The following is a 54,717-nucleotide window of genomic DNA, read 5'->3' as shown; positions in this document are numbered from 1 at the left end:
CCGGAGAACGAGAAGTCCATCCCCTTGACGACGTACGGCAGGTCGACGTAGCTGCCGTCGGCGGCGTGCGCCTCGATTTTCGGCCCGCCCGGGTGGCTCCAGCCGACGTGCCGCGTGAACTTGTCGAGGGCGTTGCCGACGCCGGTGTCCATCGTTTCGCCGAGCACCCGGTATCGGCCGTTGTGGTAGCCGAGCAGGTGCGCGTTGGCGCCGGAGGCGTTCAGACACACCGGCGAGTCGAACCCGGAGCGGTGCCGGCCGATTTCGAGGTGCGCCACCATGTGGTTCACGCCGACCAGCGGCACGTCGAGCGTCCGCGCCAGCGACCGCGCCGCGGTGCCGACGATGCGGAGACACGGCCCGAGGCCGGGGCCGCGCGAGAACGCGACGGCGTCGATGGCGTCGGCGCCGAACGCCGCTTCGGCGTGGTCCAGCGCCGCCGCGACGACCCGGGGGACCGCGTCGCCCATGTGTTCTGCGGCCTCTCGCGGATGGATGCCGCCGCTCTCCGGCTCGTACGCGTCGGACTCGATGAAAACAGCGTCGTCCTCGGTGTCGTAGACAGCGGCGCTCGCACACCACGCCGTTCCTTCGATGCCGAGGACCCGCATTCGGTTCAGGTCGGGGACGGTGCGGGAGTTACGCCTCTTCGGCTTCGACGTCTTCCTCGGCGCCGATGGCGTTCCGTTCGAGCATGTACTCCTGTTCGACGTCCGCCGCGTGGTCGGCCGACTCGTACACTTTGGCGTAGCCGACGGTCTTCCGCATCCCGAACTTCGTGTCGAGTTCGTGGACGACGACCTCGTCGGCGCCCTTGTCGAGTTTCGCGGCCAGCGAGTCGCGGACCTGCAGGCGCGCAGGGGTGGCTTCGTCGTGCGTCACTTCGAACCGGACGTCAGTCCGGTGCAGCATGGGGTTCTCCTCTTCGGAGATGATGTCGATGTCCATGGTTCAGTTGCCGGAGAATCCGGTTGATAGCGGGAAAAGGATTTCGAAGGGCGGCTCAGAGCCGTGCGAGCGCCGCCTCGGCGTCGCCATCCATGCGGCGGAGCAGGCTCCGGGCCTCCGCGCGCGCCTCGGCGTCGACGTCGACCAGCACCATTCCTTCGTCCGGCTGACCGTACACGACGCTCGCGCCGTCGGGCGCGGCGACGATGGCGGGGAGCGTCGCGAGGTCCTCCTCGCCGTCGACGTAGACGACGACTGGCTCGTCGCGGTCGAGAGCGTCCCGGAGCGCGTCGAGCATCGCCTCTGAGATGGTCGCCGGCGGGTTCTCCACTTCGATGCGAGGGTCGTCGCCGTCGAGCACCGCCGCGATTTCGGTGCTGACCGCTTCGCGTTTCGTCTTCCCGTCGATGACGGCGACGTCCGGGTCGCGGCCGGCGACGCGGAGGTGGTAGGTGACGACGTCGCCGACGGCGACGACGGGGTCGCCGGCGTCCCGGAGCAACGGCTCGGCGTCGGTGTAGACGGCGCCGAGCGGCTCTTTGAACGCCGACCGAAGCGCCTCGGGAAGCGTCAGCATTCCGTTACCGGACTTTCAGCGCGTAGCTGCCCGGCTCGGAGACGTTCATCTCCGGCGCGATCTCGGACTGCTCGGGGTGTGTGATGATGACGTACCCGGCCCAGTCCTCCGTCAGCGACGAGGAGCCGCAGTTCTCGCAGGTCTGCGCGTTCGGGTCGTTCACGTAGTGGCACTCGCGGCAGGCGAGCCGGTCTTCGGCCATTCAGTTCCCCTCCGCGGTCGCTTCGTCGCGCTTTGCGGCCTCGTCTTCGAGCCAGCCGTGCTTGCCGAGCCCGGGCTGTTTCGCGGTGAGCCCGATCTTGGAGTCGCGGGGGTTGCGCTCGTCGATGCTCTTCGTGACGACGCGCACCCGGACCGGGTCTTCGACGCCGAGCGTCTGGTTCGACTCGGTCGACGCGAGCTGCTGGTTCTCGCCGTCGTACGCGAGGTATTCGTCCGAAATCTGCGAGACGTGCAGCAGCCCGTCGACCGGGCCGATGCCGACGAACGCGCCGAACTCGACGACCTCCACCACGTTCCCGTCGACGACTTCCTGCATCTTCGGGTCGAACGTGATGGCGTCGAACTCCGCCTCGTAGTAGACGCCGGGCCGGGAGGGCAGCACGGCGCCCTCGCCGATGTCGGTTACTTCGATGACGCTGACTACGCTGCCGACGTCCTCGTCCATTCGCCCTTCGAGTTTGTCCTGTAGGAGCTTGCGGACCCGGTCGCGGCTGACGTCCGCCAGGTGCTCCGGCGGCACCTCGACCGTGTCCTTGAGTCGTACCCGTTTGTACATCGTTATGGTTCTGTTACCGCCAGTGTGTTCGCGCCCCTTAAACCGATTACGCGTACGTTCCGCGCGAGCAGCCGGTCCCGAAGGGGCTTGTCGTTCGTGACGACGTAGCCGTCGAAGTCGCCGGACGCGAGTTCGACGACGGCGTCGTCAGCGTACTCCGCCTCCGCCTCGACGACGCGGCACCGGTCCGCGAGGTCGCGGCCGACCGAGGCCGCCGTCGCCTCCTCGCCGCCGGATTCCGCCGCCAGTTTCTCCAGTTCGTCGACGACGGCCTGCGCCGTCACCGGCTCGTACACCGTGAGCAGCCGGTCGAGTTCGTCGAACACGCGGACGCCGCCTTCGACCGGCAGCATCAGCGCGTTCGCGTCGAGCAGCGCCGTCGTCGTCATCGCCTCACTCCAGCGTCCCGACGCCGATGAGTCGCCAGCGGGCGCCCATCCGTCGGTTGATCGCGATCTTCGCGCCCTCCTCGGCGCAGACGGGGCGCTTCAGCGACACTTCGCATTCGCCGTCGCGCGCGCTCGTCACGGCGCCGACGGTGGTCGCGGTGCCGACGGTGAGCATCAGCGGCTCGCCTGTCGAAATCTCGTCGACGGCGCCTTCGCCGACGACGCGGTCGAGCAGCTCGACGCTCATCTCGAACTGGTCGCGCGTCGGCGGCAGCGTCCCCGGTTCGCCGGCGACCTGGCCGGCGAGCGCGTCGCCTTTCGTCAGGCTCGGGTCGAGGCCGGTGCCGACGCCGAGCAGGCCGCCGGGCGTCGCCTCCTCGACCGGCTCGCCGCCGGCCTGCAGCGACCGCACCGACGTCTCGATGTCGCGGTACTCGGACTGGCCGCCCTCTTCGACTTCGCGGCCCGGCCGAAGCACCAGTTCGTCGTCTTCCTCCAGCGTCCCCTGGACGAGCGACCCGCCGAGCACGCCGCCGAGCAGGTCGTCGGCCGTCGTGCCGGGACGGTTGATGTCGAACGACCGCGCGACGTACATCTGCGAGGGCAGCGTCTCGTCGCGTTCGGGCGTCGGGATGCGGTCTTCGAGCGCCGAGATGAGCAGGTCCGTGTTGATCTCCTGCTGGGCGCTGATCGGGACGATGGGCGCGTCCTCGGCGACCGTGCCCTCGACGAACTCCTCGATTTCCTGGTAGTTCTCGCGGGCGCGCTCGGCGTCGACGAGGTCGATCTTGTTCTGCGCGATGACGATGTTGTCGATGCCGATGATGTCGAGCGCCATCAGGTGCTCTTCCGTCTGCGCCTGCGGCACCTCCTCGGCGGCCGAAATCACGAGGACGGCGCCGTCCATGATGGACGCCCCCGACAGCATCGTCGCCATCAGCGTCTCGTGGCCCGGCGCGTCGACGAACGAGACGGTCCGCAGGACCTCCGTCTCGACGTCGTGCTCGGGGCACGTCTCTGCGACCGTGAAACACTCGGGCTCGTCACAGTCGGGGCAGCGACGCAGCGTCGCGTCCGCGTAGCCCAGCCTGATGGAGATGCCGCGTTTCATCTCCTCGCTGTGCTGGTCGGTCCACGACCCGGACAACGCCTGTACCAGCGTCGTCTTCCCGTGGTCGACGTGACCGACGAGTCCGATGTTCACCTCCGGTTGTGTATGTTCCGTCACCATTGACCTCCTGAAGGGATAATCTCGTACTAGATTCTCCCCGAACGACTGATAAACCTGCTGTTCTCCGACAACCCGGCTCCCTGCCGCAGTTTTCAGCCACCAGTCGCTGCTCGCGCGCGGGCGTCGCCGACCGTGCCGGCGGCGGCGGTACACGGACCGCACCGGCGACTGCATCGGTCACGGCACGCCGACCGCGCCGGCGACGTAGCCGCGCTGCGTGCCCCCGAGACGAGGCGAAACCCGGGATAGACGAACGGACGCGCTTATACGCCGCGCGCGACAAGAGACGGCCAACTGACCACATCATGCGTTTCGAAAATCTCCCCACGACGCCGCGCTCCGAGGAGCTCCTCGACAAGGCGTTCTCGCGGGCCGCCCGCGCCGGCCGAGCCAAAGGCGGCCGGGAGGCCCAGGAGTCGATGCTGCGGACCGCCGCCAACATCCTCTCGGACAACCTCGAGAACGTCTCCAACGACTGGCCGGACTTCGACTACGACGTCGAGCCGTTCTACTACGAACTCGCGGACGCCATCGTCGACGTCGACGAGCTCCGGCAGGCGCTCTCGGAGGTGAACTGGGCGTCACGGCAGATCGCGGAGCTGCGCTCCGAGTACGCCTCGAAGATTCGGACGGCGGACCCGGACACCGCCCGGAAGCACCGCAAGCAGGCGTTCGCCCGGATGGCGGACATCATGGACGAAATCGAAGACGACCTGCTCCGCGTCGGCGAGGCGCGCGACGCGCTGAAGGGGCTGCCTGACATCCGGCCCGACGAGCCGGCAATCGTCGTCGCCGGCTACCCGAACGTCGGGAAGTCGTCGTTCGTCAACGCCGTCACGCGCGCCTCCAACGACATCGCCTCGTACCCGTTCACGACGAAGGCGGTCCAGATCGGCCACTTCGAGCGCGACCACGTCCGCTACCAGATCATCGACACGCCGGGGCTGCTCGACCGGCCGGCGGACGAGCGCAACGACATCGAACAGCAGGCCGTCTCGGCGCTCACGCACCTCGCGGACGCCGTCGTGTTCGTCGTCGACGCCTCCGGCGACTGCGGCTACCCGCTCGACGCCCAGCTCGGCCTGCTCTCGGAGGTCGAACGCGTCTTCGACGCCCCGGTGCTCGTGGTGTGCAACAAGAGCGACCGCTCACGCGACGTCGAGGCCGACGCGTACATGTCGGTGACGAACGACGAGAACGTCGACGAGGTGCTCGACATGGCCGTCGAAGCCGTCGGCTTCGAACCGGACCTGCCGAGCCGCGAGAACTGAGAGGGTCGACGGTCGCTTAGTAGCAGAAGGGGTCGAATGAACGGCGGGTGAGCACCGGAATCAGCTATTCGAGTTACGACTCCAGTGAGTCCTAGTCGACCTAAATCGTGCAAACACGGGAGACGGTTCTGCTGGTCACTCTCTCATACTGGATTCTCTCGGACACGTGACCGAGAGGGGCCAGTAGACACGGCAATACCTTCGCTACTCAGCCACGGATTTACGGTAGTAATAGATGGTCAGGACACCGAACGCTGGGACGAATAACACCACGAAAGTGAACACAATCGTTGCGAAATCTCCGACCGCTCCTTCCCCGAAGTCCGGCACGAGAGGATCAAGTATCGGTATCAACGCCACTGCTCCGAGGAACATTACTACAGCGAGACCACCCACCCGGGCGATCTGGTTAACGAAAGTCTCAGTATCGCCCCCTTTATTTCTCATAAATGTTCTTAGTTTTTACAATACATACTTCTTCCGGCTGGGAGAGTGGCAGTGTTCAGATACGGATGAAGAGTACAGACACTAGCAATCAGACGCGTAAGAGAGGCTCCGTAGTCTTGTCGGATGTTGTCTATACCTTCTGAACCTCGATAGCGGGTTGGTCAAACAGTGGTTCTTTCGACCGAGGCTCGGCATACCGATCAAAGTCGCGAGTCGTACGGAAGTCAGCAAACCCCCCACCGCCGGCAGTAGTCGCCATTACTGTGGACTTGAACCCGACATCGTAGTTCTTGCTACTGTCGAGATCGGGGAACCTCACATCTTGTGTGTACACTCCTTGCACGGTGCCTGCATTGACAGTCTCGACCGATGATGACTCAGTGACACCATCTGGTTTGGCAAGCGTCACCTCAAACTCGGCAGTGCCGGCAGTCACCTTGCCCTGACGGTAGTACCGGATAGTAAACTCGTACTCACCGTTACTGTCGGGGCTCCAGTTTCTGTTAGCGAACTCAATTGACGCCGTTGCGTTTCCATAGAGGCCAACAGCAGCTTCCAAATTCATCTCGTCAGGCTGTGGATCAACAATGGAAGGCGCCTCAGCACAACTCGTGTAACCGAAGCACTTCTTGACCACATTAACGCTCGTCTGTCCAGTACCACCGGTGGATTCACTGGTCGTTGAGTACCCCAAGGGGATTTCGTCGGTAGTAACTGTAGCCGGCCCCACAGCAGTCTGCGTCCCTGTTTCCGCTGTTGTAACCTCATTGACCTCGGGAAGTTCTGATGAGTCGACTTCTTTGAGCGCTGTGTTTTCAGCACCGATCTTCAAGTCGGTTGCCAGAACCTCCAAGGCAATCTGTTCTGTCGCCTCCCTATCCAAATACTGACGGGTTACCTCACTGTGGAACTCGTTCTGTGAGAGTTTGCCGCTCTCCTTCTTCGGGTATATCTGCTTCATAATGTCGACGGCAACACTAGCTCCCTCCGGCCCATACTTCGTCTCTAGCGTCTTGCGGAACTGGTCCTCATGTGGAATGGAGGTGGAAGCCTCCGCAGAAACAAGCCGATATATTGAACCAACGGTGCCGACTCCAGTTCCAAGTGCGCTCAGTACGGTCCTTCTTCGTATAAATCTTCTATAATTCATCCTAATTTATCTAAGACAGAGATTATATAAATATCTAATTAATAATTCCTGTTACTTCTTCAATAAGACTGTCGGGGCAGTTAACCAAGAACCGCAGGGAAACCAAATAACCCTGAATAAGTAGCTAGTTTATAAACAATAGATCAGTTGCTGACTTGCGATTCGAGCAACAAAACGAATAACAGATTGTGTTAGAACTACCAAAGTGCAGAATATTTCGGCTTGCAGGCTGACTTGATCACACATCGTTACCTCCCGTTCGATTGCTGCGTTGGTATGGGAACTCGGGTAATTTCAGATTGGCCGTCGAGGGCCGATGTTAACTCCAATGTCGCCTCATCGACATCCGATCTACTCCAGTTCGTACGTCACGGTCACCGACGCGCTGACGGTGACCGGGCCGGGTTCGAAGGAGGTGCCGCCGCTGGCCGCGTCGGCGGTGAGCCGGACCTCGTAGGCCGAGTAGTCGGCGGAGCCGACCTGCATCGACAGCTCGGTGCCGACCGAGCGGTTCGCGGCGCCGGCGACCGTCTCGGCCTCGTCGCGGGCGTCGCCGACGGCGGCGGCGAGCGCCTCGCTGCGGAGTTCGGCGCGCTTCTCGTCGCTCAGCGTGAACCGGACGCTCTGGACGGCGCTGGCGCCGTTGTCGACGGCGACGTCGACCGCGTGGCCGGCGTCGTCGGGCGTCGTCTCGAACTGGAAGACGTGGTACGCGCGGAAGCCGGTGCGTTCGCGGGTGTCGCCGGAGTGGTCGTACTGCGGCGACAGCTGGTAGTCGACGGTGTGGACCTCGTAGCCGGCGTCGGCGAGCGCCTCGCGGAGCGCGTTCGCGTCCGCGGCGACCTGCGACCGGGCGGCCGAGGCGTTTTCGGCTGTCGCCTCGACGGCGACCGTGATGACCGCCGTGTCGGGCGACGCGGTCACCGTCGCGGTTCCGGACGCAGTGACGCTGTTCGTCGCGCTGTCCGCGCCGTTCGCGCCGGCCCCGGCGGCCGGCGTGGTCGTCGTGGCGCCCGAGCAGCCCGCGAGCAGGACCACGGCCGCCACGAGGAGGGCAGTGAATGGTTTCGATGCCATACCCGGAGCCACGTCACGGCCGGGGTTGAAGCTGCCTTAGACGCTAGGAGCCGTTTGAGTCACGGCGGCCGCGGCGGCGGTATCGGCAGCGGCGTCAGCGTCGACGGCGACGCTGGCAGCACCGTCGGTGTCGGGGCTGGCGCCGGCGGTGCCGGCGGATTCGATGGTGACGTACCTGACGGTGACGCCGACGGTCGCGTCGCCGCCGATTCCGAACGGCGCCTTCGCGTCGTCCTGGAGCCGCGCGGCGAGTTCGTCCGCGATGCGCGGCGGGTCGACGCCGGGCGGGTGGCCGACCGTCACGGTGACGTGCGTCGGCTGCCTGAACGGGAAGCCGCGGTACTCCACGTCGACGTCGACGACGGTGAGTTCGTCGGCGGTCAGCGCGACGGCCTCGTCGCGGGCGGCGTCCTCGAACTGCGCGCTCTGGTAGGAGGCGACGGTGACGCCGGCGAGGACGGTCGTCGCGAGCAGGATGGCGACGCCGAGGACGGCGATTCGTTTCAGCGTCGCGGTCCGCGCCTGCCCGAGTTTGAAGAAGCTGTCCGGGCGGTAGCCGCGGTACCACAGCACGGCGAGCGCCGCGAAGTTGATTGAGAGGAAGTTCACGACGACGAGCAGCGCGGCGCCGGCGACGGTCAGCGGCGCGCCCCACGCCAGCCCGATGCCGACGACGGCGGTCGGCGGGACGAGCGCCGCGGCGATCATGACGCCGACCAGCGCCGACGAGACCCCCGACGACAGCGACAGCGCGCCCGCGACGCCGGCGCCGAGCGCGATGGGGAGCGACAGCACGTCCGGCGCGAGCCGCTCGCGCACCTCCTGTATCGCGAACACCTCCTGTGCGCTGAACGGGACGATGCGGCCGTACCGCAACACCAGCGCGAACAGCGCCGCCGAGCCGACGGCGAGCAGGCCGCCGACGACCTGGAGTTTCACGCCGCGCCGGAACAGCTCCGGGTCGTCGACGACGGTGCCGACGCTCGTCGCCATCGCCGGGCCGATGAGCGGCGCGATGACCATCGACCCGACGACGACCGCCGGCGAGTCGAGCAGCAACCCCGCGGTCGCGACGACGGCGCTGATGGCTGTCATCACGACGAACGTCACCCACGTCGGCGCCATCTCCTCGGCGCGCGTCACCAGCTCCTCGCGGGCGATGCGGTCGTGGCTCTCCTCGTCGGCCGCGTACCGCTCTTCGAGCTGCTCGAACCGCTTTGAAACGACGGTTTCGGCGTCGAGAACCACCGTGTAGGCGTCCCGCTCCAGCCCGGCCTCGCGGAGCCGTTCGAGCACCGGCTCCACCGCCTCTGTCGGCAGCGGAAACGACACGACGGCGATGTAGTCCCGGCCGCTCGTCTCGTCGGAGAGCACGTAGTCGATGCCCTCCTCGTCGAGCGCGGACAGCACGGACTCGCGCTTGCCGGCCGGCACCATCACTTGGACGAGTCGCACGGCCTCACCTGTTCGCCTGCACCCAAAACACTCCCGGCTCTCGCCGTCCCGGCCCGGCCCGGCCCCCCACCGGTCCCGACCTGGCTCCCACCGGCCTCCGCCCTGATTCACCGGGTTCGTCCGGCGGCGCTCAGCCGTCGCCCGGGTGGAGCCGCTGCAACACCGGAATCTCGGCCAGTTTCTCGTCCGGGAGCGCGTCCCAGTCGACGCCGCCGGGGCGCGGCGGTTTCGCCGCCGAGTCCGGCCGAATCGTCCGCTCCGGCGTACAGATCAGGTCGAGCGGGACGTCGTGGCTGTCCAGTTCGACGTCGCCGGCGGCGTCGACGTCGGCATCGGCGTCGACGACCTGCCGCTCGTGCACCGTCGACGCGACGGTTGTCCAGTCGCCGACGGCGCCGAGTTCCGACAGCACCGCGAACTCCAGGTCCGCGAACCCCTCGCCCTTCCCGACGCGGCCGCCGTCGGGCGTCACGGCGACGCTGCCGGAGACGACGAGGTCGACGTCCGGCACCTCGTCGGGGCCGACCGGGACGCCGTGTTTCGACGCGCCGGACACCGTCGTCGCGTCGTCGACGTCGGGGACCTCGTCGGGCGCGAGCCGCAGAAACGGGTGCTCCTCGCGGAGCCGCGGCACCGCGACGTAGACGGTCTTCCCGGCGCGGAGCGCGGCCCGCCGAACCGGCAACTGCGGCGCGTCGGGGTTGCACTTCAGCACCGCGGCGTCCGCCCACTCGTCGGTCGCCGCGAGCCGGTCGCACGCCGCGTCGGCGCCGGCGAAGTTCGGGATTCTGCCGTGCGGCGGGAACGGGAACCGGGCCTCCCCGGACGCCTCCAGGTCGTCCCAGATGCGCTCGCGGAGCGACTGCTTGTCCATGCCCGACCGTTCGTCCGCGGCGCCGTATATCCTCGCCGACCCGGCCCGACCTGACCTGACCCGACCTGACCCGGCCGGTGCCGACCTCAAGGAGACCGGCGGTGGCGCGCGGCGGCCGCGCTCCGTCGCGGCCGGGAGCGCGCGAGGGACGGCGGCGCACCCGAGCGGCAGCGAGGGCGCGCCGGCGTCGGCTGGGGAGGGCGAGGCCGCGGCCGAGCTGTCCGCCCGGGACCGTCCCAATCGTCGCGCTTAACCTCGGGCGCTCTCGTACGAGGACACAGATGGACCCGCTGTACGCCCGGTATCCGTTCTTCGCGAACGCCCGCGAGGCGGTCCGCCAGTCCGGCGTGGACCTCGCCTCGCTGGTCGCGGACGGCGCGCCCGCGGTGGCGCGCGGCCGGGAGCGGGTCGAACGCGCGCTCGTCGAAGGCACCACCGAACCCGAAGACAGCCACGAGTGGGACACGCGCGAAGAACTGCTGTCGTACCCGATTGCGCGCATCCTGGTGTCGCTTCTGGACTCGCCGGCCGCCATCGAGAAGTACGCCGAAGCGGAGGCGCGCACCGCACACGCCCGGTTCACCGACGACCTCAGCCGCGACCGCGACCGCGGCCGGCGCGAACAGGGCCGCGTCGACTTCGACGCGCTGCTCGCCGAGTTCGACCTGCTCGGCGCCGTCCGCGCCGAAGAGCCGAAACCGGGGCAGGCCGAAGGGACGTGGCTCCGGCTCGCCGTCGGCGACTACCTCGCGTACGTCGACCCGGAGTGGGGCGACGACTGGCGGCTCGTGAACCGCGAACTCGCCGGCGGCGAGGTCCGCGTCGAGCGCAGCGAACTGTACCGGCTGCTCCGCGAAGCCGTCCAGGACCGCGTCGCCGACGGCCTCCCGTTCGACGGCGTCGCCGACGAAATCGCCGACGAGCTCGAAGCCGAACTCTCCGACCTCCGCGACCTGCTCGCCGACCGCACCGCCGCCGCCGACTTCGACGTCGTCGCCCCCGACCTGTTCCCGCCGTGCGTCTCGCGGCTCCTCGACCGCGCCCGCGCCGGCGACGACCTCGACCCGCAGGCCCGCTTCTCGCTGTTCGCGTTCCTCGCCGGCCTCAACCTCGACGCCGACGAAGCCGTCGCGCTCTGCGAGGGCGGCGTCGACCCGGACGACGTCGACACCAGTTTCGCGTACCTCCGCGACGAGTCCGGCGCGCAGTACCCGCCGCCCTCCTGCCGGACGCTCGAAGCCTACGGGCTCTGCGAGAACGAGGACAACCACCGCAGCGTCGCCCCGCACCCGCTGCGCTACTACGCCCGCCGCCTCGCCGAAGCCGACGACGTCACCGACTGGCGAAACCGCGACAGCGACGACGACGGCGGCGACGACAGAAACAGCGACGGTGCAGGCGGCGGCGATAGCAGCGACGCCGAAACCGAGGCGGATGGAGACGCGAGTCCAGACGGGGACCGGAATGTGAACGCGGACGTGGACGCAGAGTCAGCGGCGGGCGGCGACGCTGCCGGCGACTGAGCGTCGGAGAACGCGGCGGAGGACAGTCGCGGCGGTCGGTTCGAGACTCGTGTCGGCGCTCTGCTCAGCGCCAGTCGAGGTACATGCCGGCAGCGCCCATCAGGACCACGAACAGCGCGAGGATGCCGACGATGTAGTACGCGCCGACGAGTTCGAGGTTGTGGTTCGTGGTGTACGTCGACCCGACGGCGACGAGGAGGGCGATGAAGACGGCGACGGCGCCGGTGGAAACCGCGATTTTCCGGCGCATCTCCGCGTCGATATCCATGGGGTTCGCTACCCGTGGACCCGCCAAAAGGGCTTCGAAGCCGCGCGACGCTCCCGCTTCCGGTGCAGCGCCGCCCCCGCCGAACCGAGACCCGGCGTTTCACACCCCGCTCTCGCCGCTCTCTGCGGTTCCGGTTTCGATGGATTTCCACCCGAAACGAGGGTTTAGGCCCGTGCAGCGCGTACGGACAGTGAACGGGAATGACGCACTCCGAATCCACAGCCGCGTCGACCGCCCGTCAGACGCTCCCCGGCGGCGACCACACCGGCCGCGCCGGCCGAGCGCGGACCGAACCGATGACGGTCCGGGCGCTCCGCGGCGACGCGTACCTCGTCGACACCGACAGCGGCCGCTACGACGTCGACTTCGACGCCGGCCGCTGCAGCTGCCCCGACCACGTCGTCCGCGGCGCGCGCTGTAAACACCTGCGCCGCGTCGCCCTCGAAATCGAAGCCGGCGCCGTCGCGCCGCCCGGGCAGCGCCGCGGCGCCTGCGCCGTCTGCGGCGACGACGTGTTCGTCCCGGTCGCCGCCGACAGCGACGCTGACAGCCACCTCTGTGACCGGCACCGCCCCCGCCGCGGCGACGTCGTCCGCGACCGCGAAACCGGGAGTCTGCTCGTCGTCACCGACGTGACGACCGACCGCGCCGACGCCCGCGAAACCGCCGAGGGCCGCCTCGTCGCCGACTACGACACGAACCGCGACTACGGCCGCCACGAGCCGGTCGTCGACGCCGTCTACCTCGAATCGGTCGACGGCACCGACGACACCGACGACGCCGGCGGCGACGCCCCCGACTACGTCTCGGTCGCCGGCCGCCGCCGCTACGGCTTCCCGGCGTCCCGGCTCCGACGCCTCCGCGACGGCGACGCGCCGTCCGTCGCGGTCATCGGCATCTGATTGACCGACGCCCGCCGGTTCAGCGGCTCACTCCAGCATCTCCGCGGCCTCGTCGCTCGTGAGGACGCCCTGTTCGACGGCGTTCAGGACTTCCGCGACGCTCCGGTCGGAGGCGGCGTCGTCGCCGGCGGCGAGCAGGTCGTCGATGGTGTCGCCCGCGTCGACCGCGGTCTCCTTTTTCACGCGGTAGTTCCCGCCGTCGGTGACGTGGAGGTCCGCGGGGTGGAAGAAGTACCAGTCCTCGCGGTCGAACCGGACGCCGATTTTCGGGGCGGCGCCGAAGTTCTGCGAGAAGTAGATGAGCGCTTCGACCTCCTCGCCGCGGAGGTAAATCGGGTCGCCCGAGGACGACTTGGCCTCGACGGCGTAGAACACGGTGCCGTCGCCGGCGAGCACGTCCGGGAGCTCCCGGTCCGTCGACGAGCCGCTGGCCGGCGCGCGCATCACCGCGAACCCGGCGTCGTGGAGCCTGTTGACGAGTTCGCGCTCCCGGCGGTCGCCCTTCGGATTGCCCGGCATCTCTGCCGGGAGTGGGTGACGGGCACCGATAAAGGAGACGGAAGCGCGGTGAAAGTGGCCGACGAGTCGGCGACGGACCGGCGACGGACCGGTGACGGACCAGCGATGGACGGCCGACGCGGCCTACTCGGCGCCGACGAGTTCGTCGACCAGCGCCTCCGGGTCGAACAGCTCGATGTCGTCGTACCCCTGGCCGGTGCCGAGGAACAGAATCGGCTTCCCGGTGACGTACGCGATGGAGATGGCGGCGCCGCCGGAGGAGTCGGCGTCCGCCTTCGTCAGCACCGCGCCGTCGATTTCGGCGGCGTCGTCGAACTGCGTCGCGCGCTGCACCGCGTCCTGCCCGGCGACCGCCTCGTCGACGAACAGCGTCATGTCCGGGTCGACGACGCGGTCGATCTTCTCCAGTTGCGCCATCAGGTCGTTGCTGGTGTGCAGCCGGCCCGCGGTGTCGCCGAGCACGACGTCGATGTCGTTCGCCTCGGCGTACTCGACGCCGTCGTAGATGACGGCCGCCGGGTCGCCGCCCTGCTCGTGCGCGATGAGTTTCCGGTCGAGCCGGTCGGCGTGCTCCCGTATCTGCTCGTTCGCGCCGGCGCGGTACGTGTCGCCGTTCGCCAGCACCGACGAGTAGCCGCGCTCGTCGAGCCACTCCGAGAGCTTCGCGATGGTCGTCGTCTTCCCGACGCCGTTCACGCCGGTGAACACGATCGTGACCGGCTTGTCGGCCTCGGCGATCCGCTCTTCGAAGTCGAACTGGCCGACGCTGATGACGTCGAGCAGCGCGTCGTGCAGCGCCTCCGTCACCAGTTCGTCGGTGGTCTGCACCTGCGCGCGCGTCTCGCCGAGCATCTTCGTCCGCACCGAGTCGAGAATCTCCTCGGCGACGCTCATCTCCACGTCGGACTCGAGCAGCGCCATCTCGAGGTTCCACAGCGGGTCTTCGAGGTCCTCCTCCTCGATGATGACCTTCCCGGTCGCGAACGCCTTCGCGCGCTTCAGCCGCCCCGGGCCGGACCCGGATTCGGACTCCGGTTCGGCTTCCTCGGCAGACTCGGCAGACTCAGCGGCCTCGGCGGTCTCGGCCGTCTCCGTCTCTGCCGCCGCGTCCGTCGCCGCCTCCGGCTCGGCCTCCGCGTCAGCCGCGGCCTCCTCGGCCTTCTCGTCGACCTCCTCGGCGGCGTCCTCGCGGAACGAGGAGAGCTTGTCCTTCAGGCCGTCGAACATCGCCGCTACTCGTCCCCGCCTTCCTCGCTCATCTGCTGCATCTGCTGCATCTGCTGCTGCTGCATCTGCTGTTGCATCTGCTGGGCCTGCTGCTCCAGCTCGGACGCCTCGGCCTCCAGGTCGCGCTTTTCGGACTGCCGTTCCTCGATGCGCTCGTCGAGCGCGTCCTGCTTGCGTTCGAGCGCCTCGACGGCGTCGTCCTCGTCCTGCTCGGCCGCGTAGTCGGCGCCGAGCGACACGATGATTTCGTCGATGTCCTGCACTTCGGCTCGGACGTACGCGCCGCCGCCGAGCGGCACCTGCATCGTCGAGCCGGTTTCGAGTTCGCCGAGCGCCTCGATGGCGTCGTCGATGGCGCGCTGCTCGTCGCGGAGGTCCGCGATGTCCGCTTCGAGCTCCTCGATTTCGCCCTCGACCGCCTGCAGTTCCTGCGAGAGCTGCTGCAGCTGCTGCTGGCCCTGACCGCCGCCACCGAGGCTCATTCTGCGGACACCTCCTCGATGGTGATTTCGGTGCGCTTCAGGTTGTGTTCCGCGCCGAACCGCGAGAACGTGTGCTCCCGCGCGACGTCCTCGTTCTCCGCCTCCACGGTGCGCGTGAAGGGTCGCTGGCCGTCGCGGGTCTGGAACTCGCCGCTCACGGTGAACTGACTCATGTGCCCGAACTGGACGTGGAAGCGGGAAGTACCTTCCGACTCGGCTATCAGAGCGGGCGCGGCGGAAAAGCGGGCGCCGATCAGTCGAGGAAGCCGAGGGTGTCCTCGATGCGGCCGAGTTCCGGCCCGGTGGTGTCCTTGCCGACGACGTAGCCGTCGTCGTTCGCGAGCAGCCCGGAGCCGACGAGCGGCGCGCCGTAGTTCACGGTGCCGAGGTCGGCGTACACGTCGAGGTGGTCTTCGAGCGCCTCGAGTTCGGCCTCGCGGCTCTGCGGGTGACACAGCACGCCCGTGTTGTTCGCGACGGCGGCGGTGCCGACCGTGTTGACGTCGCCGAGCGACCCGCGCTCAACCGGGACGTCGAGGGTGTCGGCGACGACGTCGACGGCGCCGTCCGCCATGTCCGGGTGGACCCAGGCGCCGTAGTCGTTCGCGAGCACGACGTTGCCGGCGGCGTTCAGTTTCCCGGGGAGCCGCGCGACGTCGCAGCCGGTCGCCTCGCGGATGGCGTCCAGTTCGCGGTCGGTCGCCTGCCGGGAGACGACGACGCCGTTCTCGTTGCCGACGGTGAGCGCCCCGACGGTTCCCGAGCCGGCGACCGTGGTCTCGACGGGGTCGACGCCGAGCTCCTCGCCGAGCGACTCGACGAGGTCGTCCTCGGCGTCGGGGCGGACGACGAGGCAGTCACTGGAGACGTGTGCGTAGACGCCGACGTACGACGACCCGCCGAAAGAAGCCCGGAGCACAGTTTAGACGTTACGCCGGCTCTGCTTCGACGACGACCTCGCCGTCCTCGTCGAAGCGCGCGGCGCGCAGTCGGACCTTGCTCGGCGGGTTCGACCGCCCGCGTTCCCAGACGGTCTCGTTGACCGCCGGGTCCAGCCGCACCTCGTCCTCGTCGACGGAGAAGTGCGTGGCGAGGTGCTCGCGGATGAGCGCCATCGCGCGGTCGCCGCGCTCCTGCTTCGGCGCCTGCTTCGCGTCGCGGAGCGGGACGGTGACGACCCGCTCTTCGAAGTCGTTTGCGCTCATTTACTCGTCCGTGTTGCTCCGGCGCCAGTGGCGGCGCTTCGGGTTCTGCGTGACTTCCATGTCGGTCTTCATCATCACCCAGGCCGGGACGCGGCTGTTCTGCCGCTCCAGCTTCGCCAGGCGCTTCTTCTTCGCCTTGGATTTCTTAGTCATGGTATCGCTCAGGTTCGCCACCGCGACATAAATTCTTGTCCATCCGCCGGCGACGCGGCCGATGTGCCGCAGCCGGCGCAGCGACGCTCCAGACGGCGCCGCAGCGGCGACCCCGGGGCTCGGCTCGGACCCGCCGGCGACGGCCTCGGTTCAGAGTCCGCCGACGACGGCGCCGACCGCGACGGCGACGGCGCCGCCGAGCGCGACCCGGACGGCGGCTTCGAGCGCGTCCGCGTCGGCGTACCGCACCCGGAGCCACGTCACGGCGCCGAGGACGGCCGCGACCAGCAGCAGCGCCCCGACGAACGCGACGGTCGTGTCCGGGTGGACGAACGGGGCCACCGGGAGCGCGCCGGCGACGAACGCACCGCCGCCGCCGAGCGCGGCGTCGCGGATCGGGTCGTCGCCCGAGCGGAGCGCGCCGTCGTCGACGTACGCGGCCCTGAAGGCGGCGTGCAGCGCGACCCCGGCCGCGGCGGCGACGCCGACGCGGACCGCGACGGCCGGCCCCGCCGCGAGCGCGGCGGCGAACAGCGCGGCTGGCGGCGCCACGGCGCCGACCGTGAGCCCCGACAGCGCCGGCCGCACCACCCGGTGCAGCCGCGTCGTCTCGGTGCGGCCCGAACGCATACCTCCGCGATTCGACCCGACCGCGATAAAGGCGACGCCGACTCCTGACCGTTACGCGTACACGTCCCGATACTCGTTGAGGCCGATGACGACCACCAGCGACAGCAGCATCGCCGGAATCGTGTAGACGCTCCGCGCACCGAACCAGCCAGCGTAGAGTATCGTTCCGACCCGGAGCGGCAGGTAGCCGCCGTACAGGAAGTACGTGAGCCGCCATCCCCACATTTTCTGGTAGAGGTGGCCGTAGATCAGGACGATAGACGCGAGACCGGTGACGAACACCGGGATTCCGAGCGCGTGAAACAGATCGAGCTGGTACCGCGCCGCACTGTTCATGAATTTCACGCCGTCCATGTAGAACAGCCCAGCTCCGACGAGCATCGCGAGCGACATCCCGTACGCGACCGGTGAGCGGCCGTTCTGGTTTGGAGCGTTTCCCTGCTCAACCTGGACAGAATCCGGCGCTGAGGCTGGAGCACCGAGGTCGACGCCGCATCCCGGACAGAACGTTTCACCGCCGCGGAGTTGTTCACCGCACGAGGAGCAGTAGTTGGCGGTCATGCTCTCCGGGTGTGACACACCGCTAATAAGTTCACGAGTCGATTCTCTCACAGATGATAACCGTTGCCGCTCCGCGCCGCGTCCGCGACGCGAAACCGCCTTAATCCGACGGGCCAACCACTACTCGTGGACGTCGCTGCTATCGCCGTCGACCTGGTGCCGGTCGTCGCGGACGCGCTGGAGCGCGTCGCCCGCATCGCGGTGTTCATCGCCGTCGGCGTGTTCCTCGCGAACCTCGCGGTGTCGTTCGGCGTCGTCGAGCGCGTCGCGGTGCTGTCGCGCTACCTCACGGGCCCGGCGAACCTGCCGGACGAGGTCGGCACCGCGATTCTGACGACCGCGGCGTCGACGACGGCCGGCTACGGGATGCTCGCGGAGTTCCGCGAGGACGGCCGGCTGTCGGACGCGGCGACGCTCGTCGCCGTCACTATCAACACGTTCTTCGGGTTCGTCCAGCACGTCTTCACCTACTACGTCCCGGTGCTCATCCCGATTCTCGGCGCGCGCGTCGGCGTCATGTACGTCGGCGCCCGCGCCGCCATCGCGCTCGCCATCACGCTCACCGGCGTCGTCGCCGGCGCGGTGCTGCTCTCACCGGAGCACGCCGCCGACGGCGACGCAGCGGGTGCCGACGCGGCAGCAGCCGACGACTCGGCGGCCGGTTCGGGAGCCGACGACGCGGCAGACGGCGACGTCGAAGCGGACGCGGACGGCCCGGAGACGACGCGGGAGCGCGTCCGCGACGCCGCGGCGTCGACGTGGGGGAAGCTGACGCGCATCGTTCCGCGGCTCGCGGTCGTCTACACGCTGGTGACGCTGCTCGTCGCGAACGTGGACCTGCGGGCGCTGTCGGCCGCCGCGGGGCCGCTCGCCGAAGTCGCGGGGCTGCCCGCCGCCGCGCTCCCGGTCATCGTCGTGTTCGCGTTCGACACCACCGCCGGCGCCGCGACGGTCGCGCCGCTCGTCGGCGACGCGCTCACACCGAAGCAGGCCGTCGCGACGATGCTCATCGGCGGCATCGTCTCGTTCGCGGTGTCGACGTTCAAGCGCTCCATCCCGTTCCAGTACGGCATCTGGGGCCCCGAGTTCGGCTCGAAGGTCGTCGCCGTCAACACGGCGCTCAAGGTCGTGTTCATCGCCGTCGCCGTCTCCGCGTTCCTGGTCTGAACCGCCGACGGGTCGGCGTCGCCGCCGCCGACCGCTCCGACACACGTGGGTGCAGACGGGGCGAGCGGGCGGACGGAGCGAACGGGTGGACAGGGCGAGCCGGCGGACGGGGCGAACGGATGGCGGGGGACAGGCGGACGCGACGAACAAAGCCTTTACCGCGGCGAGCGCGTACGGTCGGCAAATGGTACTCGACGACCTCGGGAGTTCGCTGCGGGGCACGATGGACACGCTCCGCGGGAAGTCCCGAATCGACGAGGAGGACGTCGAGGAGGTCGTCAAGGAGATTCAGCGCTCCTTGCTCTCCGCCGACGTCGACGTCTCACTCGTCATGGAGCTGTCGGACAGCATCGAGACGCGGGCGCTCGAAGAGGAGCCGGCCGCCGGGACGACTGCGCGCGACCAGATCCTGAAAATCGTCTACGAGGAGATGGTCGACCTCATCGGCGACTCCACGGAGCTGCCGCTGGAGGAGCAGACCATCATGCTCGCCGGGCTGCAGGGCTCCGGGAAGACGACGTCCGCCGCGAAGATGGCGTGGTGGTTCTCGAAGAAGGGGCTGCGCGCAGCCGTCATCCAGACGGACACGTTCCGGCCGGGCGCGTACGACCAGGCGAAGCAGATGTGCGAGCGCGCCGAGGTCGACTTCTACGGCGACCCGGACTGCGACGACCCGGTCCAGATCGCCCGCGACGGCCTCGAAGCGACGGAGGACGCCGACGTCCGCATCGTCGACACGGCGGGGCGGCACGCGCTCGAAGACGACCTCATCGCCGAAATCGAGGACATCGACGACGTCGTGGAGCCGGACCGGTCGCTGCTCGTGCTCGACGCCGCCATCGGGCAAGGCGCGAAAGACCAGGCGCAGGAGTTCGAGACCGCCATCGGCATCGACGGCGTCGTCATCACGAAGCTCGACGGCACCGCGAAGGGCGGCGGGGCGCTGACGGCGGTGAACGAGACGGATTCGTCCATCGCGTTCCTCGGCACCGGCGAGACGGTGCAGGACATCGAGCGGTTCGAGCCGGACGGCTTCATCTCGCGGCTGCTCGGGATGGGCGACCTGAAACAGCTCTCCGAGCGCGTCGAGCGCGCCATGGAGGAGACCCAAGACGAGGAGGACTGGGACCCCGAGGACATGATGGAGGGCGAGTTCACGCTCGAGGACATGCGGAACCAGATGCGCGCCATGGACAAGATGGGGCCGCTCGACCAGGTGATGGACATGATTCCGGGGCTCGGCGGCGGCCTGATGGACCAGCTCCCGGACGACGCCATGGACGTGACACAGGACCGGATGCGGCGCTTCGAAATCCTGATGGACTCCATGACGGACGACGAGCTCCGCGACCCGAGCGTCATCGGCGCCGAGCGGAAACGGCGCATCGCCCGCGGCGCCGGCGTCGACGAGGAGCGGCTCGACGAACTCCTCGAGCAGTTCCAGATGATGAAACGCACCATGGAGCAGTTCCAGGGGATGGGCGACGGCGACATGCAGCGGATGATGAAGAAGATGCAACAGCAGGGCGGCGGTGGCGGAGGCGGCGGCCTCGGCGGCATGGGGCCGTTCGGCGACTGAGACCGCCGACTCGCTCCCCTACGGCTGCCCGTCCGTCGGTGTCGACGACGCTGACGGCGACGCTGGCGGCGACGACGACGGCGTTCCGTTTCTCTGCGACGACTCAGGTCCGGTCCGCGAGCAGCATCGCCGCGAACGTCGCGGCCATGACCAGCGCCGGCGGGACGGCGCTGTCGGTGAGCGAGGCGGTGACGGCACCGGCGCAGACGCCCGCGGCGACGAGCCCGGCGGAGCGCCAGCGAAGTCGGTCGGTCAGGAGTGCGCTCATAGCCGGCGGATTCAGACTGGTTCGTAGTAGAAGTGTCGGACGGACGGCTGGACGGGCGACCGCCGGATTCGCGGCTTACGGAAGTACGAGGAGAAAGCCCCGCCGTTCACGGCGGGGATGAATCCGACAACTCCGCCACAACCGCCGGAATTAACCCCCCTGACAGGGTATCCGAGGCAAGCACAACGGGCAAAATTGGCGGTTGGATTGGGGTCCGCCCGGACGACGAAGGCCACCACACCGTTCCCGAGAGGGCGTCTCCGAGGCCGTGGCGACACGGCAGACAAAAAAGCGACCCTCGCCCGATTGTGCCTGCCCATCGTGGCATGAAGGGCAGGCAGGCCGATGGCACGGCCCGTGCCCGGACGCGGGGAAATCCGCGACCGGGGGCACCCCGCCGTCTCTCCGAGACGAACGGGGTGCACGGTGCAAGCGGATACCGCGTCCGTTCGGACGTTCACAAGACCGAAGGTCTTGTGCAGCCCATCAGAAATCGAAAATTTCTGAGGACGCCGAACACGCCACACCCCTCGCGGGGCCGACGTATCGCGCACGAACCCCGTATCGCCTCGCCGGACCCCGTTCGGCAGGCGAGACGTTGCCAGCGGGGACCTGGGACGGACCCGCTGTCCCGCGTTGGAATCCTCGCGCTTCAGCGCGCGGAGGGTGTCAAGTGCCGTGCTGCCAGGAGCCCATGTATTCGCGCTGTTCGTCGCTGAGCGCGTCGTACTCGACGCCGTCGGCGGCGAGCTTGATTTCGGCGACTTCGCGGTCGAGCCGGTCCGGGACGTCGTGGACGCCGGCGTCGTACGTCTCGCCGTTCTCGACGAGTTCGCGGACGCAGACGGCCTGCACGCCGAAGCTCTGGTCCATCACTTCGACCGGGTGGCCGAGCGCGATGGGCGCCGCGAGGTTGACGAGCCGGCCCTCCGCGAGGACGTTCAGGCGGCGGCCGTCGTCCAGCTCGTACGCCTCGACGCCGTCGCGGGCCTCGTAGCGGTCGGCGGCCATCGCGTCGAGCTGTTCGAGGTTGATTTCGACGTCGAAGTGGCCGGCGTTCGCGAGCAGCACGCCGTCGTTCATCAGTTCGAAGTGCTCGCGGGTGATGACGTCGCGGTTCCCGGTCGTCGTGATGAACACGTCGCCGACCTCGGCGGCCTCCCGCATCGGCATCACGTCGTACCCCTCCATGTGGGCTTCGAGCGCCTTCCGCGGCTCGACCTCCGTGACGATGACGTTCGCGTTCTGGCCGGCCGCCTTCTTCGCGACGCCCTGCCCGCAGTAGCCGTAGCCGGCGACGACGACGTCCTTCCCGGCGAACGACAGGTTCGTCGTCATCGCGATGGTGGCGAGGCTCGCCTCGCCGGTGCCGTGGACGTTGTCGAACAGCCGCTTCATCGGCGTGTCGTTCACCGCGAACACCGGGTAGTCGAGCGCGCCGTCGGCGTCCATCGCGCGGAGCCGGTGGACGCCGGTCGTCGTCTCCTCGCAGCCGCCGACGATGGAGTCGATGAGCTCCGGGTGGTCCTCGTGAATCGCGGCGACCATGTCCATGCCGTCGTCGACGGTCACGGTCGGCTCGTGGTCGATGACGGCCTCGATGGCGGCGTAGTACCCCTCGTCGTCGACGTCGTGGACGGCGTACGACGTGATGGCGTCGTTCGCGTCCAGCGCCGCCGACACGTCGTTGTGCGTCGACAGCGGGTTACAGCCGGTGATGGCGACCTCGGCGCCGCCGAGCGCCAGCAGCTCCACGAGGTTCGCGGTCTTCGCTTCGACGTGCATCGCCATCCCGACGACCTCGCCGGCGAACGGCTGCGACTCCGCGAACTCCTCGCGGAGTTCGGAGAGAATCGGCATGTGCTGAAGCGCCCAGTCCATCTTCCGACGCCCCTCCTCGACGGCCGACTCCGGGTCGTCGAGGTGCTCCGTCACGGGCGGATACGGCTCACTCATATGGAGTCCGGTTCGGGAGTCGCCGTCTTAACCCCGACGAAGCCGGCGGCGCGGACGGAGCGTGGGGCACCACTGGGCCCCTGACGGAACTGGGCTCCGCAGCGTCGACGCGGCCGAACGGACCGCGGACGTCGACCGCTCCGGGACCGTTCCGAAACCGCTCCGGGACCGTTCCGGGCCAGCCGCGGCGACCGCGACCGCGGAAGCCCCCGAGCCGTCGACGGCTGCGACCGCGCTGCGCGCCTCGCGCTCCCTGCGGTCGCGCTGCGGTGCTTGCCGGGTCTCGCTCGCCGACGGCTCGGCCCCTTCCAGTCCCACCCGTAGTTCGGGCGAGTGTCGGCGCCGGCGGCGGTGTGGTCGTCGTCGCTGCGTCGGTAGAATAGGCGTCGTCGCCGGCGGCAGAAGAATCGTCGTCGCTGCAGCGGAGCGGCGGTCGTCGGTGCAGCGGAACGGCGGTCGTCGCCGGCGCCGGCGTCAGTTCTGTGCGCGGTCGACCGCTGCGGCGGCGGCGTCGGCGGCGCGGTCGCGGACGGCGGCCTCGTCGAACCCGAGCACGTCGCGGTCGCGCATCACGACGTCGCCGTCACAGACCGTGTGGCGGACGTCGCTGCCGCGGGCGGCGTACACGAGGTGGGAGACGAGGTCGTGCTGGGGCGTGAGGTGCGGCGCGTCGAGGTCGACGACGGCGAGGTCGGCGGCGGCGCCCGCCTCGATGCGGCCGGCGTCGACGCCGAGCGCGGCGGCGCCGCCTTCGGTCGCCATCTCGACGACTGCGTCGGCGTCGACCGCGGCGGCGTCGTCCGCGGCGAGCTTCCCGACCATCGCGGCGTCGCGCATCTCGTCGAACAGGTCGAGGTCGTTGTTGGAGGCGGCGCCGTCGGTGCCGAGCGCGACCGGGACGCCGGCGTCCAGCATCGCCTGCACCGGCGCCATCCCGGAGGCGAGTTTCATGTTCGACGCCGGGCAGTGGACGACGGCGGTGCCGCGCTCGGCGAGCAGGTCGAGTTCGGCGTCGTCGCTGTGGACGCCGTGGGCGACCCACGTGTCGCCGCCGAGCAGCCCGACGTCGTCGGCGTACGCCGCCGGCCGAGTGCCGCGCTCCTCGACGATCGGAGCGACCTCGTCGCGCGTCTCGTTCAGGTGGAAGTGAATCGGGACGTCGGCGTCGGCGGCGCGGTCGGCGGCGTCGCGCAGGAACGCCTCGCCGACCGTGGTGAGCGAGTGCGGCATCACCGCCGTCCGGACGCGGCCGTCGGCGGCGCCGTCAAGCCGCGCTGCGACCGCGAACGACTCGTCGAGGTCCGCCCACGCCGCGTCGTCGTCCTTCCCGACCGTGACGACGCCGTGGCCGAGCCGGCACCGGATTCCGGCCTGCTCGACCGCCGCGGCGACCTCGCCCACGTGGAAGTACATGTCGGCGAAGGCGGTGACGCCCGACCGAATCAGTTCGACGAGGCCGAGTTCGGTGCCGGCGCGGACGTCCTCGGGGGTCAGCGCGCCCTCGACCGGCCAGACGTCCTCCTGCAGCCACGCGTCGAGCGGCTTGTCGTCGGCGTAGCCGCGCAGCAGCGTCATCGCGGCGTGGCAGTGCGCGTTCACGAGCCCCGGAATCACGAGGCCGCCGTCGGCGTCCAGCGTCTCGTCGGCGTCCGCCGCGAGGTCAGGCTCGACGGCGCGAATCGTCCCGGTGTCGCCGTCGACCAGCACGTCCGCCGCCACGACCGAGTGGTCGGGCAGGAGGACCTGTCCGTCGACGACCGCGAGCGTACTCATGCGTCGGAATGTGCCGGCGCGGCTACTCAATCCGTCGAAGGCCGAGCGGGAGCCGGCCGGTCGTCTGCGAGGCTACCCGTCACCGCCGCCGTGGCTTACGTCGCCCCCGTCGTCCCCACTGCCGTCACCGCTGCCACCGCCGTCGCCGTCGGCTGCGCGGTCGCGGAGCCGGTCGATGCGGTCGCCGAGCGGGACGTTCGCGGAGAGCGGATTCGGGACGCTGCGGCGGGACGGCACCAGCGAGTGCGCGTCGGCGTACCGCTCGAAGGCGTCCGCGAGGACCGCGGCGCCGACGCGGTCGGCCGCGGCGTCGTCGGCGCTTCGAATCCCGCGCCGGGTCGCCCACAGGCCGACGAGCAGCGCGGCGGCGGCGCCGGCGAGCGGAACCACCGAGAGTCCGCCGTCGCCGCCGAACGCGGCGATGAGGAGGACGCCGGCGGCGACGACGGTGCCGATGCGGCGGCCGAGGACGTGCACGGAGCCCTGCGCGGCCTTCGACGCCAGCAGCGCAGCCGCGGTGTCGTCGTCGAAGGCGTCGAGGAACGCGTCCGAGACGAACAGTCGGCGGTAGCCCGGCGGCCCGCGGACGACGAGGGTCGCCGACTCCGCGTCCGTCTCCGCCAGGACGACCGTGTCGCGGACAGAGAGTCCGGCGCGCTCGCGCAGTGCAGCGAGCCGGTCGGCCTCGGCGGCCGTCGGCTCGCGGGTGTCACGGAGCGCAGTAATTACCCACGGCGACGCGACGAGGACGACGGCGGCGACCCCGACGAGCAGCACGGCGAGCGGCACGAGTCCGGCGCCGCCGGCGACGACGCGGCGGAGCGGGACGATGAGGACGGTGAGCAGCGCCGCGACGCCGAGCAGGTAGCGCGCCATACGGCGGACCGCGGACGCCGTCGAGAGGTCGATGTCGCGGACGGCGCGGACGCCCCGAATCGTCGGCGCGTACGCCGCGAGCACGGCGACGGCGGCGGCGAGCCACGTCGCGAAGTCGGCGGCCAGCGCGGCGACGAGTCCGCTCCGCGCGGCGACGCCGGGGAGCACGACGCCGGTGACGGCGGTCCCGAAGTCGAGGACGGCGAGCAGTCCGTACGCGAGGAGGCCGACCGGGAAAACGACGCCGAGGTACAGCAGCCGGTACTTTCCGACGGGGTTCGACAGCCGGCGGGCGACGGCGCTGCCGACCGCGCCGGCGACGACGGCGACGACACAGAGCGCCAGCCAGAACGCGACCGGCGGTCCGAGGGCGGGCGAGGAGGCGGATTGCAGCGGGAGCACACCGGACGTGTCCGCTGCCGAACCAAATCCGTGTCGACTGTCGAAACAGCCCCGGCCGGTCCGGCGCCGCCGAACCGTCCGTCGCGACCCAGCCTGCTCGGCGCCGATTCGGCGGCGCAGTTCGGCGGCGCGGAGCGCCCCGGTACTGAAACTGGAACGGACGCGAACCCCCGTCGGGGGCGGCGACTCGGCAACTTTCACTTTCACCTCGGAGTCGGCAAACGGTTAAGTGGTCAGGGCGGCCACCTCTCAGGTACGATGCCCGGTGACCCCGAGGAGGGGATGCTGTCGTGGGACGAGTCGGTGTTCCGCGACGAACACGTCTTCGAAATCGACTACGTCCCGGAGACGTTCCGGCACCGCGAGAGCCAACTGGAGTCGCTGAAGTACGCGCTCCGGCCGGCCGCCCGCGGCTCTCGCCCCCTCAACACCATCGTCCGCGGCCCGCCCGGCACCGGGAAAACCACGTCCGTCCAGAAGCTGTTCGCCGAGCTGCGCGCGCAGACCGACGTCCGCACCGTCCGCGTGAACTGCCAGGTGGACTCGACGCGGTACGCAGTCTTCTCGCGCATCTTCGAGGAGATATTCGACTACGAGCCGCCCTCCTCCGGCATCTCGTTCAAGAAGCTGTTCGGGCAGATCACCGACCGGCTCGTCGAACGCGACGAGGTGCTGGCGGTCGCGCTCGACGACGTGAACTACCTGTTCTACGAGAACGAGGCGTCCGACGCGCTGTACTCGCTGCTCCGGGCGCACGAGGCGCACAGCGGCGCCAAAATCGGCGTCATCTGCGTCTCCTCGGACCTGTCGCTCGACGTCATCGACGAACTGGACTCGCGGGTCCAGTCCGTCTTCCGGCCGGAGGAGGTGTACTTCCCGGTGTACGACGTCGACGAGATCGTCGACATCCTCCGCGAGCGCGCCAAACGCGGCTTCCACGAGGGCGTGCTCGGCGACACCGAACTCGACCGGGTCGCCGAACTCACCGGCGAGTCCGGCGACCTCCGCGTCGGTATCGACCTGCTGCGGCGCGCCGGCCTGAACGCCGAGATGCGGGCGTCTCGAACCATCTCCGTCGAGGACGTCGACGAGGCGTACGACAAGTCGAAGTACGTCCACCTGTCCCGGAGCCTCCGCGGGCTCTCCGACTCCGAAACCGCGCTGGTGGAGGTGCTCGCCGAACACGACGGCGAGCAGGCCGGCGACGTCTACGAGGCGTTCCACGACCGCACCGACCTCGGCTACACCCGCTACTCCGAGATCATCAACAAGCTCGACCAGCTCGGCATCATCGAAGCCGAGTACGCGGAGGTCGACGGTCGCGGTCGCTCGCGCTCGCTCACGCTCGCGTACGACTCCGACGCGGTCATGGACCGCATCGAGGGCTGACTCGTCGACGGCGCCCGCTCCGTCCGTCGCCCCATCCGACGCGTCACTCCGTCAGCAGCCGCGCGCGGACGCCGAACGTGGAGGCGTCGGCCGCGCCTCGGCGCCTCGGCCACACGGCATAACACGCGGACGGCCCTGAGTGCCGCCCATGGACGGAGACCGTTCCGCTGACCGGATGAACTCCGAAGCCGAGTCGTCCGCCGACGGCGCCGGGCAGCAACCGCGGACGAGCCGACGCGGCGTGCTCCGCGCTGCCGGCGCTGCGTCCGCGGCGCTCGTCGCCGGCGTCGGAGCCGGGACCGGCGTCGCCGCCGCGCAGGACGACACCGGCGGCGACGTGACGACGAAAGCCGCGATTCCGGCGGACACGCCGCAGTTCGACAACGACGACTACACCGGGATGTTCGTCCACGTCGCCGGCGTCGACGACGCCGCGGCCACCGCCGACGTCGGGACGTGCCCGTTCCTCGGCGCCGACGACGAGGTCACGGCGTACGACGCCACGGTCGTCGACCGCGTCGACGCCGACCACCCGCAGGCGGACACGACGCTGTACGCGGCCAGCGGCAACGACGACGTCTCCGCCGGCGCGCTGTTCGTCGTCAACAATCAGCAGCAGTGCGGCGCCGGCACGGTTCAGCTTCGACTCGAAGAGATCGGGGAGGCGGACGTGCGCGTGTCCGAGGAAGCCGACGACGCGGCGGTCGAGACGCCCGGGTTCGGCGTCGGCGCCGCCGTCGCGGGGCTGTTCGGCGGCGCGGCGTACCTGCGGCGCCGCGGCGACTGAGCAGCCGGCGGGTCGGCGGCGGCGAACGTGCCGGCAGCCGGGTCGCCGAAGCGGTGCGGCGCGGCTCAGTCCGGGTGGAACCGCTGCATCGCCTCGCGGACGCCCTCGCGGTGGCCGATGATGGTGATGCGGTCGCCGACCTGCAGCGTGAAGTCGGCGTCCGGGACGTTCGCCTCGCCGTCGCGGTCGACGAGCGCGATGAGGCTCCCGCTCGGGAGCTGCGGGCCGATGTCGCGGACCGTGACGCCCGCCATCTCCTCGGAGGTGATTTCGACCTCCTGGACGTCGCCGCTGCGGCCGATTTCGCCCATCCAGTTCGCGAGCGCCGGCCGCTCGATGTAGTTGTCGATGGCCTGCGCGGTCGCCAGCACCGACGAGACGGTGCGGACGCCGAGATCCTCGAACGCCTCGACGTTGTCGGGGTTGTTCACCCGCGCCAGGATGGTCTCCGGGTCGAACTTCGAGTCGGCGAGCTGGGCGACGAGCAGGTTCACGTCGTCGTCGCCGGTGGCGGCGACCACGACCTTCGCCTTCTCGGCGCCGGCGGCGCGGAGGACGTCGGTGTCGGTGCCGTCACCGATGTGGACCGTGTGGCCCTCGTTCCGCGCCGCCTCCACGACTGTTTCGTCGGTCTCGATCAGGACCACGTTCTCTCCACGGTCTTCGAGGCGTTCGGCGAGCGCACGGCCCACCTTCCCGCCTCCGATGATGAGTACACGCATGGGTATCACGTCGAGTGCTTCCGCGATGCGGCGGGCGAACCCGCCTTCGAGCGCGACGGTCGCGAGGATGACGAGGAACACGGTGCCGACGAGGACGTTCGCCGCCTGGTCCATCCCGGCGTCGGCGAGTTCGACGGCGAACAGCGTCGCGACGGACGCCGGGATGATGCCGCGCGGCCCGACGAACGAGATGAACAGCTTCTCGTTCCGGGTGAACCGGTCGCCGGCGGTCGACAGCATCACCAGCGCCGGCCGGATGACGAACATGACGGCGGCGACGACCGCGAGTCCGCCGAGGCCGACGCGGAGCAGATCCTCGAACCGGAGCAGCGCCGCGAGCGCGATGAACACGAACGACAGCACGACCAGCGTGATGTCGCCTTTGAAGTCCGTGATTTCGGACTCGTACGGGATGTCGACGTTGCCGAGCAGGACGCCGGCGGTCGCGACGGCGGCGATGCCGGCCTCCGTGCTGAGCGTGTCCGCGGCGCCGTACGCGACGAGCGCGCCGGCGAGCACGAGCAGCCGGGCGTTCTGCGGTGCGTTCCCCGGCGACAGGTCGACGTAGTGCAGCGCGTAGTAGACGACGCCGGCGACGATGCCGCCGACGACGACGCCGACGCCGAGCCGCTCGACGAACAGCGTCAGCAGCGTCACCGGGTCGCGCGTCCCGGTCTTGATGGCTTCGAAGATGACGACCGCGAGGATGGCGGCCGTCACGTCGTTCACGATGCCTTCCGTCTCCAGCGCGGCTTCCACGCGGTCGCGCGCCGGCACGACCTCCAGAATCGGCGCGATGACGGTCGGCCCGGTCGCGACGAGCAGCGCGCCGATGAGCCCGGCGACGAGCCAGTCGACGCCGAGCGCGAACTTCACGGCGAGCGCCGTCCCGATGAACGCGACGACGGCGCCGACCGTCACGAGCCGCAGCGTCGCCGCCGGCGCCTCACGGAGCTTGTCGGCGCGGAGGTGGAACGCGCCCTCGAAGACGATGATGGCGACCGACAGGCCGACGATGGCGGGCAGGGCGTCGCCGAACGCCGCCGGCGTCACCAGCGGGTCGAGCCCCGGGACCCACGCGCCGACCCCCTCCGGACCGAGCAGAATCCCGGCGGTGATGAGAAAGATGATGCTCGGGACCTGAAACCGGTCAGAGAGCACCTGTGCAATCACGCCGACCGCGATAATTGCAGCGACGAGTGCGATGAGTCCAGCCGCGCCGGCCATCAGGTCACCTCCATGGCGTAGCCTGCGGCGGCATCCGGTAAAAAATCCACTACTGCGGCGGTCCGCGTGCCGGCCCGTGGCTGGTCGGCGCTCTCGCCCCCGGACTCGTCACTGGTCGTACAGGATTTCGACCTGGTCCGCGTACCGGTCGAGGATGTTCCGGCGTTTCTTCTTCATCGTCGGCGTCAGCATGTCGTTCTCCTCGGTGAACTCCTCGGGCACCAGCCGGAACTGCTTGATCTGCTCGTGCGGCTCGAACTGCTCGTTCACCCGGTCCACCTCGGTCTGAATCAGGTCGCGGACGCGGTCGTCGCGGCACACCGACCGGCGGTCGTCCGGCAGGTCGTACCCCTTCCGCTCGGCCCACGCCTCGACCGCGTCGAAGTCCGGGACGAGCAGCGCCGAGACGAACTTGCGCTCCTCGCCGAGCACCACGGCCTGTTCGACGTACTCGGCGGCCGCGAACGCGTCCTCGATGGCGCCCGGCGGCACGTACTTCCCGGTGGACAGCTTGAACAGCTGCTTCGCGCGCTCGCGGAACCGGATGTAGCCGTCCGGCCGGATTTCGACGACGTCGCCGGTGCGGAACCAGCCGTCGTCGGTGAACGCCTGCTCGGTCTCCTCGGGGAGCTTCCAGTAGCCGTCGAACACGTTCGGCCCCTTCACGAGCAGTTCGCCGACGTCGCCGTCGGACTCGACGGTGCCGGCGACGCTCTCGTCGAGTTTCACGTCGACCTCGACGACCGGCGGCCCGATGGTGCCGACCTTCGGCTCCTCCGGCGGATTCACCGCGATGACAGGCGACGTCTCGGTGAGTCCGTACCCCTCCAGAATCGGGATGCCCATGCCGTGGTACAGTTCGCACAGCTCCGCCGACAGCGACCCGCCGCCGGAGATGAAGAAGTCGACGTTGCCGCCGAGCGCCTCCTTCACCGACGAGAACACGAGCCGGTCCGCGACGGCGTAGCGGGCGCGCAGCCACGCGCCGGGGTCGTCGGCGCGGTGGTGTTCGCGGCCGACCGCGGTCGCCCACTTGAAGATGCGCTCTTTCACCGGCGACTCGCTCGCCTGCTCGCGGATGGCGCCGTACAGCTTCTCGTACACCCGCGGGACGCTGGTCGCCGTCGTCGGCTGCACCAGCCCGAAGTCCTCCTGGAGCGTGTCGGGCGACTCCGCGTACGCGACGGTCGCGCCCGCCGCGAACATCAGGAAGTGGCCGGCGAGCCGTTCGAGGACGTGCGCGAGCGGCAGGTACGACAGCGTCGTCGACGACGCGTCGATGACGGGGACGTCGGTGCCGTCGCGGTCGGGCCGCGGCCCGAACCGCCGGTAGCACTGGTCGACGTTCGCGACGAAGTTCCGGTGGGTGAGTTCGGCGCCCTTCGGCGTCCCGGTGGTGCCGGACGTGTAGATGAGGCTCGCGAGGTCGTCGAGGTCGCGGTCGACCACCCAGCCGTCGCCGGGGTCGGCGTCGCGGCCGCGGTCGTGGACCTCCGCGAGCGTGTACACGTCGTCGCGGTCGTGCGAGTCGCCGTCGACGACGACGAAGAACTCCAGGTCCAGGTCGTCCTCGACGGCGAACACGCGGTCGAGCAGGTCGCGGTTCTCGACGACGACCGCGTCGGCGTCGGGGTCGCCGAGCAGGTGCCGGACCTGCCGCTCGGAGGAGGACGTGTAGACGGTGGTGGTGACCGCGCCGGCGCCGAGCACCGCGAAGTCGGTCTGCGCCCACTCCATGCGGGTGTCGGAGAACAGCCCGACGCGGTCGCCGGCGGCGACGCCGAGGTCGCGAAGCCCGGCGGAGAGCCGGCGCACGACGTCGTGCATCTCGCCGTACGTCAGGTCCGCGAACTCGCCGTCCGGCGCCGCGTCGACGACGCCGCCGCGCACCAGCGACCGGTCGTAGACGCCGCCCTTGTAGCGCTGTGCGACGCGGTCGGCGTTCCGGCGCGCGCTTGCGTCGAACGTCGCCGCGAGCGAGTCCCGCGTGATGTCGGGGTCGAACTCCCGTTCGGCCTGCCGCCAATCCATGGGACTACGTGGCGCGCTGCTGTAATAAAGGACACCGTCACCGCGGCACGTTTCTCGGAGTTGTCGCCTACTCGTCGGCGGCGTCCCGCTGGTTCGCCCGGTAGTCGAGGTAGCCGAGCACGCCGCGCGTGTTCAGCCGTTCCTCGGCGCGCGCCTTCCGCTCGCTCCACTCCTCGATGAGTTTCTCCGGCGCGTGCGCCGCGAAGTGCTCGACGACGGCCTCGTCGTCGCGCTCGGCGGCGCGCCGCTGTTTCACGGCCTCCACCCACTCGACGAGCGTCCGCTTGTAGCCGGCGAGCGCGTCGTCGTCGAACCGCCACGGGCCGAAGTGGCCGAAGCAGACGACGGTCGGCGCGAGGTCGCGAATCAGGTCGACGTCCTCCTGACACTGCCCGAGGTCGAACTGCGAGGGCGGCGTCGTCTGCCGAATCTCGTCGAGCCCCGGGACGTAGATGCCGGCCGCGTCGCCGGCGAACAGGACGTCGTCGCCGCGGTCGTGGACGACCACCTGGTGGGGCGCGTGCCCCGGCGCGTGGTGGACGTCGAGGTCGCGGTCACCGAGGTCGACGGTTTCGCCGCCGGAGAGCGACTCGATGCGGGCTTCCGGTACCGGCTTCGGCTCCACGTAGTACTTCCACTGCGACCCGACGGCCGCCTTCGTCCCTTCGACCAGCCGGGACGGGTCGGCGAGGTGGGGCGCGCCGATCTCGTGCACCACGACCGTCGCGTCCGGGTAGCGCTCCGCGAGGAAGCCGGCGCCGCCGGCGTGGTCGAGGTGGACGTGCGTCGGCAGGATGACATCCGGCGTCACGCCGAGTTCGTCGAGCGCGTCGAAGATGACCTCGTGGTTCGTGCCGATGCCGGTGTCGACGAGCGCCGGCCGCTCCGCGTCGACGACGTAGACGGCGCCGTACTCGTCGGTGTCGTACATGCCGGTGTCGACGCAGTAGACGTCGGTGCTGTCCGGGACCGCCGTGATGTCGCCGCGGCTCATACGTCCATTCCCGCGGGAGACGCGCAAAAGCGTTCTGTCGTCATCCCGGGCCGGCCGCTCGCCGGCGACGACGTCGGCGGCGTCGGCTGCGTCGACGAACCGGGTCGGAGGCGCGTCACGCGTTCACGTCGGGGCCGTCGTCGACGAACCGGACCGTGAATCGGTCGTAGCCGCCGTAGGCGGTTTCGAGCGAGCCAAGCCACCAGTTCCAGCGTTCGACGACGGAGTTGTCGTCGGGGGCGTCGGCCATGTTCGAGACGACGTCGTCGACCGTGAGCTCCTGGCCTCGGTCGTCTGCGAGCTTCCCGGAGTCGGCCAGGTCGCGCGCCTGGCGAACCACTGTCCGGCGGGCGGGCTCGTCGCCGTCGAACTCGCGTTCGAGGGCGGCTTTCAGTTCTCTCGTGTCCACGCCACTCCTTGGCACTGCTCCCTTTTTAGTTCGCGGGGTCTGTGTCAGACGTTCGCACGACCATCGTCTGACGGCGCGGCGGCGTCGCTGCCGGCCGGTCCGGGCGTCAGTTCCCGTCGTGCCACGCATCGTCGCGGCGCTGCTCCGCGGAGTCGTCGCGGAACGGCGCGGGCCGGTTTCCGGGGGACTCGGCGCCCAGCGCGTACGACAGCCAGTTGCCGACGTGCCACGCCGCCGTCTCCGGGTCGAGGTCGCGCAGCGTCACGGTCAGCCGGCGGTACCGCTCGGGCGCGCCGTCGCGGTCCGGGTCCGGGCCGCGGAGCCGGAAACACGCGCAGGCGTCGCCGTCGGCCGGAGTCTCGGCCACCCGAATCACGACGTCGGCGTCGGCCGCGGCGTCGACGCGGTCGAACTGGACGGCGGGCAGCGCGGCCGACTGCTCGACGAAGCCGAGCGCGCCGGCGACCTCGTCGCGAACGGTGCGGCGCTCGGCCGGGGACGACGCGTCCGCCGCGTCGACGGCGACAGTCAGCCGCCGGTCCGCCCACGGGAACGCCCGGTCGGTCGCGTTCCGCCGCGGCGCGGTCGTGACGGCCACGGCGGACTGCATCAGGCCGCGCGGCGCGTCGCCGTGCCGCAGCCCGAGGAGGTGGCCGAACTCGTGTTTCAGCACTCTGACCGTCGAGCGCTCGGTCAGCCCGGATTCGACTTCGACGACCGCGGGGCGGGCGGGCGCCGTCCCGTTCGGCGTCGGTGCGCAACCGACCGGGTTCGTCGCGTTCCCGCACGTCTCGACGTCGTCGACGCGGTGAACGACCACGTCGGCGTCGTCCGCGCCGGAGCCGTTGGCGGCCGCGGCGACCCGGAAGTCGACGGCGTAGCCGGCGTATCGCTCCGCGTTCGCCGCCCAGAACGACGCGGCGCGGCGGACGAGCGGCGCGAACTCGGAGTCAGTCGCGCGCTCGGCGTCGCCGGCGACGACCGCGACTGTCAGCGTCTCCTCGCGCCACGGATTCCGCTCGTCGGATCCCGCGTCGGAGGCGTCAGACGTCGCTTCAGAGGCGTCGGACGCCGCGCCGGGCGCCGGCGACGTCGTCTCGACAGCGGTCGCCGGCGAGGCGCCGGCGTCGCGAGGCGATGCGGAGGAGGCGACACAGCCCGCCGTGACACAGAGGAGGGCGACGAGGAGCGCGGTGGCTCGGCGGCGCATTCATCGTGTGCTTTCTGAACACGCCCGAAAACGTTGCGGTCGCGCTATCGAGACGGATAACGCCGCCCGTTCGGCGTCGTCGCAGTCGCGGTCGACGGTGTCGTCGCGGTCGCGGTCGACGCAGCGGCCGACACTGCGGTCGGCGTCGCTGCTGTCGCCGTCGACGGCGCCGTCGCTGGCGGAGTCAGTGCGGCTGAGGGGAGTAAGCCCCCTTCGGTTCGACCCGACATTCGGCTGAGCGTCCGCGCCAGCGCCCGAACTACCATCGGGGACGCGGCGTCCGAAGGGACGTCGCGTCCCGTCGGCGCGGACTTGCACCGGCGAGGATTCGCCGTTCCATCCGGTCCCGGCGGTCGGCCCTCGGCCGGTTAGCTCCCTCCCCTCTCGGGTCGGTTCGCGGGCCTCATCGGTCGCGCCGGGCGGTGTCGTTTCTGTTCCAGAGCCAGCCGTCTCCGACTCCGGATTTGCATCCGGTCGCCTGTCCGGGCGGTGGGGGGACTTTCCTCATGTCGCGTGTGACGGCGACACGGGGGTCGGGCTCCCTCTGCCGTCTCCGGGTACGCCGCTGCCGCGGTTAAGTGGTTCGCCACGCGACCCGGCTCGGCCGCCGTCGTCGCAGTGGAGCGCTCGGCGGCTGAGCCAGCCGAAATCGGCCGATCGGTCCCTCACGGTCCTTCACATGAAGGGAAGGGTTCAAGTCGAATCAGCCCAACTAAGTGGTATGTCCGAGGCGAAGGCCGTGCGACTTTCCTACGACGATGGGGCACGTGCGGTCGAACTCGCTCGGGAATCCGTGGAATCGTACGTCCTCCAGGGACAGCGGGAACAACCGGGCAGCATGCGGGACGCCTTCTACGCACGGACCGGCGCCTTCGTCCGGCTGCAGTCCACGAGAGGCCGCGGCCGAATGCGGGGCTGTGCCGGGTCGTATCGGGGCTCCGACCAGCTCGGCCACGCCATCGTCGACGCCGCCATCAAGGCCGCGTCCGACGACACCGGCGGCTCCGAAGTCGAACCGAAAGAGCTCGACTCCATCGTGGTCTCCGCCTGCATCGTCTCCGATATCACGCTCACCGCCGACCCGATCGCCGACCTCGAACTCGGCCGGCACGGCGTCGCAATCGACAACAACGGCCACCACGGCTGGCTCTACCCGACGATTCCCGTCGAGAACGACTGGAGCAAAGAGCAGTTCCTCTCGCGGGTCTGCCGCAAGGCGAAGCTCTCGCCGACCGCCTGGCAGGACGAGGACACGATGGTGACGCTCATCGACGGCCAGGTGTTCCGCGAGCGCGCCGACGGCGGCAGCGTCGAAGAACTATAGTCGGACGACAGACGGCTTCTCGCCGCTCCGAACCGCACGCACCGTAGCCTCGGCCTCGCTGCTCATCCTCGGTCGCCGTCAGCGTCGTTGCCGTCGCGGTACGGCCGTAGTGGCACACCGACTACCGGCCAGGCTGTCGCGGCTCGCAGTTCCCCTCAGAGCATCCGCACGTTCAAATACGAAGCCGCGGCCAGAGGCCGCATCGTCAGCTAATAGGTGCGGCGCGCCGGGACGCGGTTGTGCGGCCCGACGGCGCGTCGGTGACGCCCCGAGCACGGCCGCCTGCCAGCCCCCGTCCGTGAGCAGCCGCTCCGCCGCGACGTCACTCGTCGCCGAAACCGGTCCGGTCCGCGTCCGCGAGCGCCCGCTCCGCCGCGTCGTCGATGGAGAACTCCGCGACGAGTTCGCCGTCGCGCAGCACCGGTTCGAGCAGCGACTCGGCGTCTTCGGGGCCGTCGCGGTCGCGGAGACCGACGTGGTGAGCGCCGTCGGCGGTCCGGTACACCGACTTCGCGCCGGAGAGCTTCCCGCGCTTCGACACCGGCTCGCCGTCCACCTCCACGATGTCGAGCGCGAAGTCCACCGGGTCGGCGTTGCTGACGTAGCCGCCGACGCCGAACCCGTCCGCGACGTCCCGTAGCTCCCGCAGCGACGCCGGTCCGAGCCCGCCCGAGAGGAAGACGTCGACGTCGTCCAGTCCGCGCGCGTCGAGTTCCCACTTCACTTCCCGAATGATGTGCCGGAAGTCGCCGCGGCGCGACCCGGTCGTGTCGAGCCGGATGCCGGAGAGCCGGTCGCCGAGCGCCTCGACCGCCCGGATGGCTTCGTCCTTCTCGTCGCTGTAGGTGTCACACAGCGCGATTCGCGGGACGCCCTCCGGGGTCGCCTCGTCGAACGCCTGCCACGCGGCCTCCTGCTGGCCGCGGCCGAAGCAGATGAGCAGCGCGTGCGGCATCGTCCCGGACGCCTCCCGGCCGAGTAGTTCGCCGGCCGCGACGTGCGAGAACCCGTCGAAGCCGCCGAGCAGCGCGCTCCGCTCCACCATCGCGGTCGCCGCCGGATGGACGTGGCGCGCGCCGAACGACAGCACCGTCGAGTCCGGCGCTGCGCGGCGACATTCGAGCGCCGCCGTCGCACAGCCGGACGCGTGCGAGAGAAAGCCGAGCAGCGACGTCTCCAGCCGCGCGAACGCCAGGTAGTCGCCCTCGATTCGGAGCACCGGGCCGCCGTCGAACAGCGTCCCTTCCGGAATCGCGTCGACGTCGACGTCGTGGCCTTCGAGCAGCGCCGCGGCGTCTTTCACGCCGGCGAGCAGTTCGAACTCCCCGGTCGGGAACTGGTCGGCGGTGACCTCGGCGACGACGTGCGGGTTCCGGTCGGCGTGCCGAAGCGTCTCCTCGGTGTGCGCGAAGTAGGCGTCCGTCGCGCGCCCGTCGCGGATGGCGTCGGGCGAAACGACGTCAAAATCGAGCGACGGCGAATCCATTACCGGCGAGTTTGCGCGGCCGGGACAAAAAGACACGCGTCACGGCGGAGACGCGGCCCTACTCGGCTGGCGCCCGGACGCGGCTGAGCGCGTCGACGGTCGGTGCGTTCGTGACGACGACCGTGTCGCCGCGGCGCTCCACCCGGAACGCGTCGGCGAACGGGCCGCTCGGAACCCGGTAGACGCCTGTTCTGACGGTCTCGGCGCCCAGCTGCTCCGTCAACACCGTCCGGTACGCGGACGCGAACTGCGCCGCGTCGGCGCTGCTGTCCCAGCGGAGCGTCCAGACGTAGCCGTACCGGGCGTCGGCGCCGCTCCCGGAGCGATACGGCACCAGCCTGTCGCCCGCCCAGCCGGTCGACGCCGGATGCGAGTAGTCGTACGGCGAGTACGCGCCGTCCCGCTGCGTCAGGGCGCCGCGGTCGACGTAGCGCTGATACCACAGCATCGTGAACACGCCGGTCTCGCCGAGTCGTTCGGCGTGCTGCTGGAGGTCGAACCGTGACCAGCCGTCCGACGACCGGTCGGTCGGCCGAATCCGGGTCGGCGTCTCAGCCGGGTACGCGTCCGGGTGAATCGTCTGCTCGGTCGACACCGGCCGGTCGTCGTACGCCGCGTTGACGGCGGCCCAGCCGCCGCATTCGCGGAGCCGGTGGACGAACTGCGGGCCGTCGGCGTACGGCTGATAGATGTACGTGAACAGCCCCTGGTTCACCGGAGCACCGCCGCCGCCGCCCGCAGACGGCGCGGGACGCGGGACGCACCGCCACTCCGAACGGTTCGCGGCGCAGCGCTCTTCGTACAGCGTCTCGACGTATCTGGCGTCTCCCTCCGTCAGGCCGTCGTGAGCGAGCGCGACGTCGCGGAGCGTCGCGCCGGTGAACCCGAAGTGCTGGTCTTGCAGCGCGTGCAGCAGTTCGTGCGCCAGCGTCGCCCGGTCGAGCACCGGCTCGTCGGCGTCGCTGACCACGACGATTCGGTCGTTTCGGGGCGAGTAGTAGCCCTGCACGGCGCCGCCGTACAGCGCCGCGAAGGCGTCGGTGGCGTTGCGGTCCTCGCCGACGACGAGCGCGGCCTCCCACACCTGATTCCGCCACGAGTGGTAGGCGGCGGACCGGTCGCCGGCGAACACCGACCGGTTCCGGTACTCGGCGCGCGAAATCACCTCGACCGGCACCGTCGCGGTGAACTCGAGGCCCCTGAGCCGCTCGACCCGTGCCGACGTCCGCGCGACGAACGCGCGGCGTTCGGCGGCGCTCAGTCCGTCGGACTGGTTCACGTCGATGGACTCGTTCCACCAGACGCCGGATTCGAACCCGATTCGATCCGTCGGCGGATCCTCGGGCCACTGCCAGCCGTCGCGGAGATTCGGCTGTGCGGCCGGCGCGGCACAGCCCGCGAGAACGAGGAGACAGACGACTGCGGCGACGCGTCTCACGGTCGCAGTCCCGCGGCCACGACGAAAAACGTTGGTGCGGCCGGCGCGGCCGGGCAGTCGACGTCAGCGCCGCCGCGCGAGCAGGCCGGCGAGTGCGACGGCGACGACGGCGACGAGGAAACCGAAGCCGGCGCCGGTCGTCGTCGTCGCGTCGTCAGTCGCGGTTCCGGACGTCGCCGACCCGGGTGTCGCGGTCGTCGGTGTCGGCGTCGTCGGCGTCGAGGTCGGCGTCGCGTTCGGACGGATGTTCTTCACGGCCGACACGGACGGGCCGTTGACGATGGTGACGCGCTTCCCGTCGAGTTTGACGAGGAACGCGTCCGCGAACTGGCCGTCCGGGACGACGTAGTAGCCGGCGTCGGTCCGCCTGACGTCGTGCGCCTCCAGCATCCGGAGGTACGTGTCGTAGAACTCCTCGGCGTCGTCCGCGGTGTCCCACGCCGTCACCCAGACGTAGCCGTACGACGCGTCCTCGCCGGAGCCTTTCTGGTACGGGAACAGCCGGTCGTTCGCCCAGCCGTCGGTCGGCGCGGCGTCGTAGTTGTACGTGTCGTACTGCTTGGTGGTCTCGAACAGCACCTGCGGGTTCACGGTGTCCGCCTGCGCGGTCCGCGCCTGGTACCAGAACATCGCGAACATCGACGCCTCCCCGGTCGTCTCGGAGCCGTTGATTCCCTGCTTCGGGAACGTCTTCCAGCCGTTGCGCGCGTGGTCTTCGAACGATATCGGGCGCGGCTTCTCGTCGGTCAGGTGGATAATCTGCTCGGAGGACGCCGGCGGGTTCACGAACCGCTTCTCGAAGGCGCTCCAACCGCCGCGCTGGACGATGTCGTGGACGTACACCGGGCCGTCGGAGTACGGATTCAGCATCGTCAGCAGGATACCAAGGTTCGGCCCGCCGCCGCCTCCGCCGCCTCCGCCGCCGCTGGACGGCGCGTCCTTGACGCACGACCACGCGCCGCCGCAGCGCGCGGAGTACTTCGCTTCGATGTAGTTCGCTTCGCCCTCGACGACGCCGTTGATGCCGAGTTCGCCGTCCTGCGTCTGCCCGCGGTACCGCGCCCGCGTCAGATTGTAGTGCTGGTCCTGCAGCGCGTGCGTCAGTTCGTGAATCAGCGTCGCGTTGTCGATGGTCGGCGAGTCGGGGGAGGGCGTGATGATCGTGATCTGGTCGTTCGTCGGCGAGTAGAAGCCGGCGACCGACGACCCCGTCGTCTGGGAAATCTGGCTCTCGGAACCGGTGGATTCGCCGACGATGAACAGCGCCTCCCACACCTGGTCGTTCCACTCGTTGAACTCGGTCCGGTTCCCGGAGCCGGCGGCGGTCCGGTTCCGGTAGCGCTCCCGCGAGATGACGTCGACCGGGATGCGCGACTGGAACTCCTGCCGCCGCAGATATTCGACCCGGGCCATGCCGCGCGCCACGTACCGCCGAAGCTCCGCGTCCGAGAGGCCGTCGGACTGGTCGACGGAGACGCTCTCGTTGTGCCAGTAGCCGTCCTCCCATCCCAGGACGTCCGTCGCCGGGTCGGCCGGCGACGGCGCGGCTGCCTGGCGCTGCTCGGGCGCGTCCGCGGCGGTGGCGGCACCTGCGGCCGCCGGCGCCACCGCGGCGACGAGGAGCAGCGCGGCGATGAGAACGGGGACGACTCGGCTCGTGGAGCCGAGCGGGACCGAGCGTCGCATACTCTCGCATGGAACCGGGGGTAAAAGTACCTTGTCCGCCGCGGCGACGCTGCCGGACGGCGGTTGCGGCACGGCGACATCCGCGTCTCCGTGGCCGTCTACGCCGCCCTCACCGCCTGTATCGGCGTCGTGGCCTGCGGCGTCGGCGTCGACACGGCGGAGGGCGTCGGTGGTGCTGCGTCGGCGGTGGCGCGTCGGTGCCGCGTCGGGAGCGCGGTGGCCGAGATTTACGTGCGGAGCGACCCCACGGGGTCGCATGGAGTTCGACCCAGACAGCACCGCGGTCGTCGTCGTCGACATGCAGAACGGGTTCTGCCACCCGGACGGCAGCCTGTACGCGCCACCGAGCGCCGACGCAATCGGCCCGGTGTCGACGCTCGTCGACCGCGCCGCCGACGCGGACGCGCCCGTCGTGTACACGCGCGACGTCCACCCGCCCGGTCAGTTCGACGACGCGCACTACTACGACGAGTTCGACCGGTGGGGCGAACACGTCGTCGAGGGGTCGTGGGACGCCGAACTCGTCGACGACCTCCCGACCGACGACGCCGCCCACGTCGTCGAGAAACACACCTACGACGCCTTCTACCGGACCGGCCTCGACGGCTGGCTCGACACGCACGGCGTCGACGACCTGGTCGTCTGCGGGACGCTCGCGAACGTCTGCGTCCTCCACACCGCCGGCTCAGCGGGCCTCCGCGACTACCGCCCGGTCGTCGTCGAAGACGCCCTCGGCTACATCGACGAGGAGCACCGCGAGTACGCCGTCGAACACGCCGACTGGCTGTTCGGCGAAACCGCGACGCTCGACGACGTCGAATTCGCCTGAACCGTTATGCGTCGCCGCCGTCGTCGGTTCCGCCGTCGCCGCCGTCCGCGTCCGATTCTCCGCCGTCGTCCGCGTCGGCGGTGAACTCCTCCGGCAGCAGGTTCGACGGCTCCTGCTGGGTGAACAGGACGCGGCTGGAGTCGTCGAGCGGCCGGAGGTACGTCCGGAGTTCGCCGATGCGCGCCACCTGCTTCAGCATCGGCGCCGCCTCCGAGACGGCGTAGTACAGCGGGAACACCACGGCGGCGCCGACGGACTCCGATTTCATCGCGACGACGAGGAACACGACGTCGTCGGTCTCCGCGCGGTAGGCGTCGTACTCGTCGAACTCGGCGTCGGTCTCCGCGACGAGCCCCTCCAGCTCCTCGAACTCGTCGCCCGGGAGCAGCACGTCGAGGCCGACGCGGTCCGGCGTCGCCTGCGCGGACGCCGTCGGCAGCGCGGTCACGTCGCCCGGGTGCAGCGCCAGCACGTCCCAGCCGGCGTCCCGGTACTCCTCGGCGGTCGCTTCCATGTCGTCCATGACGTCCTGCCAGAAGTCCTCGACGCCCGCCAACGGGTGACTACCAGCCATGCACGGCTATCGGGGCGCACCCCCTGAAAACCGTTCGCCTTGCCGCGCGGCCGAACGAGCCGCCCGGCCCGCGCGAGCGACGGAGACCACCGCCGACCGTCGCCCCTGGTCCGTCGCCTCCGGCGGTCGTCGCCCCTGAGTCGTCACCCCTGCAATCGTCGCTACCGGCGGACGTTCTCGCCGACGGCGTCGCCGAACGTTTCGTCGTCGCCGCGGGCGTCGTAGGCGACGTGGCCGCGGACGACCGTCAGTTCCGGGAAGACGCCGTCGAACCCCTCGAACGGCGTCCAGCCGCACTTCGAGTGGAGGTCGTCGCCGCGGATTTCGCGGGCGGCGTCGAGGTCGACGACCACGAGGTCGGCGTCGCGGCCGGCGGCGACGCGGCCCTTCCGCGGCAGACCGAAGATGGCGGCGGGGTTCGCCGCGGTGACGTCGCGGACGCGTTCGAGCGTCAGGTCGCCGTCGCGGACCGCCGACAGCAGCAGCGGCAGCATCGTCTCGACGCCCGGGACGCCCGACGGCGCCTCCCAGATACCGGCATCTTTCTCCTCGCGAGTGTGCGGCGCGTGGTCGGTCGCCACCACGTCGACGGTGCCGTCGCGGAGCCGCTCCAGGACGGCCTCGCGGCGCTCCTCGCTCCGCAGCGGCGGGTTCATCCGGCCGAACGTCCCGAGCGCCGGCAGGTCGTCGCGGGACAGGAACAGGTGGTGCGGCGTCACCTCGCAGGTCGCACCGCCGGCGGCGGCCGCGTCGACGCCCTCCGGCGTCGAGGTGTGCGCGATGTGCAGCGCGACGTCCGCGTCCGCGCCGACCTGCACCGCGCGCTTCACCGCCGCGGCCTCCGCCTCCGCGGTCCGGTAAGCGCTCCACGCGTCGGCGTCGGTCCGGCCGCCGTCGTTGCCGTCGCCGTTGTCGCCGCCGTCTCCGCCGCTGCTTCCGCCCGGCTTCACGCTGTCGTTGAACAGGTCGGCGTCCTCGGCGTGGACCGTCACCGGGACGTCGGCGTCGGCGGCGCGCGCGACGGCGTCGGCGAACAGGTCGGCGTCGATGCCCATGTCGCCGGTGGAGTCCGCGAGGAACACCTCGCCGAGCGCGAACAGCGGCCGGTCGAACAGCGACGACGGGTCCCAGTCGGCCGTGACGCCGCCGTTGATGCCGTAGTCGACCAGCGACGCGTCCGCGTACGACTCCTTCTCGTCGAACGCCGCGCCGTCGACCGTCGGCGGCGACGTGTTCGGCTGGTCCACCACCGTGGTGACGCCGCCGGCGGCCGCCGACCGCGACCCGGTCCCCCAGTCCTCCTTGTGGCCGTAGCCGGGCTGCCGGAAGTGGACGTGGACGTCGACCGCGCCGGGCAGCAGGTGTTTGCCGGCGCAGTCGACCACGTCGTCGCCGGCCGCCGCGTCGAGGTCGGCTCCGACCGCGGCGATTTCCTCGCCGTCGACGCGGACGTCCCGCACCCGCCCGTCTGCCAGTGTCGCCTCCCGGAAGAGCATCGCCATGGTAGTCTACCGGGTGATGCAGCGCCGCGCGAAGTAAGTGCCGCGCTTTCCCGGTGTCCCCAGTCTCGGCCGCCGCGGCGGGAAAATCGCCGGCGGCGGTGTCGTCAGCGGCGACGACGACCGCCGGTCGGCGTCGAGCGGTCAGTCAGCGAGCGGTCAGCCGTCGAGCCGGAGGTCGTCGACGTCGCGGTCGACCCGGCCGGCGGCGTCGAAGCCGTCGAGTATCGCGGTTTCGAGCGCGTCGTGGACGGCGTCCGGGTCGGCGGCGCCGCCGGCCGCGGCGACGGAGCCGACCGAATCGGGGTCGAACGGGACGCCGAGCGCGCCGTACACCGGCGAGAGCACGTCGCGGATGCGGTCGCGGCCGTCGACGGTGACGCAGCCCGAGACGAGCGCGGCGCGCTGCCTGACCCGCTGGGCGACGCCGGCGACCTTCCCGCCGCCGACGGCGCGGACCGAGTAGTCGCCCGGGCAGTACGACCGCGGCGGCTCGCCGCGCTCCACGTCGGCGCCGGCGGCGCTGAGGCCGTCGACGACGGCGTTCACCGCCGTCTCGTAGCGCTCGTCGAGCCCCTCGCGCATGTCGGCGAGCGGGAGCGCGTACGCGAACGCCAGCGTCGTCTCCGTGTACGCGACGGCGCGGCCGCCGACCGAGCGCTCGACGACCGGGAAGCCGCGGCGCTCCGCCGCCGCCCGCGCCGCGTCGGCGCCGTCCGCTCGGGCGTCGCGGCGGCCGAACGCGACCTGCGCGCCGGGCGTCCACACCCGCAGCGCCGGCTCGCCGGAGTCGGCGGTGGCGTCGAGCATCGCGGCGGTCGCTCGCCGGTCGGTCTCGCGGTCTGCTCGCCGGCCGCGGTACACCCGGACTCTCACGGCCGGCGGTCGGAGTCGCGGCGCCTAAGCAGTTCCGCCGCGACCCGGGCACATGGACCGGACGCCGGTGTCGCTGCCCGCAGCCGTCCTCCGGCAGTACCGTCGCTTCTCGCTGTACAACTCCCCGTACCCGGCGCACGACCGCGGCCGCGCCGTCGACCTCTACCCGGACGGCGACGTCGCCGCCTCACCGGTCGCCGGCGAAGTCATCGACACGCGGACCGTCGGCTGCCCCGACCGGCCGTACGCCGCCGACAGCGACCACCTGATTCTGGTCGACACCGGTGACCGCGTCGCGCGGCTCCTCCACGTCGACCCGGCGGTGACGGCCGGCGACCGCGTCGCCGTCGGCGACCCGCTCGGCGAACTGGTCCGGTCGGGGTTCTTCGGTCAGTGGGTCGACAACCACCTCCACCTGGAGTTCCGCGACGCCGACCGGAACCCGTACCGGGCGTCCGGGTCGCTGCCGCTGCGCGCCGCGGTCGACGTCGAACCGGTCGCGTGGGACGGCGCCGGAACGGTCGTCGACGTCGGCCCGACCCACGCCCGCCTCGACGCCCCCGGTCGACCCGACACGGCCGAGGACTCGTTCGCGGCGGTCGCCGCAGACGACGGCCGGCCGCTCGACGGCGGCCTCCCGCACTACAGCGCCGGCGGTATCTTCGGCGACGCGGAATCCGCAGACGACGTGTCGCTGTTCGGTCGGCGCGTCGGCGACGCCGCCGGCCGGGACGTCGCCTGGGCCGACGTCGACGTGCTGGCGAACGGCGACCGCGTCACCGGGCTCTCGCTGTTCGCCACCCGGGAGGCGACGGTCGGCGCGAAACTGGTGACGCGGCCCGACGCCGGCGACCCGACGTTCCGCGTCGGCGACGAGGTGACCGTGACGGTGCGGCCGAGCGACGACCCGGTTCGGCTCGACTGAGTCGCCCGGTTCGGCTCGTCCGCCCGGGCTTTCGACGCTCTTTTCTTCATCCGCCGAGTTCGTCCCCGTAATGGCTGAATTCAAAGTCGTCGTCGGCGACGAGACCGGCGACACCCGGCAGTTCGACGTAGAGGGGCAGGACGCGAACCGATTCCTCGGCCGAGACATCGGCGAGGAGGTCGACGGCACCGCGATCGGCGCCGACGGCCTCACGCTGTCGCTGACCGGCGGCTCCGACAAGGCCGGCCGTCCGATGCGCGAGGACGTCCCCGGCTCGAACCTGAAGGAGCTGCTCCTCGACGGCGGCGTCGGCTACGAGCCGAGCCGGCCCGGCGAGCGCAAGCGCGTCACGGTCCGCGGCCGCGAGGTCTCCGAGGAGACCGTCCAGATCAACGCGCAGGTCGTCGACGGCACGCTCGCCGCGGCGCTCGACGAGGACGAGGAGGACGCCGAGGCCGAGGAGGCCGACGCCGACGACGCGGACGAGGAGTAAGCCGCCCCGCGTTCTTCATGCCCGACAGAATCGCCAGCGACGCCGACAGCGTCGACACCTACCGCGCCCGCCTCGCGCGCAGCGGCGGCACTCGGCTCCCGTGTCTCCGCGTCCCGGACGACGCGGCGGTCGAGGACGGCGACGAAATCCGGCTGGTGCTCGACGGCGACGAGCGCCACGCCGAGGTGACGGCGGACTCCTCCGGGCTCGTCGTCCGCGGCGCCTACGACAACCGCCGGCTGCTCCGCGAACGCGGCGGCGACGCCGACAACCGGCTCGTCGAGTGGTGCCGCGACCACGACCGCGAACCCGGCGACGCCGTCGACCTCGACGAGGTCGACCCGGGCTACCTGTACGGGCTTCGCGTCCCCGGCGACCGCGTCGTCTACACGGTCCGCGGCCGCCCGGACGAGAACCTCCAGCGCATCGCGGACTCGCTGCTCGGCGGCGACGAATAGCCCTTTTACGCCTCCGCCGCCCACTACGGCCATGAGCAAACTCGACGAGTTCCTCGCCGGCGACCGCCTCGACGACGTCGCCATCTTCCTGACGCACGACTACCTGGACTCGCAGGGCAAAATCGCGAACATGGGCGAAGCCGTCGACGACGGCGTCGTCCTCGTCGTCCCCGGCGACGACGGCCGGAAGGCGTTCGCCTCCGGCACCGGCATGGACCCGATGGAGTTCGCCCGCGAAGCCATGGACGAAACCGGCACCATCGCGCCCGACCTCGGCGGCGGCGACTGCCCGGCCGCCGGCGACGACGACGAAGAACACGCCGTCCAGTTCATCTTCGCGTTCGCCGAAGAGCAGAACGAGGACGTCGGCGGCATCTACGAGGAGGGCGACGTGATGCACGCGTACGCCCACTGCTCGTGCGGCACCAACTACTCGCACAAGTGGGTGATGGGCGAACGCGCCGCCGACGCCTGAACGACCGGTTCTCGCCCCCGCGGCTCCAAAGCGGCCGGATTGCCAGGCGGCCAGGCGGCCTGACGGCCAGAGGGGCAGACGACCGGAGCGGCGTCTCGATTCTTCAGCGGCCCGTCTCTCACCGCGTAGCAGCCGAGGAGAGCCGATCAGGTCCGAGGAGAGCCGCGTAGCGCTTCGTTCCGCGTTGCGTCCGCTTCAGTCCGCGCGTCGGTCGCGCGGTCAGGCGTCCACGGCGTCCGGGTCGGCGTCCGGGTCGACTTCGGCGGCGAGCCGTTCGAACTCCCGGAGGACGACGCGCTTGGTCGCGCGGCCCTCGGTGCTCCAGTGGTGCGCGAAGTCGAGCATGTCGTCGTAGATGTCGGGCTTGCAGCCGGCCGCCTGCGGGTGGCCGCCGCCGCCGAGCGCCCCCGCGACCTCGTGTGCGCGCTCGAAGCCGCCTTCGGAGCCGCGGATGCTGACGCTGCCGGACGGCTTGACGACGACCGCCGCGTCCATCCCCTGCTGACGGAGCGTCTCGGACACCTCGTTCTGCGAGCAGCGGCCGTAGGTGACGCCGACCGCCCAGTCGCCGACCTCGTGTTCGTCGGCGCGCGCGACCGCCTTCTCGATGAGCTGCTCCTTTTCGATGCGGCGCTGTGCGACGTAGTCCTCGACGACGACGGGGAGGTCGGCGCCGTACGCGCCGACGACCGCGACGTACTCCTCGGCGTCCGACCAGTGGGCGTAGTCCGCCAGGTCGTCGCTGCGCTCGTCCTCGCGGAGCCACAGGTCGTGGTCGCGGGTGACCGCCGCCAGTTCCGCGAACCGCGGCGGGAAGTCGTAGTCGAGCGACCGCAGCGTCACGTCCGTCGAACACTCCTCGTCGCTCTCGCCGACGACGAGGTCGACGCCGAGGTTCCGCACCGACGTCGCGAGGTCGTCGCCCCACTGGTGGTGGTCGTACCACGACACCGAGTCGGCGCGCCGCACCACCGCCGTCAGGTCCTCCTCGATGTACCGGTACTCGTCCGGGCAGATGTCGCAGATGAACACGTCCGCGCCCTCCTCCAGGTACTCCGCGGCGTACTCCAGGTCCTCCTCGAAGCTGTGCGGCCCGGACGGCAGCAGCGCCACCGGCGACTCCGGCAGCGACTCCTCCTCCTCGCCTTCGGCCTCTGCGTCGGCGTCACTGTCGCCGTCGCCCTCCTCGTCGCCGCCGGCGTCCTCGGCGTCGGCGCCGTCGTCCGCTTCGTCCTCGTCGGCGAGCCGTTCGTGGATGCGGTCTTCGAACTCCGCGACATCGACCGCGGCGTCGTACGCCTCCCGGACCAGCGCGACGCAGCCGAGGCCGTCGGCGTCGGAGTCCGTGATGACGACGACGCCGGCGCCCTCCAGCGCCTCCTTCGCGCGCTCCTCGGCGCGGTCCTCGTCCAGCGAGTCGGGGTAGAAGAAGCCCTTGCCCGGGAGCTTCGACTTCCGCTCCAGGGACAGGTCGTCGGTTTCGATGAGTTCGTCGTCCATACCGGCGCGACGCGGCGACGCCTGAAAACTCCCGTGTTCCCCGCCGTGCGGCGGTTCGGGCCGCGCGGGCGACCCGCCCGCTGTGGGTCCGCGGCGCGGTCGCCGTTCCAGCCGCCGGTCTGCGTCGCCGTCAGCGTCGCAGCCGCCAGTCCGCCTCGGCGCCGACCGCGGCGCCGGCGTCGGCGTCGCAGCCGCGGGGGACGTTACGTCACGCCTCGGCTCCGACCGCGGCGCCGGCGTCGCCGCCGGAGTCGCCGTTTTCGCCTTCCAGTTGCCGGACGGTCAACACCGGGACGGGGCAGGTGCGGACGACGCGCTCGGCGACCGAGCCGATGAGGAACCGGTTCTCGCCGTGTCGCCCCCGCGTCCCGGTCGCGACGACGTCGGCGTCGACCTCGCGGGCGTACTCCGAGATTTCGTTCGCGGGGCGGCCCTCGCGGACGACCGCGGTGACGTCGCGGTCGGCCGCCGACTGGACGTCGACGACGGCTTCGCCGCCGCGCTCTTGGAGCGCGTGCCGCATGTCCTCGCGCACCGAGTCGGGCGCCGACTCCACCTCGCCCTCGTCGACGACGGACAGCGCGTGCACCGACGCGTCGAACTGTTCTGCGAGGTCCAGCGCCACGTCGACGGCGCGGGTGACGCTCGCGGAGCCGTCGGTCGCGATGACGATGGTGTCGATCATTACCTGGTCGTTCTGCGGACTCCGGCTTAAATCTCGGTTTCTTCGGCGTGCCGCGGCCGCGACGCCGCCGGCGACGCCGCATCCCCGCCCCGTATCGTAAACGCTTATGCGCGCAGGTCAGTTAGTCCGGGTGAGGGCTGGTAGCTCAGTCAGGTAGAGCGTCCGGCTTTTAACCGGACGGTCGGGGGTTCGACTCCCTCCCAGCCCGCTTCTCGCCGCCTGCGTCACCGCCGCCAGCGCTGCCACGTCGTCGGCTGGTCGAGGCCGTCCGCGGCTACTCCGCCGGCGGCTCGTCGACGAGCTGCGTCGCGAGTTCGTCGGCGTCGAACGTCCAGTGGTCGCCGCCGAGCAGCGCCGACGGCAGTTCGACGGGGTCGGCGCCGTCGCCGGCGACGTAGCGGAACCGGTACGTCGGGGGCTCGTACTCGTCGGGCGACACCACCGGCTCGTTCTTCCGGAAGCGGCGCGCGACGAGCAGCACCGGGGCGCCGCCGGCGGCGGTCCCGGAGAGTTCGCGGAGTTCGTCGAGCCGGTACCACTGCGGGAGGTGTTCGCGGAGCCGCGTGCCGAACCGGGTGTCGCGGAACCGGCCGGCGGCGACGGCGGCGAGCGTCCCGTTCTCGCCGAGCCAGTCGGCGGCGCGTTCGACGTACAGCGCCGACGTGTCGTACGTGTAGTAGGCGGTTTCGTAGTCGGCGTACGCGTCGGCGGCGGGGCCGTCGGCGATGTCGCGCCGGAGCGTTGCCGGGAACCGGCCGACGACGTACGCGTAGTCCTCGCGGTCGAGCGGGCCCGGCTCGGCGTCGGCGTGGGCGGCCGGCGCGGCGAGCGTCGTCTGGCCGTCGTCGCGGCGGAGCGGGTCGACGGCGTACACGCCGAGCGGGTCGATAGTGAATCCGGACTCCTCCCACCGCGCCTCCTGGTAGTCGTCGAGGAGCCGGAGCAGCAGCCGCGTCTCGGTGACGCGGGCGGACAGCGGGTCGTCGTCCGCGGCGGTGAGCCGGTCGCACACCGCGTCGACGCGGCGGCGCGGGTCGGCGTCCTGCGCGTCGAGCCGGGCGAGCAGCCGGTCTGCGGCTTCGAGGACGAAGCGGCCGTCGCCGGCGGCCGGGTCGAGCAGGTCCGCGTCCGCGGCGTCGATGGCTGCGTCCGCGGTGTAGCCGGCGCGGTCGAGCGCCGCCGCCGGGACGGCGTCGTCCGGGTCGTAGTCGAGTTCCGGGAGGTCGACGACGCCGAGCAGCCGGCCGTAGGCGGTGGCGGCGCGGTCGGCGTCGACGTCGAACGCGAAGTGGTTGCAGTACCAGACGACGCGGCCGAGCGCCTCCGCGACGTCGTCGTGGCCGAGCGCCCAGTCGCCGAGCGCCGGGGTGCGGCGCTCGTAGACGTGGCCGAACGACTCCCGGGCGACCCGGAGCAGGTCCGCGACGTCGCGGTCGACGCCGAACGACTCGGCGTACTCCTCGAACCGGTCGACGGCGTCGCCGGTGAGCACGTCGTCTTGCAGCCCCATGCCCTCGGCGACGCGCACCACGAACACGTCTTCGAGCAGCGCGAACGCGGCGACGCGGGCGAACGCCCGTTCGTTCTCGCTGGGCGTGTAGCCGGTGCGGTTCGCGCCGCGCACCCACGAGCCGTAGGCGGCGCGGAGCAGCCGGACGTCCCTGTTCGCGTCGCGGTGGGCGAGCAGGCGGCTCCGCGCGGCGCCGGCGGCCGTGTCGTCGGCGGCGGCGCGGCGGTCCTCGTCGACGGCGGCGCGGAGCGCCTCGGCGCGGTCCTCGTAGCCGTCGACGCGGCCCGACACGTCGTCGAGCGCGGTTTCGACCGCCGGCACCAGCACGTCGGTGAGGCAGTCGCGGAGCGTGCCGACGAGCGTGTCCAGCCCGTCGTCCTCCGCGACCGAGTGCTTCCCGGGGGTGTCGTACTCGTCGTAGCGCTCCTCGGCGGACAGCTCCTCGGGGCGGAGCGCCGTGAGCTTCGCGACGGCGAGCTGCTGGCCGGGGCGGAGCGTCTGGGAGAGCCGTCCGCGGCGGCCGGCGGCGACGACGTCCGCGAGCGGAATGTCGGTGTGGACGCCGGCGGTGACGCCGTGGACCGTCTCGGTCTCCGTGTCGGCGTCGGCGGCGTCGTCGACGCGCTCGAAGACGATGAGCCGGTCGAGCGTCCCGGCGACGACGTAGCGGACGTACGGCTCGCTGCTCGCCGCCTCGAACGCCGGGGAGACGGCGGCCGTCGCCGGCTGGTCACGGCCGGCCGCGGCGAACACGATGGCTGTGTCGCCGGCGTCGTCGCGGAACCGGACGACCGCGCCGTCGGTGTCGACGGCCGCAGCGTCGAATCCGAGCACGCCGCCGAACAGCGCGTCGCGGAGCCGTGCTGCGACCGCGTCGGCCGGGGCCGCCGGGGCGAGTTCGGCCTCGACGCGGTCTGCGGCCTCCACCACCCGCTCGACGAACCCCTGACCGTATGCTCCTTGAGACATGTGAAACCCGATGTGAGTCGGATTTCTCTCTCGGACGGAACTACCTAAATGTGTCTCCGCTCTCATCACGCCTGATTACCGGCGTCCCCGACGCCGACCGCTGTGCCGCCGCTCGGCCCGGAACGCGGCCCGCGGCGGCGCCGCCTCCGCTGTCCACCCGAAACCATGGGGAGCGCTCCCGAGCCGTACCGAGCAGTCGGGTCGCCTGTGAAGCCGGACGGACGCTCGGCGGACGCGGCGAACAGCGAACGGCGCGCGCCGAGCGGCGACGCCTGGTTCCCGGGCGCTCCACTCGAAATCATGGGGAACACTCCAGAGTGCTCCGGGAGGCTCCGGAGCGCTCCCGCGGCCGAATCCCGGTCGGCCCGTGGCGTCGCGGTGTTCCTTCCGCGGGCGTGTCAGGTGTCCACAGGCGGCAGAGTTAGGTTGGTCCGGGCCGTTTCGGTGTCTGTGAATCACACCCAGAAAACATTCGTCCGGGTGTCCCCCGTCAGTCACCGATGAGCGACGCCGACGCCGACACCGAGTTCGACGACCGAGCGACGCTGCCGGTCACGGAGGCCGCCGCGCTCACCGACCGGGTCGCCGACAACGTCGGCCGCGTCATCGTCGGCAACGACGACGCCGTCGAGCACGTCCTCGTCACGGTGCTCGCCCGCGGCCACCTCCTCTTGGAGGACGTCCCGGGCGTCGGGAAGACGATGCTCGCCCGCGCGCTGGCCGAGTCCGTGGACTGCGAGTTCCGGCGCGTCCAGTTCACGCCGGACCTGCTGCCCTCGGACGTCACCGGCGTGAACGTCTTCAATCAGCAGACCGGCGAGTTCGACTTCCAGCCCGGCCCCGTGTTCGCGAACATCGTGCTCGGCGACGAGATCAACCGCGCGCCGCCGAAGACGCAGTCGGCGCTGCTCGAAGCGATGGAGGAACAGCAGGTGACCGTCGACGGCGTCACCCGGGAGCTGCCGGCGCCGTTCACCGTCATCGCGACCCAGAACGACGTCGAGCCGGGGCGGACCTACGAGCTTCCGATGGCCGAAATCGACCGGTTCATGAAGAAGCTCCGGCTCGGCTACCCCGACGCGGACGAGGAGGCGGCGATGCTGGAGCGCACCGCCGGCACCCACCCTATCGAGTCGCTGGAGCCGGTCGCGTCCACCGAGGAGCTGCGGCGGGCGCAGGCGACCGTCGGCGACGTCGACGTGTCACAGCCGGTCCGCGAGTACGTCACCGCGCTGGCGACGTACACCCGCGAGAACGCCCAGCTCGGCGTCAGCCCCCGCGGCAGCATCGCGCTCGTCCGGTCGTCGCAGGCCCGCGCCGTGCTGGACGGCCGCGACTACGTCGTCCCGGACGACGTGCAGACCGAGGCGCCGACCGTGTTCGCCCACCGCGTCCGGCCGCGCACCGGCAGCGAATCCGGCCACGACGTCGTGGAGGACGCGCTCGACGCGGTGCCGGTGGAGTAGGCGGATGCGGCTGACCAGACGGGGGAAGGCCGTCGTCGTCGCCGTCGCGGTCGCCGTCGGGTCGGCGGCGCTGTTCGGGCCGCGCGGACTGAACGCCGCCGTCATCCCGGGCGGTATCGCGCTCGGCGCCGCCTACGTCCAGCTTCGCCGCGCGGAGGCGCCGCGCGCCGCACGCGACGTGCCGCCGGACGACCACGTCGGCCGCAGCCACCGCGTCAGGCTGTTCTTCGGCGACCGCGGCGGGCCGCGGCCGGACGAGGAGCACGGCCTGCGGCGGCCGTTCAGCGGCGCGGTCCGCGAGCGCGTCGGCGACGGCGTCGACGCGGACCCGGCGGAGACCCGGGTCGACACCGTCGTCGGCGCCGTCCCCGTCGAGTACGACGTGACCTACGAGTCGCGCGGCCGGCACACGCTCGGCCCGGCGACCGTCACCGCCCGCGACGTCCTCGGGCTGGCGGAGACGGAGCTGTCCACCGCCGAAACCGCGACGGTGCTGGTGTATCCGCGCGTCCACGCCATCGCCGGCTGGGCGCGCCGCGACCTCCGCGCGCTCCACGAGACCGGCGTCCACGAGGAGCGCCGCGAGTTCGACCGGCTCCGCGAGTACGCCCGCGGCGACTCGCTCCGGGACGTCCACTGGAAGTCGACGGCGAAGCGGCAGGAACTCATCGTGAAGGAGTTCGCCGCGGAGGCGGAGACGGAGGCGGTGTCCATCGCCGCCGGCGCCGCCGCCGAGCCGGGCGCCGCCGACGGCATGGCGGAGGCGGTCGCGAGCCTCGCGCTCGCGCTCGTGGCCGACGGCGTCCCGGTGGAGGTGGCGCTGCCCGACGGCGACCTGCGGGTCGGCGCCGAGCGCGGCACGCAGGTGCGGCTGCTCGAACGGCTCGCGGTCGCCGGCGCCGGACGGCTCGCCGACGCCGACGCGGACATCACGGTGTACGGCGAACGCGACCGCGTCCGCGTCGACGTCGGCGACGGCGACACCGACTTCGCGGACCTCACCGCGGCGCACCCGCCGACGTACGGCGTCTCCCGTCCCGCCGACGCGGCCGACGGAGCGGCCGCCGCGGACAGCGACGACGCGGAGGTGGCGGCGTGACCCGCCGCGTCGACCCGGTCGCCCCGGCAGACTCGGCGGGGACGGAGGTGTCGGGATGAGCGGCGGCACCGAGGGGCTGACGTCGATTGCGAAGGACGCGACCGCGGCGGCGACCCGGTCGGACCGCGGCCGCGGAAGCGACGGCCACGGACGGGCGTCCTACCGGGCGCTGGTACGGCCGCCGGCCGCCGGCGTCGCGCTGGTCGTCGCGTCGTTCTTGTCGGTGTTCTTCCACGTCACCGACGTCGTCGGCGGCAGCGGCGTGCTCGCGATGGAGCTGGCGCTGGCGACGCTGGCGGCGGTGTGGCTCGGCCGGACGCTGCGGCCGCGGACCGCGGCGGCGCTCGCGGCCGCCGGGCTCGCGGTCGGTCTCACCGGCTACTTCTTCTCGGTGCCGGAGTCGGCGCGGGCGCTGTTCACGGCGGCCCGGGTGCTCGCGGACCTCCGGGCGCTGCTCACCGGGCTGTCGGTGCTGCGGCTGCTGAACGTCGGCGCGTGGGCGCTGTTCCTCGCGCCGGTGCCGACGTTCCTCGCGGCGGCGCTGACGGTGCGGCGCCGGTACGTCTCCGCGGCGACCGTGGCGGCCGCGACGACCGGCTTTTTCGCGCTGACCGGCGACGCCGGCGTCGGCGCCATCCTCGCCGCCGCCGTCGGCGCGACGCTCACCGCCGGGTTCGCCGGCCTCGACACGGCCGGCTGGCGCGGCGTGTCGGCGCAGTGGGACACGCTCGCCGTCGTCGTCGCCGCGATGGTCGTCGTCACGTCGGCGGTGACGGTCGTCCCGGGCAGCGGCGCCAACCCGGTGCTTCCGGGCGGGCAGTCGCCGACGGTGGAGTCGAGTCTCGTCACGAACAGCGACCGGGTCGGCGTGCTCGGCAGCATCCGGCTGTCGCCGGAGGTCCGGTTCGTCGTCGAGGCCGACCGGTCGGCGTACTGGCGCGTCGGCGCGTACGACCGGTACACCGGCG

General features: G+C 70.8%; 56 protein-coding genes, 1 tRNA gene and 1 other RNA gene (2 of these 58 cut by a window edge). 17 read left to right on the top strand and 41 right to left on the bottom strand.

The genetic code is table 11. The features are described from left to right. The 7 genes in view from ACQUST_RS01055 to ACQUST_RS01025 are tightly spaced (at most 55 nt apart) and all read right to left on the bottom strand, a layout consistent with a single transcriptional unit that may run on beyond the window. On the bottom strand, window positions 1–611 hold the 5' portion of the coding sequence (locus ACQUST_RS01055; protein ID WP_435124000.1) for a bifunctional N(6)-L-threonylcarbamoyladenine synthase/serine/threonine protein kinase. 1,063 nt of this gene lie to the left of the window's left edge; the window shows 611 of its 1,674 coding nt (coding positions 1–611); it begins with the start codon at window positions 609–611; the stop codon falls past the left edge of the window. Between the two features lie 28 nt (window positions 612–639). Continuing rightward, complete coding sequence (locus tag ACQUST_RS01050; RefSeq protein ID WP_435123999.1) at window positions 640–948, bottom strand: 30S ribosomal protein S24e; 309 nt, start codon at window positions 946–948, stop codon at window positions 640–642. Between the two features lie 55 nt (window positions 949–1,003). Continuing rightward, the gene (locus ACQUST_RS01045; protein WP_435123997.1) at window positions 1,004–1,525 is read right to left on the bottom strand and encodes a GTP-dependent dephospho-CoA kinase family protein; all 522 of its coding nucleotides are present in this window, start codon (window positions 1,523–1,525) and stop codon (window positions 1,004–1,006) included. Between the two features lie 4 nt (window positions 1,526–1,529). Continuing rightward, entirely contained in the window at window positions 1,530–1,727 is a 198-nt protein-coding gene (gene spt4, locus ACQUST_RS01040) for a transcription elongation factor subunit Spt4 (protein ID WP_435123995.1), read from the bottom strand. Continuing rightward, window positions 1,728–2,303 carry a DNA-directed RNA polymerase gene (locus ACQUST_RS01035; protein ID WP_435123993.1) on the bottom strand — a complete coding sequence of 192 codons (576 nt, stop codon included), beginning with the start codon at window positions 2,301–2,303 and terminating at the stop codon, window positions 1,728–1,730. It lies immediately after the preceding gene. Window positions 2,304–2,305: 2 nt separating this feature from the next. Next, entirely contained in the window at window positions 2,306–2,692 is a 387-nt protein-coding gene (locus ACQUST_RS01030) for a PIN domain-containing protein (RefSeq protein ID WP_435123991.1), read from the bottom strand. 4 nt (window positions 2,693–2,696) lie between these two features. Continuing rightward, on the bottom strand, window positions 2,697–3,923 hold the full coding sequence (locus ACQUST_RS01025; RefSeq protein ID WP_435123989.1) for a translation initiation factor IF-2 subunit gamma: 1,227 nt from the start codon (window positions 3,921–3,923) through the stop codon (window positions 2,697–2,699). A gap of 305 nt (window positions 3,924–4,228) precedes the next feature. Here ACQUST_RS01025 and ACQUST_RS01020 point away from each other — a divergent pair, with 305 nt between their 5' ends. Beyond that, window positions 4,229–5,194 (top strand): NOG1 family protein, encoded by a 966-nt coding sequence (locus ACQUST_RS01020; protein ID WP_435123987.1) that lies wholly within the window; start codon window positions 4,229–4,231, stop codon window positions 5,192–5,194. 204 nt (window positions 5,195–5,398) lie between these two features. Here the strand turns inward: ACQUST_RS01020 and ACQUST_RS01015 are convergent, their stop codons facing one another. From ACQUST_RS01015 to ACQUST_RS00995, 5 genes are all read right to left on the bottom strand, one after another. Beyond that, entirely contained in the window at window positions 5,399–5,641 is a 243-nt protein-coding gene (locus ACQUST_RS01015; RefSeq protein WP_435123985.1) for a hypothetical protein, read from the bottom strand. 130 nt (window positions 5,642–5,771) lie between these two features. Beyond that, a complete protein-coding gene (locus ACQUST_RS01010) occupies window positions 5,772–6,791 on the bottom strand; it encodes a hypothetical protein (RefSeq protein WP_435123983.1) in 1,020 nt (339 codons plus the stop codon). A 351-nt stretch (window positions 6,792–7,142) separates the two neighbouring features. Then, window positions 7,143–7,868, bottom strand: a complete 726-nt coding sequence (locus ACQUST_RS01005) for an SIMPL domain-containing protein (protein ID WP_435123982.1) — start codon at window positions 7,866–7,868, stop codon at window positions 7,143–7,145. A gap of 36 nt (window positions 7,869–7,904) precedes the next feature. After that, window positions 7,905–9,323, bottom strand: a complete 1,419-nt coding sequence (locus ACQUST_RS01000; protein WP_435123981.1) for a TIGR00341 family protein — start codon at window positions 9,321–9,323, stop codon at window positions 7,905–7,907. A 130-nt stretch (window positions 9,324–9,453) separates the two neighbouring features. After that, a complete protein-coding gene (locus tag ACQUST_RS00995; protein WP_435123979.1) occupies window positions 9,454–10,197 on the bottom strand; it encodes a 5-formyltetrahydrofolate cyclo-ligase in 744 nt (247 codons plus the stop codon). Window positions 10,198–10,478: 281 nt separating this feature from the next. Here ACQUST_RS00995 and ACQUST_RS00990 point away from each other — a divergent pair, with 281 nt between their 5' ends. Further along, entirely contained in the window at window positions 10,479–11,720 is a 1,242-nt protein-coding gene (locus tag ACQUST_RS00990; protein ID WP_435123977.1) for a DNA primase, read from the top strand. 64 nt (window positions 11,721–11,784) lie between these two features. Here the strand turns inward: ACQUST_RS00990 and ACQUST_RS00985 are convergent, their stop codons facing one another. Continuing rightward, the gene (locus tag ACQUST_RS00985) at window positions 11,785–11,988 is read right to left on the bottom strand and encodes a DUF7472 family protein (RefSeq protein ID WP_435123976.1); all 204 of its coding nucleotides are present in this window, start codon (window positions 11,986–11,988) and stop codon (window positions 11,785–11,787) included. Between the two features lie 200 nt (window positions 11,989–12,188). Here ACQUST_RS00985 and ACQUST_RS00980 point away from each other — a divergent pair, with 200 nt between their 5' ends. Then, complete coding sequence (locus ACQUST_RS00980) at window positions 12,189–12,890, top strand: SWIM zinc finger family protein (protein WP_435123974.1); 702 nt, start codon at window positions 12,189–12,191, stop codon at window positions 12,888–12,890. A gap of 27 nt (window positions 12,891–12,917) precedes the next feature. Here the strand turns inward: ACQUST_RS00980 and hjc are convergent, their stop codons facing one another. The 9 genes from hjc to ACQUST_RS00935 form a co-directional block, all read right to left on the bottom strand. After that, entirely contained in the window at window positions 12,918–13,409 is a 492-nt protein-coding gene (gene hjc / locus ACQUST_RS00975; protein ID WP_435123973.1) for a Holliday junction resolvase Hjc, read from the bottom strand. Between the two features lie 123 nt (window positions 13,410–13,532). Continuing rightward, complete coding sequence (gene ftsY, locus ACQUST_RS00970; RefSeq protein ID WP_435123972.1) at window positions 13,533–14,636, bottom strand: signal recognition particle-docking protein FtsY; 1,104 nt, start codon at window positions 14,634–14,636, stop codon at window positions 13,533–13,535. 5 nt (window positions 14,637–14,641) lie between these two features. After that, window positions 14,642–15,118 carry a prefoldin subunit alpha gene (gene pfdA, locus ACQUST_RS00965; RefSeq protein ID WP_435123970.1) on the bottom strand — a complete coding sequence of 159 codons (477 nt, stop codon included), beginning with the start codon at window positions 15,116–15,118 and terminating at the stop codon, window positions 14,642–14,644. After that, a complete protein-coding gene (gene rpl18a / locus ACQUST_RS00960) occupies window positions 15,115–15,291 on the bottom strand; it encodes a 50S ribosomal protein L18Ae (protein ID WP_435123969.1) in 177 nt (58 codons plus the stop codon). Before rpl18a ends, pfdA begins: the two co-directional genes overlap by 4 nt. Window positions 15,292–15,371: 80 nt before the next feature. After that, window positions 15,372–16,037 carry a translation initiation factor IF-6 gene (locus ACQUST_RS00955; protein ID WP_435123967.1) on the bottom strand — a complete coding sequence of 222 codons (666 nt, stop codon included), beginning with the start codon at window positions 16,035–16,037 and terminating at the stop codon, window positions 15,372–15,374. 10 nt (window positions 16,038–16,047) lie between these two features. Then, window positions 16,048–16,323, bottom strand: coding sequence for a 50S ribosomal protein L31e (locus ACQUST_RS00950; protein WP_435123965.1), 276 nt, complete (start codon window positions 16,321–16,323; stop codon window positions 16,048–16,050). After that, the gene (locus tag ACQUST_RS00945; protein WP_435123963.1) at window positions 16,324–16,476 is read right to left on the bottom strand and encodes a 50S ribosomal protein L39e; all 153 of its coding nucleotides are present in this window, start codon (window positions 16,474–16,476) and stop codon (window positions 16,324–16,326) included. Between the two features lie 150 nt (window positions 16,477–16,626). After that, window positions 16,627–17,106, bottom strand: a complete 480-nt coding sequence (locus tag ACQUST_RS00940; protein WP_435123961.1) for a VIT1/CCC1 transporter family protein — start codon at window positions 17,104–17,106, stop codon at window positions 16,627–16,629. A gap of 51 nt (window positions 17,107–17,157) precedes the next feature. Then, a complete protein-coding gene (locus ACQUST_RS00935; protein ID WP_435123959.1) occupies window positions 17,158–17,667 on the bottom strand; it encodes a zinc-ribbon domain-containing protein in 510 nt (169 codons plus the stop codon). 126 nt (window positions 17,668–17,793) lie between these two features. Here ACQUST_RS00935 and ACQUST_RS00930 point away from each other — a divergent pair, with 126 nt between their 5' ends. Next, entirely contained in the window at window positions 17,794–18,834 is a 1,041-nt protein-coding gene (locus ACQUST_RS00930) for a nucleoside recognition protein (protein WP_435123958.1), read from the top strand. Window positions 18,835–19,018: 184 nt separating this feature from the next. Next, window positions 19,019–20,413, top strand: coding sequence for a signal recognition particle protein Srp54 (locus ACQUST_RS00925; RefSeq protein ID WP_435123956.1), 1,395 nt, complete (start codon window positions 19,019–19,021; stop codon window positions 20,411–20,413). A 103-nt stretch (window positions 20,414–20,516) separates the two neighbouring features. Here the strand turns inward: ACQUST_RS00925 and ACQUST_RS00920 are convergent, their stop codons facing one another. The 4 genes from ACQUST_RS00920 to ACQUST_RS00905 form a co-directional block, all read right to left on the bottom strand. Next, on the bottom strand, window positions 20,517–20,681 hold the full coding sequence (locus ACQUST_RS00920; protein WP_435123954.1) for a hypothetical protein: 165 nt from the start codon (window positions 20,679–20,681) through the stop codon (window positions 20,517–20,519). Between the two features lie 669 nt (window positions 20,682–21,350). Further along, on the bottom strand, window positions 21,351–22,637 hold the full coding sequence (locus tag ACQUST_RS00915) for an adenosylhomocysteinase (RefSeq protein WP_435123952.1): 1,287 nt from the start codon (window positions 22,635–22,637) through the stop codon (window positions 21,351–21,353). A 474-nt stretch (window positions 22,638–23,111) separates the two neighbouring features. Next, window positions 23,112–24,410, bottom strand: a complete 1,299-nt coding sequence (locus tag ACQUST_RS00910; RefSeq protein WP_435123951.1) for an amidohydrolase — start codon at window positions 24,408–24,410, stop codon at window positions 23,112–23,114. A 72-nt stretch (window positions 24,411–24,482) separates the two neighbouring features. Continuing rightward, window positions 24,483–25,688: a peptidase gene (locus tag ACQUST_RS00905; RefSeq protein WP_435123950.1), complete on the bottom strand. Its 1,206-nt coding sequence runs from the start codon at window positions 25,686–25,688 to the stop codon at window positions 24,483–24,485. Window positions 25,689–25,946: 258 nt separating this feature from the next. On the opposite strand from ACQUST_RS00905, the gene ACQUST_RS00900 reads away from it, so the two are divergent. Next, a complete protein-coding gene (locus ACQUST_RS00900) occupies window positions 25,947–27,077 on the top strand; it encodes an ORC1-type DNA replication protein (RefSeq protein ID WP_435123948.1) in 1,131 nt (376 codons plus the stop codon). A gap of 148 nt (window positions 27,078–27,225) precedes the next feature. Beyond that, a complete protein-coding gene (locus tag ACQUST_RS00895) occupies window positions 27,226–27,864 on the top strand; it encodes a hypothetical protein (RefSeq protein WP_435123947.1) in 639 nt (212 codons plus the stop codon). Between the two features lie 65 nt (window positions 27,865–27,929). Here the strand turns inward: ACQUST_RS00895 and ACQUST_RS00890 are convergent, their stop codons facing one another. The 6 genes from ACQUST_RS00890 to rnpB form a co-directional block, all read right to left on the bottom strand. Then, window positions 27,930–29,813 (bottom strand): cation:proton antiporter domain-containing protein, encoded by a 1,884-nt coding sequence (locus ACQUST_RS00890; RefSeq protein WP_435123945.1) that lies wholly within the window; start codon window positions 29,811–29,813, stop codon window positions 27,930–27,932. 108 nt (window positions 29,814–29,921) lie between these two features. Continuing rightward, the gene (locus tag ACQUST_RS00885) at window positions 29,922–31,844 is read right to left on the bottom strand and encodes an AMP-dependent synthetase/ligase (protein ID WP_435123943.1); all 1,923 of its coding nucleotides are present in this window, start codon (window positions 31,842–31,844) and stop codon (window positions 29,922–29,924) included. A gap of 67 nt (window positions 31,845–31,911) precedes the next feature. Further along, window positions 31,912–32,838, bottom strand: coding sequence for an MBL fold metallo-hydrolase (locus tag ACQUST_RS00880; RefSeq protein WP_435123941.1), 927 nt, complete (start codon window positions 32,836–32,838; stop codon window positions 31,912–31,914). Window positions 32,839–32,953: 115 nt separating this feature from the next. Then, complete coding sequence (locus tag ACQUST_RS00875; protein WP_435123939.1) at window positions 32,954–33,247, bottom strand: hypothetical protein; 294 nt, start codon at window positions 33,245–33,247, stop codon at window positions 32,954–32,956. 106 nt (window positions 33,248–33,353) lie between these two features. Further along, window positions 33,354–34,457 carry a matrixin family metalloprotease gene (locus tag ACQUST_RS00870; RefSeq protein ID WP_435123937.1) on the bottom strand — a complete coding sequence of 368 codons (1,104 nt, stop codon included), beginning with the start codon at window positions 34,455–34,457 and terminating at the stop codon, window positions 33,354–33,356. Window positions 34,458–34,648: 191 nt separating this feature from the next. Beyond that, window positions 34,649–35,006, bottom strand: an RNA gene (gene rnpB, locus ACQUST_RS00865) — RNase P RNA component. A 172-nt stretch (window positions 35,007–35,178) separates the two neighbouring features. On the opposite strand from rnpB, the gene ACQUST_RS00860 reads away from it, so the two are divergent. Then, the gene (locus ACQUST_RS00860) at window positions 35,179–35,781 is read left to right on the top strand and encodes a TIGR00296 family protein (RefSeq protein WP_435123935.1); all 603 of its coding nucleotides are present in this window, start codon (window positions 35,179–35,181) and stop codon (window positions 35,779–35,781) included. 322 nt (window positions 35,782–36,103) lie between these two features. On the opposite strand, the gene ACQUST_RS00855 is transcribed toward ACQUST_RS00860, so the two are convergent. The 3 genes from ACQUST_RS00855 to ACQUST_RS00845 form a co-directional block, all read right to left on the bottom strand. After that, window positions 36,104–37,267 (bottom strand): nicotinate phosphoribosyltransferase, encoded by a 1,164-nt coding sequence (locus ACQUST_RS00855; RefSeq protein ID WP_435123933.1) that lies wholly within the window; start codon window positions 37,265–37,267, stop codon window positions 36,104–36,106. Window positions 37,268–37,325: 58 nt separating this feature from the next. Further along, window positions 37,326–38,705 (bottom strand): Hvo_1808 family surface protein, encoded by a 1,380-nt coding sequence (locus ACQUST_RS00850; protein WP_435123931.1) that lies wholly within the window; start codon window positions 38,703–38,705, stop codon window positions 37,326–37,328. 63 nt (window positions 38,706–38,768) lie between these two features. Beyond that, window positions 38,769–40,391 (bottom strand): Hvo_1808 family surface protein, encoded by a 1,623-nt coding sequence (locus tag ACQUST_RS00845; RefSeq protein WP_435123929.1) that lies wholly within the window; start codon window positions 40,389–40,391, stop codon window positions 38,769–38,771. 256 nt (window positions 40,392–40,647) lie between these two features. Here ACQUST_RS00845 and ACQUST_RS00840 point away from each other — a divergent pair, with 256 nt between their 5' ends. Beyond that, a complete protein-coding gene (locus tag ACQUST_RS00840) occupies window positions 40,648–41,220 on the top strand; it encodes a cysteine hydrolase family protein (protein ID WP_435123928.1) in 573 nt (190 codons plus the stop codon). A 4-nt stretch (window positions 41,221–41,224) separates the two neighbouring features. Here the strand turns inward: ACQUST_RS00840 and ACQUST_RS00835 are convergent, their stop codons facing one another. The 3 genes from ACQUST_RS00835 to ACQUST_RS00825 form a co-directional block, all read right to left on the bottom strand. Continuing rightward, window positions 41,225–41,794, bottom strand: a complete 570-nt coding sequence (locus tag ACQUST_RS00835; RefSeq protein WP_435123926.1) for a DUF7529 family protein — start codon at window positions 41,792–41,794, stop codon at window positions 41,225–41,227. 161 nt (window positions 41,795–41,955) lie between these two features. Next, window positions 41,956–43,290, bottom strand: a complete 1,335-nt coding sequence (locus ACQUST_RS00830) for a dihydroorotase (protein ID WP_435126065.1) — start codon at window positions 43,288–43,290, stop codon at window positions 41,956–41,958. A 162-nt stretch (window positions 43,291–43,452) separates the two neighbouring features. Next, window positions 43,453–44,103 carry a lipoyl protein ligase domain-containing protein gene (locus tag ACQUST_RS00825; protein ID WP_435126062.1) on the bottom strand — a complete coding sequence of 217 codons (651 nt, stop codon included), beginning with the start codon at window positions 44,101–44,103 and terminating at the stop codon, window positions 43,453–43,455. A 118-nt stretch (window positions 44,104–44,221) separates the two neighbouring features. Between ACQUST_RS00825 and ACQUST_RS00820 the strand changes: the two genes are divergently transcribed. The 4 genes from ACQUST_RS00820 to ACQUST_RS00805 all read left to right on the top strand — a co-directional run bounded on the left by ACQUST_RS00820 (window position 44,222) and on the right by ACQUST_RS00805 (window position 46,520). After that, a complete protein-coding gene (locus ACQUST_RS00820) occupies window positions 44,222–45,094 on the top strand; it encodes a hypothetical protein (RefSeq protein ID WP_435123924.1) in 873 nt (290 codons plus the stop codon). A gap of 70 nt (window positions 45,095–45,164) precedes the next feature. Then, window positions 45,165–45,587 (top strand): 30S ribosomal protein S6e, encoded by a 423-nt coding sequence (locus tag ACQUST_RS00815; RefSeq protein WP_435123922.1) that lies wholly within the window; start codon window positions 45,165–45,167, stop codon window positions 45,585–45,587. 17 nt (window positions 45,588–45,604) lie between these two features. Continuing rightward, window positions 45,605–46,045 carry a DUF7112 family protein gene (locus ACQUST_RS00810; RefSeq protein WP_435123920.1) on the top strand — a complete coding sequence of 147 codons (441 nt, stop codon included), beginning with the start codon at window positions 45,605–45,607 and terminating at the stop codon, window positions 46,043–46,045. 31 nt (window positions 46,046–46,076) lie between these two features. Further along, a complete protein-coding gene (locus ACQUST_RS00805; RefSeq protein ID WP_435123918.1) occupies window positions 46,077–46,520 on the top strand; it encodes a DUF5807 family protein in 444 nt (147 codons plus the stop codon). Between the two features lie 219 nt (window positions 46,521–46,739). On the opposite strand, the gene ACQUST_RS00800 is transcribed toward ACQUST_RS00805, so the two are convergent. Both ACQUST_RS00800 and ACQUST_RS00795 read right to left on the bottom strand, forming a co-directional pair. Next, window positions 46,740–48,020 carry a DHH family phosphoesterase gene (locus tag ACQUST_RS00800; protein WP_435123916.1) on the bottom strand — a complete coding sequence of 427 codons (1,281 nt, stop codon included), beginning with the start codon at window positions 48,018–48,020 and terminating at the stop codon, window positions 46,740–46,742. A gap of 208 nt (window positions 48,021–48,228) precedes the next feature. Next, window positions 48,229–48,705, bottom strand: coding sequence for a universal stress protein (locus tag ACQUST_RS00795; RefSeq protein ID WP_435123914.1), 477 nt, complete (start codon window positions 48,703–48,705; stop codon window positions 48,229–48,231). A 134-nt stretch (window positions 48,706–48,839) separates the two neighbouring features. Between ACQUST_RS00795 and ACQUST_RS00790 the strand changes: the two genes are divergently transcribed. Next, window positions 48,840–48,913 (top strand) — tRNA-Lys (locus tag ACQUST_RS00790). A gap of 66 nt (window positions 48,914–48,979) precedes the next feature. Here the strand turns inward: ACQUST_RS00790 and ACQUST_RS00785 are convergent. Continuing rightward, complete coding sequence (locus ACQUST_RS00785; RefSeq protein ID WP_435123912.1) at window positions 48,980–51,184, bottom strand: hypothetical protein; 2,205 nt, start codon at window positions 51,182–51,184, stop codon at window positions 48,980–48,982. Between the two features lie 500 nt (window positions 51,185–51,684). Here ACQUST_RS00785 and ACQUST_RS00780 point away from each other — a divergent pair, with 500 nt between their 5' ends. The 3 genes in view from ACQUST_RS00780 to ACQUST_RS00770 are tightly spaced (at most 55 nt apart) and all read left to right on the top strand, a layout consistent with a single transcriptional unit that may run on beyond the window. Further along, entirely contained in the window at window positions 51,685–52,650 is a 966-nt protein-coding gene (locus tag ACQUST_RS00780; protein ID WP_435123910.1) for an AAA family ATPase, read from the top strand. Between the two features lie 4 nt (window positions 52,651–52,654). Next, the gene (locus tag ACQUST_RS00775; protein WP_435123908.1) at window positions 52,655–53,749 is read left to right on the top strand and encodes a DUF58 domain-containing protein; all 1,095 of its coding nucleotides are present in this window, start codon (window positions 52,655–52,657) and stop codon (window positions 53,747–53,749) included. A 55-nt stretch (window positions 53,750–53,804) separates the two neighbouring features. Further along, on the top strand, window positions 53,805–54,717 hold the 5' portion of the coding sequence (locus ACQUST_RS00770; protein ID WP_435123906.1) for a transglutaminase TgpA family protein. The gene runs 1,388 nt beyond the window's last position; the window shows 913 of its 2,301 coding nt (coding positions 1–913); the start codon lies at window positions 53,805–53,807; the stop codon falls past the right edge of the window.

It is taken from the genome of Halobaculum sp. D14 (assembly GCF_051195135.1).
Taxonomy (GTDB): domain Archaea; phylum Halobacteriota; class Halobacteria; order Halobacteriales; family Haloferacaceae; genus JBNTKA01.
The sequence above is the reverse complement of the archived record's forward strand: the minus strand, read 5'-3'. Positions and strand labels throughout refer to the sequence as shown.

Bases quoted from the DNA above. Each gene is read 5' to 3' on its own strand.
- ACQUST_RS01050 (WP_435123999.1), bottom strand. From the start codon at position 948: ATGGACATCGACATCATCTCCGAAGAGGAGAACCCCATGCTGCACCGG.
- ACQUST_RS01045 (WP_435123997.1), bottom strand. From the start codon at position 1,525: ATGCTGACGCTTCCCGAGGCGCTTCGGTCGGCGTTCAAAGAGCCGCTC.
- spt4 (WP_435123995.1), bottom strand. From the start codon at position 1,727: ATGGCCGAAGACCGGCTCGCCTGCCGCGAGTGCCACTACGTGAACGAC.
- ACQUST_RS01035 (WP_435123993.1), bottom strand. From the start codon at position 2,303: ATGTACAAACGGGTACGACTCAAGGACACGGTCGAGGTGCCGCCGGAG.
- ACQUST_RS01030 (WP_435123991.1), bottom strand. From the start codon at position 2,692: ATGACGACGACGGCGCTGCTCGACGCGAACGCGCTGATGCTGCCGGTC.
- ACQUST_RS01025 (WP_435123989.1), bottom strand. From the start codon at position 3,923: ATGGTGACGGAACATACACAACCGGAGGTGAACATCGGACTCGTCGGT.
- ACQUST_RS01020 (WP_435123987.1), top strand. From the start codon at position 4,229: ATGCGTTTCGAAAATCTCCCCACGACGCCGCGCTCCGAGGAGCTCCTC.
- ACQUST_RS01015 (WP_435123985.1), bottom strand. From the start codon at position 5,641: ATGAGAAATAAAGGGGGCGATACTGAGACTTTCGTTAACCAGATCGCC.
- ACQUST_RS01010 (WP_435123983.1), bottom strand. From the start codon at position 6,791: ATGAATTATAGAAGATTTATACGAAGAAGGACCGTACTGAGCGCACTT.
- ACQUST_RS01005 (WP_435123982.1), bottom strand. From the start codon at position 7,868: ATGGCATCGAAACCATTCACTGCCCTCCTCGTGGCGGCCGTGGTCCTG.
- ACQUST_RS00995 (WP_435123979.1), bottom strand. From the start codon at position 10,197: ATGGACAAGCAGTCGCTCCGCGAGCGCATCTGGGACGACCTGGAGGCG.
- ACQUST_RS00990 (WP_435123977.1), top strand. From the start codon at position 10,479: ATGGACCCGCTGTACGCCCGGTATCCGTTCTTCGCGAACGCCCGCGAG.
- ACQUST_RS00985 (WP_435123976.1), bottom strand. From the start codon at position 11,988: ATGGATATCGACGCGGAGATGCGCCGGAAAATCGCGGTTTCCACCGGC.
- ACQUST_RS00980 (WP_435123974.1), top strand. From the start codon at position 12,189: ATGACGCACTCCGAATCCACAGCCGCGTCGACCGCCCGTCAGACGCTC.
- hjc (WP_435123973.1), bottom strand. From the start codon at position 13,409: ATGCCGGGCAATCCGAAGGGCGACCGCCGGGAGCGCGAACTCGTCAAC.
- ftsY (WP_435123972.1), bottom strand. From the start codon at position 14,636: ATGTTCGACGGCCTGAAGGACAAGCTCTCCTCGTTCCGCGAGGACGCC.
- pfdA (WP_435123970.1), bottom strand. From the start codon at position 15,118: ATGAGCCTCGGTGGCGGCGGTCAGGGCCAGCAGCAGCTGCAGCAGCTC.
- rpl18a (WP_435123969.1), bottom strand. From the start codon at position 15,291: ATGAGTCAGTTCACCGTGAGCGGCGAGTTCCAGACCCGCGACGGCCAG.
- ACQUST_RS00950 (WP_435123965.1), bottom strand. From the start codon at position 16,323: ATGAGCGCAAACGACTTCGAAGAGCGGGTCGTCACCGTCCCGCTCCGC.
- ACQUST_RS00945 (WP_435123963.1), bottom strand. From the start codon at position 16,476: ATGACTAAGAAATCCAAGGCGAAGAAGAAGCGCCTGGCGAAGCTGGAG.
- ACQUST_RS00940 (WP_435123961.1), bottom strand. From the start codon at position 17,106: ATGCGTTCGGGCCGCACCGAGACGACGCGGCTGCACCGGGTGGTGCGG.
- ACQUST_RS00935 (WP_435123959.1), bottom strand. From the start codon at position 17,667: ATGACCGCCAACTACTGCTCCTCGTGCGGTGAACAACTCCGCGGCGGT.
- ACQUST_RS00925 (WP_435123956.1), top strand. From the start codon at position 19,019: ATGGTACTCGACGACCTCGGGAGTTCGCTGCGGGGCACGATGGACACG.
- ACQUST_RS00920 (WP_435123954.1), bottom strand. From the start codon at position 20,681: ATGAGCGCACTCCTGACCGACCGACTTCGCTGGCGCTCCGCCGGGCTC.
- ACQUST_RS00915 (WP_435123952.1), bottom strand. From the start codon at position 22,637: ATGAGTGAGCCGTATCCGCCCGTGACGGAGCACCTCGACGACCCGGAG.
- ACQUST_RS00910 (WP_435123951.1), bottom strand. From the start codon at position 24,410: ATGAGTACGCTCGCGGTCGTCGACGGACAGGTCCTCCTGCCCGACCAC.
- ACQUST_RS00900 (WP_435123948.1), top strand. From the start codon at position 25,947: ATGCCCGGTGACCCCGAGGAGGGGATGCTGTCGTGGGACGAGTCGGTG.
- ACQUST_RS00895 (WP_435123947.1), top strand. From the start codon at position 27,226: ATGGACGGAGACCGTTCCGCTGACCGGATGAACTCCGAAGCCGAGTCG.
- ACQUST_RS00890 (WP_435123945.1), bottom strand. From the start codon at position 29,813: ATGGCCGGCGCGGCTGGACTCATCGCACTCGTCGCTGCAATTATCGCG.
- ACQUST_RS00885 (WP_435123943.1), bottom strand. From the start codon at position 31,844: ATGGATTGGCGGCAGGCCGAACGGGAGTTCGACCCCGACATCACGCGG.
- ACQUST_RS00880 (WP_435123941.1), bottom strand. From the start codon at position 32,838: ATGAGCCGCGGCGACATCACGGCGGTCCCGGACAGCACCGACGTCTAC.
- ACQUST_RS00870 (WP_435123937.1), bottom strand. From the start codon at position 34,457: ATGCGCCGCCGAGCCACCGCGCTCCTCGTCGCCCTCCTCTGTGTCACG.
- ACQUST_RS00860 (WP_435123935.1), top strand. From the start codon at position 35,179: ATGTCCGAGGCGAAGGCCGTGCGACTTTCCTACGACGATGGGGCACGT.
- ACQUST_RS00855 (WP_435123933.1), bottom strand. From the start codon at position 37,267: ATGGATTCGCCGTCGCTCGATTTTGACGTCGTTTCGCCCGACGCCATC.
- ACQUST_RS00845 (WP_435123929.1), bottom strand. From the start codon at position 40,391: ATGCGACGCTCGGTCCCGCTCGGCTCCACGAGCCGAGTCGTCCCCGTT.
- ACQUST_RS00840 (WP_435123928.1), top strand. From the start codon at position 40,648: ATGGAGTTCGACCCAGACAGCACCGCGGTCGTCGTCGTCGACATGCAG.
- ACQUST_RS00835 (WP_435123926.1), bottom strand. From the start codon at position 41,794: ATGGCTGGTAGTCACCCGTTGGCGGGCGTCGAGGACTTCTGGCAGGAC.
- ACQUST_RS00830 (WP_435126065.1), bottom strand. From the start codon at position 43,290: ATGCTCTTCCGGGAGGCGACACTGGCAGACGGGCGGGTGCGGGACGTC.
- ACQUST_RS00825 (WP_435126062.1), bottom strand. From the start codon at position 44,103: ATGCTCGACGCCACCGCCGACTCCGGCGAGCCGGCGCTGCGGGTGTGG.
- ACQUST_RS00820 (WP_435123924.1), top strand. From the start codon at position 44,222: ATGGACCGGACGCCGGTGTCGCTGCCCGCAGCCGTCCTCCGGCAGTAC.
- ACQUST_RS00815 (WP_435123922.1), top strand. From the start codon at position 45,165: ATGGCTGAATTCAAAGTCGTCGTCGGCGACGAGACCGGCGACACCCGG.
- ACQUST_RS00810 (WP_435123920.1), top strand. From the start codon at position 45,605: ATGCCCGACAGAATCGCCAGCGACGCCGACAGCGTCGACACCTACCGC.
- ACQUST_RS00805 (WP_435123918.1), top strand. From the start codon at position 46,077: ATGAGCAAACTCGACGAGTTCCTCGCCGGCGACCGCCTCGACGACGTC.
- ACQUST_RS00800 (WP_435123916.1), bottom strand. From the start codon at position 48,020: ATGGACGACGAACTCATCGAAACCGACGACCTGTCCCTGGAGCGGAAG.
- ACQUST_RS00795 (WP_435123914.1), bottom strand. From the start codon at position 48,705: ATGATCGACACCATCGTCATCGCGACCGACGGCTCCGCGAGCGTCACC.
- ACQUST_RS00785 (WP_435123912.1), bottom strand. From the start codon at position 51,184: ATGTCTCAAGGAGCATACGGTCAGGGGTTCGTCGAGCGGGTGGTGGAG.
- ACQUST_RS00780 (WP_435123910.1), top strand. From the start codon at position 51,685: ATGAGCGACGCCGACGCCGACACCGAGTTCGACGACCGAGCGACGCTG.
- ACQUST_RS00775 (WP_435123908.1), top strand. From the start codon at position 52,655: ATGCGGCTGACCAGACGGGGGAAGGCCGTCGTCGTCGCCGTCGCGGTC.